The 57,671-nt window shown below is 69.4% G+C and carries 38 protein-coding genes, 1 pseudogene and 1 riboswitch (1 of these 40 running past the window's edge); of the genes and pseudogenes, 17 read left to right on the top strand and 22 right to left on the bottom strand.

The annotated features are described in order from the left end of the window. From kdpA to M4J07_RS11890, 4 genes are all read right to left on the bottom strand, one after another. Positions 1–175, bottom strand: partial view of a potassium-transporting ATPase subunit KdpA gene (gene kdpA / locus M4J07_RS11905; RefSeq protein ID WP_255970807.1) — the beginning only. 1,487 nt of this gene lie to the left of the window's left edge; the window shows 175 of its 1,662 coding nt (coding positions 1–175); it begins with the start codon at positions 173–175; the stop codon falls past the left edge of the window. A gap of 8 nt (positions 176–183) precedes the next feature. After that, positions 184–273, bottom strand: a complete 90-nt coding sequence (kdpF, locus tag M4J07_RS11900) for a K(+)-transporting ATPase subunit F (RefSeq protein WP_018533641.1) — start codon at positions 271–273, stop codon at positions 184–186. Continuing rightward, positions 270–521 (bottom strand): hypothetical protein, encoded by a 252-nt coding sequence (locus tag M4J07_RS11895; protein WP_255970800.1) that lies wholly within the window; start codon positions 519–521, stop codon positions 270–272. Before M4J07_RS11895 ends, kdpF begins: the two co-directional genes overlap by 4 nt. Positions 522–618: 97 nt before the next feature. Further along, positions 619–2,478: an APC family permease gene (locus tag M4J07_RS11890; protein WP_255970798.1), complete on the bottom strand. Its 1,860-nt coding sequence runs from the start codon at positions 2,476–2,478 to the stop codon at positions 619–621. A gap of 308 nt (positions 2,479–2,786) precedes the next feature. Between M4J07_RS11890 and M4J07_RS11885 the strand changes: the two genes are divergently transcribed. Both M4J07_RS11885 and M4J07_RS11880 read left to right on the top strand, forming a co-directional pair. After that, positions 2,787–3,296 carry a hypothetical protein gene (locus M4J07_RS11885; RefSeq protein WP_255970796.1) on the top strand — a complete coding sequence of 170 codons (510 nt, stop codon included), beginning with the start codon at positions 2,787–2,789 and terminating at the stop codon, positions 3,294–3,296. A gap of 110 nt (positions 3,297–3,406) precedes the next feature. Then, complete coding sequence (locus M4J07_RS11880; protein WP_255970794.1) at positions 3,407–4,687, top strand: MFS transporter; 1,281 nt, start codon at positions 3,407–3,409, stop codon at positions 4,685–4,687. Here M4J07_RS11880 and M4J07_RS11875 read toward each other — a convergent pair. The 4 genes from M4J07_RS11875 to M4J07_RS11860 form a co-directional block, all read right to left on the bottom strand. Beyond that, entirely contained in the window at positions 4,659–5,459 is an 801-nt protein-coding gene (locus tag M4J07_RS11875; RefSeq protein ID WP_255970792.1) for a thioesterase family protein, read from the bottom strand. The genes M4J07_RS11880 and M4J07_RS11875 overlap by 29 nt on opposite strands. 133 nt (positions 5,460–5,592) lie before the next feature. Beyond that, on the bottom strand, positions 5,593–7,041 hold the full coding sequence (locus tag M4J07_RS11870) for a flotillin family protein (protein ID WP_255970790.1): 1,449 nt from the start codon (positions 7,039–7,041) through the stop codon (positions 5,593–5,595). A 115-nt stretch (positions 7,042–7,156) separates the two neighbouring features. Then, entirely contained in the window at positions 7,157–7,672 is a 516-nt protein-coding gene (locus tag M4J07_RS11865) for a hypothetical protein (protein WP_255970788.1), read from the bottom strand. 102 nt (positions 7,673–7,774) lie between these two features. Next, positions 7,775–9,694, bottom strand: a complete 1,920-nt coding sequence (locus tag M4J07_RS11860) for a potassium channel family protein (RefSeq protein WP_255970815.1) — start codon at positions 9,692–9,694, stop codon at positions 7,775–7,777. A 173-nt stretch (positions 9,695–9,867) separates the two neighbouring features. Between M4J07_RS11860 and M4J07_RS11855 the strand changes: the two genes are divergently transcribed. Both M4J07_RS11855 and M4J07_RS11850 read left to right on the top strand, forming a co-directional pair. Further along, the gene (locus M4J07_RS11855) at positions 9,868–10,977 is read left to right on the top strand and encodes a PucR family transcriptional regulator (RefSeq protein ID WP_255970786.1); all 1,110 of its coding nucleotides are present in this window, start codon (positions 9,868–9,870) and stop codon (positions 10,975–10,977) included. After that, positions 10,974–11,564, top strand: a complete 591-nt coding sequence (locus M4J07_RS11850) for a histidine phosphatase family protein (protein ID WP_255970784.1) — start codon at positions 10,974–10,976, stop codon at positions 11,562–11,564. The genes M4J07_RS11855 and M4J07_RS11850 overlap by 4 nt, the downstream gene beginning before the upstream one ends. Here M4J07_RS11850 and M4J07_RS11845 read toward each other — a convergent pair whose 3' ends face one another. Then, on the bottom strand, positions 11,565–12,329 hold the full coding sequence (locus M4J07_RS11845; RefSeq protein ID WP_255970782.1) for a CbtA family protein: 765 nt from the start codon (positions 12,327–12,329) through the stop codon (positions 11,565–11,567). It lies immediately after the preceding gene. 22 nt (positions 12,330–12,351) lie between these two features. Then, entirely contained in the window at positions 12,352–12,573 is a 222-nt protein-coding gene (locus tag M4J07_RS11840; RefSeq protein ID WP_255970780.1) for a CbtB domain-containing protein, read from the bottom strand. Positions 12,574–12,608: 35 nt separating this feature from the next. Beyond that, positions 12,609–12,742: riboswitch (cobalamin riboswitch) on the bottom strand. A gap of 153 nt (positions 12,743–12,895) precedes the next feature. On the opposite strand from M4J07_RS11840, the gene M4J07_RS11835 reads away from it, so the two are divergent. From M4J07_RS11835 to meaB, 3 genes are read left to right on the top strand one after another with little or no spacing between them, the layout of a single operon-like run. Then, complete coding sequence (locus M4J07_RS11835; protein ID WP_255970779.1) at positions 12,896–14,740, top strand: methylmalonyl-CoA mutase family protein; 1,845 nt, start codon at positions 12,896–12,898, stop codon at positions 14,738–14,740. Next, positions 14,737–16,914 carry a methylmalonyl-CoA mutase gene (scpA, locus tag M4J07_RS11830; protein ID WP_255970777.1) on the top strand — a complete coding sequence of 726 codons (2,178 nt, stop codon included), beginning with the start codon at positions 14,737–14,739 and terminating at the stop codon, positions 16,912–16,914. Before M4J07_RS11835 ends, scpA begins: the two co-directional genes overlap by 4 nt. A 16-nt stretch (positions 16,915–16,930) precedes the next feature. Continuing rightward, a complete protein-coding gene (meaB, locus tag M4J07_RS11825; RefSeq protein WP_255970775.1) occupies positions 16,931–17,914 on the top strand; it encodes a methylmalonyl Co-A mutase-associated GTPase MeaB in 984 nt (327 codons plus the stop codon). Here meaB and M4J07_RS11820 read toward each other — a convergent pair. Further along, complete coding sequence (locus M4J07_RS11820; RefSeq protein WP_255970773.1) at positions 17,898–19,178, bottom strand: MFS transporter; 1,281 nt, start codon at positions 19,176–19,178, stop codon at positions 17,898–17,900. The two genes, meaB and M4J07_RS11820, sit on opposite strands and share 17 nt — an antisense overlap. Positions 19,179–19,658: 480 nt before the next feature. On the opposite strand from M4J07_RS11820, the gene M4J07_RS11815 reads away from it, so the two are divergent. Continuing rightward, on the top strand, positions 19,659–19,898 hold the full coding sequence (locus M4J07_RS11815; RefSeq protein ID WP_255970771.1) for a hypothetical protein: 240 nt from the start codon (positions 19,659–19,661) through the stop codon (positions 19,896–19,898). Between the two features lie 306 nt (positions 19,899–20,204). On the opposite strand, the gene M4J07_RS11810 is transcribed toward M4J07_RS11815, so the two are convergent. The 7 genes from M4J07_RS11810 to M4J07_RS11780 form a co-directional block, all read right to left on the bottom strand. Next, on the bottom strand, positions 20,205–22,385 hold the full coding sequence (locus M4J07_RS11810) for a hypothetical protein (protein WP_255970769.1): 2,181 nt from the start codon (positions 22,383–22,385) through the stop codon (positions 20,205–20,207). 2 nt (positions 22,386–22,387) lie between these two features. After that, on the bottom strand, positions 22,388–23,215 hold the full coding sequence (locus tag M4J07_RS11805) for a hypothetical protein (RefSeq protein WP_255970767.1): 828 nt from the start codon (positions 23,213–23,215) through the stop codon (positions 22,388–22,390). Between the two features lie 17 nt (positions 23,216–23,232). Next, complete coding sequence (locus M4J07_RS11800) at positions 23,233–24,069, bottom strand: vWA domain-containing protein (RefSeq protein ID WP_255970765.1); 837 nt, start codon at positions 24,067–24,069, stop codon at positions 23,233–23,235. A gap of 203 nt (positions 24,070–24,272) precedes the next feature. Continuing rightward, positions 24,273–27,968 (bottom strand): caspase, EACC1-associated type, encoded by a 3,696-nt coding sequence (locus M4J07_RS11795; protein WP_255970763.1) that lies wholly within the window; start codon positions 27,966–27,968, stop codon positions 24,273–24,275. Beyond that, complete coding sequence (locus M4J07_RS11790) at positions 27,965–28,372, bottom strand: effector-associated constant component EACC1 (RefSeq protein ID WP_255970761.1); 408 nt, start codon at positions 28,370–28,372, stop codon at positions 27,965–27,967. Before M4J07_RS11790 ends, M4J07_RS11795 begins: the two co-directional genes overlap by 4 nt. Positions 28,373–28,436: 64 nt before the next feature. Next, the gene (locus M4J07_RS11785; RefSeq protein WP_255970760.1) at positions 28,437–29,057 is read right to left on the bottom strand and encodes a restriction endonuclease; all 621 of its coding nucleotides are present in this window, start codon (positions 29,055–29,057) and stop codon (positions 28,437–28,439) included. Positions 29,058–29,122: 65 nt separating this feature from the next. Next, positions 29,123–29,344: a hypothetical protein gene (locus M4J07_RS11780; RefSeq protein WP_255970758.1), complete on the bottom strand. Its 222-nt coding sequence runs from the start codon at positions 29,342–29,344 to the stop codon at positions 29,123–29,125. Between the two features lie 293 nt (positions 29,345–29,637). Between M4J07_RS11780 and pglW the strand changes: the two genes are divergently transcribed. Together pglW and pglX are read left to right on the top strand one after the other, a co-directional pair. Then, positions 29,638–34,383: a BREX system serine/threonine kinase PglW gene (gene pglW / locus M4J07_RS11775; protein ID WP_255970756.1), complete on the top strand. Its 4,746-nt coding sequence runs from the start codon at positions 29,638–29,640 to the stop codon at positions 34,381–34,383. Continuing rightward, positions 34,380–37,997, top strand: a complete 3,618-nt coding sequence (gene pglX / locus M4J07_RS11770) for a BREX-2 system adenine-specific DNA-methyltransferase PglX (protein ID WP_255970754.1) — start codon at positions 34,380–34,382, stop codon at positions 37,995–37,997. The genes pglW and pglX overlap by 4 nt, the downstream gene beginning before the upstream one ends. Positions 37,998–38,060: 63 nt before the next feature. Here the strand turns inward: pglX and M4J07_RS11765 are convergent, their stop codons facing one another. Both M4J07_RS11765 and M4J07_RS11760 read right to left on the bottom strand, forming a co-directional pair. After that, entirely contained in the window at positions 38,061–38,270 is a 210-nt protein-coding gene (locus tag M4J07_RS11765; protein ID WP_255970752.1) for a DUF397 domain-containing protein, read from the bottom strand. Next, positions 38,252–39,097: pseudogene (locus tag M4J07_RS11760) on the bottom strand (helix-turn-helix domain-containing protein). Before M4J07_RS11760 ends, M4J07_RS11765 begins: the two are co-directional and overlap by 19 nt. A 196-nt stretch (positions 39,098–39,293) precedes the next feature. On the opposite strand from M4J07_RS11760, the gene M4J07_RS11755 reads away from it, so the two are divergent. From M4J07_RS11755 to M4J07_RS11720, 7 genes are all read left to right on the top strand, one after another. After that, positions 39,294–39,551: a hypothetical protein gene (locus M4J07_RS11755; RefSeq protein ID WP_255970750.1), complete on the top strand. Its 258-nt coding sequence runs from the start codon at positions 39,294–39,296 to the stop codon at positions 39,549–39,551. 415 nt (positions 39,552–39,966) lie between these two features. Next, a complete protein-coding gene (locus M4J07_RS11745; RefSeq protein WP_255970746.1) occupies positions 39,967–41,865 on the top strand; it encodes a DUF2075 domain-containing protein in 1,899 nt (632 codons plus the stop codon). 92 nt (positions 41,866–41,957) lie between these two features. Beyond that, positions 41,958–45,848 (top strand): BREX-2 system ATPase PglY, encoded by a 3,891-nt coding sequence (gene pglY, locus M4J07_RS11740; protein ID WP_255970744.1) that lies wholly within the window; start codon positions 41,958–41,960, stop codon positions 45,846–45,848. Continuing rightward, entirely contained in the window at positions 45,845–48,757 is a 2,913-nt protein-coding gene (gene pglZ, locus M4J07_RS11735) for a BREX-2 system phosphatase PglZ (RefSeq protein WP_255970742.1), read from the top strand. Before pglY ends, pglZ begins: the two co-directional genes overlap by 4 nt. A 42-nt stretch (positions 48,758–48,799) precedes the next feature. Continuing rightward, the gene (locus M4J07_RS11730) at positions 48,800–50,548 is read left to right on the top strand and encodes an AIPR family protein (protein WP_255970740.1); all 1,749 of its coding nucleotides are present in this window, start codon (positions 48,800–48,802) and stop codon (positions 50,546–50,548) included. Positions 50,549–50,594: 46 nt separating this feature from the next. Beyond that, entirely contained in the window at positions 50,595–51,920 is a 1,326-nt protein-coding gene (brxD, locus tag M4J07_RS11725; RefSeq protein ID WP_255970738.1) for a BREX system ATP-binding protein BrxD, read from the top strand. Then, positions 51,920–54,076 (top strand): DEAD/DEAH box helicase, encoded by a 2,157-nt coding sequence (locus tag M4J07_RS11720; RefSeq protein WP_255970736.1) that lies wholly within the window; start codon positions 51,920–51,922, stop codon positions 54,074–54,076. Before brxD ends, M4J07_RS11720 begins: the two co-directional genes overlap by 1 nt. Positions 54,077–54,181: 105 nt before the next feature. Here the strand turns inward: M4J07_RS11720 and M4J07_RS11715 are convergent, their stop codons facing one another. Beyond that, the gene (locus M4J07_RS11715) at positions 54,182–55,510 is read right to left on the bottom strand and encodes a class I SAM-dependent RNA methyltransferase (protein ID WP_255970734.1); all 1,329 of its coding nucleotides are present in this window, start codon (positions 55,508–55,510) and stop codon (positions 54,182–54,184) included. A gap of 131 nt (positions 55,511–55,641) precedes the next feature. Continuing rightward, positions 55,642–57,669: an APC family permease gene (locus M4J07_RS11710; protein WP_255970732.1), complete on the bottom strand. Its 2,028-nt coding sequence runs from the start codon at positions 57,667–57,669 to the stop codon at positions 55,642–55,644. Between the last annotated feature and the right edge of the window lie 2 nt (positions 57,670–57,671).

Raw genomic sequence — 57,671 nt, 5'->3', positions numbered from 1 at the left:
AGCGCATCTCCGCGTTGGGGTTCGCGCCGATGCCCTTGTAGATCCACTTCTCCACCCGGAGGTGCTTCTCGGAGGAGTAGACCCGGGCCATGTAGTCGCCGAGGGGACGGTAGGCCAGTGCCAGCGCCGCGATCAGCGCGAGCACCTGGAGCACTCCGGCAAGTACGGGGCTCATATCTGTGCTCAGAACCTCTCCGGGTAGATGAGGGCGAGGACGAGATAGCCCAGCAGGGCGACGGCCACGACGAGGCCGACGATGTTCTCGGCGGTCACAGCTTCGTCACCCCCTTGGCGACGAGTGCCACCAGCGCGAAGACCGCGATCGTGGTGACGACGAAGGCCAGGTCGGCCATCGTGAGCTCCCTGGATGAGGATTCGGATAGGAACTGCGGGTACTGCGGGTACTGCGGGTACTGCGGGTACTGCGGGTACTGCGGGTACTGCGGGTACTGCGGGTACTGCGGGTACTGCGGGTACTGCGGGTACTGCGGGTACTGACGAGTACTGACGGGGACTGACACCTTGAGGAAACCCCCGGCCATGGCCGGTTTCGATCCCCCTTGACGGCTCCCATACGGGGGCGTACGCGCCTTTGACGCGTCCCTTACGTCGGGTACGTCAGGTGAGCCGGAACCGCAGTCGGCAGATGACCGCGTCGGTGTCGCGGCGCACCGCGTGGGCGACGACGGCGCCGCGCTGGTTCTGCAGGATGCGCTGCCAGGCGCGGCCCGGCTCGGCCTCCGGGATGAGGACGGTGACCCGGGTGCCGGGCTCCATGGCCGCCACGTCGCGCACGTACGCGGCGACGGGCCTGCCGATCGTGCGCCGCTCGGACGGGATGTGGACGAGGTCGACGCCGGGGTTCCACAGCGCCCAGTCGCGGGTCAGGGCCTCCGTCTGCGCCCGGTCCTCCGGGTCGAAGTGGCAGACGGTGACGGCGCGCACCTCGTCGCCGAGGGAGATCGCTGCGGTCAGTGCCTCGCTGGTGAGCCGGGAGATGCCGGAGACGGGGACGACGACCAGGGACCTGGCGTGGGTCGGGCAGTCCGGGACGCGGCCGAGGCCGAGGCGTTCGCCGATCCGGGCGTACGCGCGGTGCACGGCCTGGAACGCGAGGACGAGCAGGGGCAGCGCGACCACGATCAGCCAGGCGCCGTCGTGGAACTTGGTGGCGGTGACGACGATCGCGGAGACACCGGTGAGCAGGGCGCCGAGCCCGTTCAGGAGCGTCTTGCCCAGTGATCCCGGCACTCCGCGCCAGTGGATCACCATGCCGACCTGGGCGATGGTGAAGCCGATGAAGACGCCGATGGCGAAGAGCGGTACGAGGGTGTTGGTGTCGCCGCCGGAGAACACGAGCAGGGCGGCGGAGATCCCGGCGAGGGTGAGGACACCGTACCGGTGGACCTGGCGGTCGGCCTTGAGGGCGAAGACGTGCGGCAGGTAGTTGTCCCGGGCGAGCAGCTTGAGCAGGACCGGGAGGCCGCCGAAGGACGTGTTCGCGGAGAGCGCCAGCAGGATCATCGTCGCGAACTGCACGACGTAGAAGGCCCAGTTGTGGCCGAGGGAGGCGTCGGCGAGCTGGGCGAGGACGGTGACGCCCTCGACCGGCTGGAGGTGGAACCGGGAGATCAGCACGCTCAGGCCGATCAGCATCACGCCGAGGACGGCGCCGAGGGCGACCTCGGCGCGCTGGGCGCGGCGGGCGCGCGGGGCGCGGAAGGACGGCACGGCGTTGGCGATGGCCTCGACGCCGGTGAGCGCGGAGCAGCCGGAGGCGAACGCCTTGAGCAGGAGCAGCGCGCCGACGGTGGTGGCGTCGTCCGCGAGGGCGGAGGCGTGGCCCGCGGCGGCGGCCGTGGAGACGGGCGCGTCGCGGAACAGGCCGACGGCGATGAGGATCAGGATCGAGGCGACGAAGACGGCCGTCGGCACGATGAAGGCGCGGGCCGAGTCGACGATGCCGCGCAGGTTCACGCCGGTGATGACGACGAGGACGGCGAGGCAGATCAGCAGCCGGTCGCCGTAAAGCCCCGGGAAGGCGGAGGTGAGGGCGGCGACGCCCGCGGTGACCGCGACGGCGACGTTCAGGACGTAGTCGAGGACGAGGGACGCCGCCGCCACGAGGCTGGTGCGGGGGCCCAGGTGTCTCTTCGCCACGGCGTAGGAGCCGCCGCCGTCCGGGAACGCGGCGATGACCTGCCGGTAGGAGGCGACGAGTACGGCCAGGAGTGCGGCGATGGCGAGGGTGACCGGGAGGGTGAAGCCCAGGCCGTGGCCGCCGGCGGCGGCCAGGACCAGCACGATGGCCTCCGGTCCGTAGGCCACCGACGCCATCGCGTCCAGGGAGAGCGCGGCGAGGCCCGTGAGGGTGGTGAGGCGGTGCTTCTCGGCCTGGGCGTCGCGGGGGTCGGGGGGTTCCTCGGTGGTGGGGCCGGAAGTGTGGCCGGGGCCTGGTCGCGTGGTCCGGGTGGTCATGTGGGTGGCCTTCTCGCCGTGGGTGGTGGCCGGTCGCCCGGGGGCGGGCGACGGTCCGTCGTGGCCGGTCGCACGGTCCCCGCCCCTTCGTGACGCAGGGGGCACGGGAACGAACCGGCCTGCTCAGGCTGGGGTCTGCGCCCGGCCGGGGCCGCCGCTCCTAGCGCGTTCTTCGCGGCGAAGCGGCCGACCCTGACGGGTTGTTGACGGCGGCCGGGAGCGCGGCCCGTCAAGAAGCCGTGCGGAGTTCCGTTCCGGCCGCGTCAAGAACACGGACGCGCGCCGGCGGCCTGCCTACCGTCGGCGCCATGCCAGACACCTTCTGCGCCCGGGACGAACGCTGGGCCGGCGAGGCGCGCAGTGCCGTGCTGTACGCGGCCGTGCTGTTCGCGCTGCTGCTCGGGATCGACGCGCTCACCGGTCAACTCGCGCCGTGGCGGGTCGTGTCGTGGGCGGGGCTCGGGGCCGCGCTCGGGCTCGTGCTGCTGCCCGCGCGGGTCGGCGCGACGGCGGACCGGCTCACCGCGCGGGGGCTGTGGCGGGAGCGCAGCGTGCGGACCGACCGGCTCGTGGCGGTGCGCTGCGTGGACGGGGTCGCCCACCGGCTGGTGCTCAGGGACGATCTGGGCGGCCGGGTCGAGATCGATCCGGCGGTCCTGGTGGCCAATCCCCCGTTGTGGCGGCTGCTGGACGAGGCGGCCCGGGTGTCCGTGGAGCGCGGGCTGCTGCTGTGCGGCGGGACAGCGCTGCGGCGGCTCGCGCGGCAGGTCGACGGGGAGCTGGCGCGGACCGTGTTCCAGGTGTCGGGGCTGCGCTGACGACGCGGGGGGTGCCGGACGAGATCGACGACCTTGCTGCGGGGGCCGCTCCGGCCGCCTAGGGTCTGGAACGTCCGTGCCCCATGCACCCGTTCGCGGAGGGACCGCCCATGAAGGAACGCCGGTACCGCCTCCTGGTGACCGGTTACGCGATCTCGTCCTACGGCACGTACCTGAACCTCGTCGCGCTGAACCTGTACGTGTACGCGGTCACGGACCGGGCCCTCGCGGTCGGCGTCTTCATGGCCGTGCGGCTCGCGGCCGGGTTCCTCGCGGGGCTCGGCGCCGCCGCACTGCTGTCCCGGTGGGCGGCGAAGCCCGTGATGCTGTGGGCCAACGTGGTGCAGGCCGGCGCGCTGCTGCTGCTCGTGTGCGCGCCCGACGGGCTCCGCACGGCGGCGCTGTTCCTCGTCTCCGCGGTGGCCGGCGCGTCCGGCACGTTCTTCCTGGTCGCGTTCCGCAGCTCGATCCCCGACATGGTGGACGAGGGGCGCCACACCTGGGCCAACTCCCTGATGGTGAGCGGCCGTTCGGCGGCGATGGTCGTCGGGTTCGCGTCGTCGGGCGTCGTCGTCTCGCTGCTCGGCTACACCGCGGCGTTCCTCGTCGACATGGCGACCTTCCTGGTGTGCGCGGCCGCGGTGGCGCTGCTGCCGCCGGCGATGCGCGGGGAGCGGGACGGCGGGGAGGACCCGGCGGGCGATTCCCGCGGGCGGCGCGCGCCGGGGGCCCTGGTCGCGCTCGGTGCCGCCCCGGTCGTCGCGCTCATGGTCGCCCTGCGCGGGGTCGACGCCCTCGGCTCGTCCTCGCACAACGCGGCGCTGCCGGTGTACTCGACGCAGCTGGACGCCGGCCGGCCCGCGGTGTTCGTCAGCGTCTTCTGGTGCACGTGGGCGCTGGGCAACGTGCTGGTGCAGCAGGTGCTCCAGCGGTACGTGAAGCGGTCGGGGCGGTCGGTGGGGGCGCTCGGGTTCGGTCTCGGCACCATCATGATGTCGGCGGCCTTCGTCCTGGCGTTCGCCGGTCTCCCGTGGCCGGTGACCGTGTCCGTGGCGCTGCTGGCGGGTGCGGCCGACGGCGTCACCGAGGTGTCGTACAGCTCGCACCTGCAGACGCTCCCGGCCGGTCTGCGCACCCACGCCTTCGGGCTCTCGGCGACCGTCGAGAACCTCGGCTTCGGCGTCGGCATGATCGTGGTCGCGGCCGCCCTCGACGCCTTCTCGCCGCTGTCGGTGGTCGGCGCGGCGCACGGTGCGGCGATCGCCGTCGCCGTGGTGTTCGTGGCGCGGGTGCTGCGGCAGCGGCGGGCGCGCCCGGCACGGAGCGCGGACGACCCGCCGCGGGGCACGCGGGAGACAGGCCCTAGTTCCCCGGCTGGGGCCGCACCGTGAGGATCTGCTGGGCGTGTCCGACGGCCCCGTCCGTGTCGTGCAGCACCGTGCTGGTGACCCCGTGCCCGGCGGGCCCGAACGTCACCGTGGTGTCGAGCCCCGTCCAGCTGCCGCGCGGCTGCCGGTGGAGGTGCACGGTGAGGTCGACGTTGGGGAACATCCACTCGGCCGGCGACTGGCGGACCGCGATGCCGTTGGCGGTGTCGACGAGTGCGACGAACGACGCGAGCGGACTGCTCGGCTCGCCGGCGACGAGGTCCAGCGGGGTGGAGATCCACGCGGTCGTGCGGCCCGGCGTCGGCGGGGCGACGGGGCGCACGTCGATCGAGGCGATGTATCCGCCGGGCCAGTGCTCGGCCATCGGCCACGGGTCGAGCCCGTCGGGCGCGGTGAGCGGTTCGGGGGCGCCACCGGCGACGTCGGTGGTGTCCCCGGAGGCGAGCAGCCAGGCGCGGGCCCGGACCACGGCCCTTCCGGCTATCCGGACGACGGCTTCGACGAGTTCGATGGTGCGGCCGGGCCGGAGGGTCTCCACCCGGATCTCGCACTCGTCGAGGGCGAGCCGCCCGAGGATGTCGAAACTGATCCGGGAGAGCGCGGCGGCCGGCCCGCCGGTCACCGGGCGCTCGGCGAGGTGCCGGTCGATCGCGTGCACGACGAGGCCGCCGAGCGGGCTGAAGTGGATCTCGTCGGTGGCCCAGGCGCCGCCCGCGTGCGCGGTGGGCTTGTAGCGGTGGGCGTCGATGCGCTCGAAGTAACTGCCGGTGGACAAGTGGTGCTTCCCCTTCGCTGGTGGGCCGACGACCAACGCTGCTGGTGGGCCGGTGACCAACGTATCCGAGGGCCGGACGGCGACGGCCCCGGCCAGGGGGCCGGGGCCGTGGGTGTGCCTGGGTGCGGTGCTGTCAGTCGCTGATCTCGATCCGCCCGTCGGCCGGGGCGGCACCGGCCGGAGTGGTGCCCGTCGGGGCGGGCACGAGGCCCTTGCCGCCCGCGGTGATGTTCTTCAGCAGGCCCGCGAGGTCGACGCCGGCCGTGGAGTTGAGGAGTTCCACGCCCTGGGCCACGTTGTCGGCGACCGTACGCGTCAGCCGGCTCGCGCCGTCCGTGGAGATCACCGTCATCTTGTCGACGGCGGCCAGCGGCTCGGACGCCTTGGCGACGACCTGCGGCAGCACCTCGACGAGCATCTGCAGCACAGCCGCGTCGCCGTACTGCGCGAACGCGTCGGCCTTCTTCTGCATGGCCTCGGCCTCCGCGGCGCCCTTCGCGCCGATCGCGGCGGCCTCCGCCTCGCCCTCCAGGCGTACGGCGTCGGCGAGCGCGGCGCGCTGCGCCTTCTCGCCCTCACCGGTGAGGCGGGCCCGCTCGGCGTCCGCCTCGGCCTGCTTGACCAGGCCGATCCGGCGGGCCTCCGCCTCCTGCTCGGCCTGGTAGCGGGCGGCGTCGGCGGGCTTGCGGACCTGGGTGTCCAGCTCCCGGTCGGTCAGGGCGGCTTGGCGCTCGGCGACCTTCTCCTGCTCGGACAGCACCTCCTGGCGGCGGGCGGCCTCGGCGAGCGGTCCCGCCGCGTTCGCCTGCGCGGCGGCCCGGTCGGTCTCGGCCTTGATCTCGGCCTGCTTCAGCGCGAAGGTGCGCTGCGCGATCGCGATCTCCTCCTCGGCCTTCAGGCGTGCCTGCTCGGAGGCGCGGCGCGCGACGGCCTCGGCGATGTCGGCCTCCTGCCGGGCGCGGGCCGCCTCGGGCCGCCCCAGGTCCTCCAGGTAGGAGCCCTCGGTGGTGATGTCCTGGATCTGGAAGGCGTCGAGGACGAGTCCCTGCCCGGACAGCGACGCCTCGGCCTCCTCGGCGACCTGTCCGGCGAACGCGGCCCGGTCACGGATGACGTCCTCCACGGACATCCGGCCCACGATCGAGCGGAGCGCGCCGGAGAGCACTTCCTGGGTGAAGCCGACGATGCCGTCCTGCTGCATCAGGAAGCGCTGCGCGGCGGCGCGGATCGAGTCCTCGGTGCCGCCGACCTTGACGATGGCGACGCCCTCCAGGTGCGCCTTCACCCCGCGCAGGGTGACGGCGCCGCGCACCGCGACCGGGATGTGCCGCGAGGAGAGGTCGAGGGTGAACTTCTGCTGGACGAACGGGACGACGAAGACGCCGCCGCCGACCACGACCTTCTGGCCGCTGTTGTCGGTGAAGACCCGGCCGGTCTCGGGGTCGGTGGACTTCTTGCCCCGGCGGCCGGTGACGATGAATGCCTCGCTGGGCCCGGCGACCTTGTACCGGGTGACGACGACGAGCGCCAGCAGGACCAGGAGTACGACAACTCCGGCGACGGCGATGGTGACAGGGCTCATGGTGGGTTCCCCCTCTGCCTCCCGGGAGACGGCAGTCGTTGGACGGAGCGGACGGCCGGGGCCGCCCGGATCATGGGCGATGGGCACACGGGTGGAGCGCGGGTGCGGTCAGCGGTCAGCGCTCGACGGGGCGGACCTCGACCGAGGTCGCCGAGAGCAGGCCGGTCACCCACACCTCGGTGCCGCGGGCGACGGCGACCTGACTCCTGGCCGCGAACTTCGCGGGCTGGCCCGCCAGTCGGAGCAGCACCTCGCCGTACCCGTCGGCCGGCACGGCCGTGACGACGGTGCCCGCGGTGCCGACGAGGTCGTCGCCGCGCGGGGTGCCGGCCGTGTCGTCCCGCATCAGGGCGCGGGTCGCCTTCCAGGTCAGCCAGCCGGTGGCGACGCCCGCCCCGGCCCCGACGAGGGTGGCGGGCGCGGCGCCGAGTCCGGTGGTGCCGAGGACGATCGCGCCGCCGAAGCCGAGCATCGACAGGAAGCCCGCGATCACCGGCAGCGAGAGCAGTCCGTCGAAGAGTCCGTCGAGGACGCCGGACCCGTCGAAGAGCCCTTCCAGGACCCCGTCGAGCACCAGTGACAGCACGAGCAGGACCACGCCGACGATGCCGAGACCGAGAAACCAGGTCATGTCGTCGACCCCCCTGCCAGCGCTTTGTCGTGTGCCTGCCGCGATGCTGTCACGATCGACGGGCCGGGCGAACTGCCGGTTTCCGGCAATCTTTACGCGTTCTTAATGCCTGGCCGCGTCCCGGGTCCCCGGCCGGTGTCCGAGCAGTTCGGCCAGGCCCTGCCGGGTGGCGGCGACGACGACCCGGTCGGTGGGGCGCAGCACGTAGCCGGGGTGCAGCCGCCAGACGAGACCGGTCGGCGCCGCCGTGGTGCGCTCCTCGTCGGGGGCGGCGGTGAGGTCGGGCCGCCGTTCGTGCGGCGCGGTGGAGTCGATGGCCAGCACCCGCCACGCCCCGGGCCGGAACGATTCGGCGACGGTGCGCCCCTCCAGCTGCGGCTGCCCGGCGACGTCGAAGGCCGCGAACAGCAGCACCCGGCGCTCGACGGGGACGGCGCCCAGCACCCGGCGGCCCATCATCGCCCCGGCGAAGGCGGGCGCGGCGAGCGAGGTGACGCTGCGGCTGCGGGTCAGGGCGCGGGGGTGGGCGGAGCGCAGCGTGCGGTAGACGGCGGTGGCGAACGCGTCGTCGTACAGCCGCAGCGAGACCCGCAGGTCGGCCTTGACGGAGCGGGCGTACAGGACGGCTTCGAGGTTGGTGGTGTCGTGGCTGGTGAGGGCGAGCAGGGCGTGCGCGCGGTGGACTTTCGTGGCCTCCAGGACGCCTTCGTCGCGTACGTCGCCGAGGACGGTCGGCACGCGCAGCCTGCGGGCGAGCGGGATGCCGCGGGCGTCGGGGTTCTCCTCCACGCACACCACGGGGATGCCCAGTTCGTGCAGGCGGGCCAGGACGCGGGTGCCCACCTTGCCGAGGCCGAGCAGCACCACGTGACCGGACAGGCCGCGCGGCGGGCGGCGCAGCGCGGACGCGGTGCGGAACGTGCCGAGCGCCTCCAGGACGGCGGCCAGCAGCACCGGCAGCAGCAGCAACCCGGCCAGGCCGGTGAGCAGTTGGAGGATCTGCCGGGCGGCCGGCTCGCCGATCGCGGGGTCGTCGATGGCGAACAGGTCGAGGAGGGTGAGATAGCCGGCGCGCAGCGGATGGTTCTCGGTGGTGGCCCAGGTGGCGAGGGCCAGGCCGAGGACGCAGATCACCAGACCGGCGAGCGACCAGCGCAGCCGCCGGGAGAAGAGCGAGCCGAACGGCAGCGCCCGCCCCGACAGCCGGCGCGGCGGCAGCACGGGACCCGCCGGGGTCACGGTGTCGAGGACGACGGTGCCGCGCCCGGTGGAGGCGGCGACGGTCCGGTCGTCGGGCAGCAGCAGCGGCCCGTCCCGCCCCGACGCGTCCGAACCCTCCGCCCCCGCCGGGTCGTTGGTGGTGGACGACAGCAGCGCGAGCGTGCAGATCCCGGGGTCGGCGACCTCGCCGTGGCCGGGCGGGTGGCGCTCCACGGCGCGCAGCAGCAGTCCGTCGGCCTGGACCACCTTGCTCGTCCCGGCCACGGCGGTCGCGGCGAGGGCGGGCGCGGCGGTGTCGGCGTCCGACAGGACGGTCGTGGAGGTGTCCAGGGCGTCCGGGTCGAGTCCGGGCTGCGCCAGCACCGCGGCCTGGTCGAGGAGTTGGGCGAGGTGCTGGCCGAGGCGGCGGTCGTAGAGCCGGATCACCAGGCGCAGCCGGGGGTTGAGGCGCCGGGCGGCCAGGGCGGCACGGATGTTCGTCTCGTCGTCGTCGTGCACGAGCGCCAGCGCGTCCGCGCGCAGCACACCCGCCTCCAGCAGCGCGTCCTCGTCGAGCACCGGCGCCTCCATGACGCGCGGCGCCTGGCCGGGCAGCGAGTCGTCGGCGGCGGGCACGGCCCGGTTCATCGCGGCCTGCACCCGGCCGAGCAGCGCCGCCGCGCGCAGCCGGCCGGTCACGGCGGGCTCGGGCTCGGCGGCGGTGCCCGCGGCCGGGACGACGATGGTGACCTGCGAGCGGTACAGGTCGCGCAGTTCGGCGGCCAGCCGCTCGGCGAGCGCGTCGTCGCCACAGACGATCATGTGGCCGGGCAGGGAGGGCCGCTGGGGCTGATGAGGTAACGACACAGGGATCATGGTGCCCCCCGCCGGTGGCCGCCCGTGGCGCATCGGCTAAGAAGACGTCAGGACGACGGCTGGACGACGGCTGGACGACGGCAGACGACGTCAGGACCAGGACGACGACAGGAGTGGAGATGGCGCCGCAGCAGGACGTCCCCGCGGAGTTCCTGGACGGGTACGCCCGGGTGGTGGCGGACGCCTCGGCCACCGGCCGGCGGCTGACCCGGGACGAGCTCGACGGGCGCCGCGCGCTGGGCGAGCGGGCCGCGGAGAAGGGGCTCGGCCTGCGCGATCTGGTGGCCGCGCACCTGGCGCAGCTGCGCACGGACACGGTCGGCGCCCGCGCCGGGCTCGACGGCGTCGTCACGGTCGGCGCCCAGGCGCTCGACGCGTTCGCCGAGGGCTACGAGCGGGCGCAGCGGCTCACCATGCGGCAGGAGGAGGCGGCCCGCCGCGACTTCATCGACGATCTGCTCTACGGCCGCAGCGACCTGGGCCAACTCGCCGAGCGCGCCGAGCGGTTCGGGCTGCGGCTGTCGTCCGGGCACGCCGTCGCGGTGGCCCGCGGCCCGGTCGCGTACGAGGAGGGCGGCGCGGTCCCCCGCGAGGTCGAGCGGGCGGTGATCACCCGCTTCGGCAACCGGCACATCCTGCTGACCGCCAAGGACGGCCGGCTGGTCTGCATCGCCCCCGGCGACCAGCAGGAGGTCCTCGCCTACTTCGCCGAGCAGGCGTGCGCGGCGGGCGAGGGCGGCCAGGTCGCCGTCGGCCGCCCGCAGTCGGGCCCCGGCGGCGTCGTCCAGTCGTACGAGGAGGCGCTCAACGCGCTGGACCTGGCCGCCCGCCTCGATCTGGACGCCCCGCTGCTGCGCGCCGCCGACCTGCTCGTCTACCCGGTGCTGACCCGCGACCGGCAGGCGATGGCCGACCTCGTCCAGCACACGCTCGGCCCGCTGCGCGGGGCGCGGGGCGGGGCGCAGCCACTGCTCGACACACTCACGGCCTACTTCGACTCCGGCTGCGTGTCCGCCGAGGCCGCCCGCCGGCTGGCCCTGAGCGTGCGCGCGTTCACCTACCGCCTGGCCCGCATCCACCAGCTCACCGGCGCCGACCCGGCCGACCCGGTGCACCGCTACGCGCTGCAGACCGCGGTGATCGGCGCCCGCCTCCTCGACTGGCCGGGCCCGGCACCCGTCCACCCGCCGGCCCCGTCCCCGTCCCCGTCCCCGAGGAGTCCTTCGTGACCCGACGCGTCCTGTTCGTCTCCCCCGCCATGAACGCCACGCTGCGCCAGGCGCGCTTCGACGACGGAGCCGCGCTCGACGCGTCGGGGCGGGCCGCCGCGCGGGCGGCGGCCGGAGCGCTGGTGACGGGCGTGGGCGCGCTGGCCGTCACGTCGGGCAGCAGGCGCTGCCGCGAGACCGCCGAGGCCCTCGGTCTCGACGCGTCGGCCGCGCCGGACGGGCTGGCCGCCCAGGACATGGGGCGCTGGCGGGGCAGGACGCTCGCGGAGGTGACCGGGGCCGAGCCGCTGGACGTCGCGCGGTGGCTCGACGATCCGGAGTTCGCGCCCGGTGGCGGGGAGTCGGTGGCCGGTGTGTGCGCCCGGGTGGCGTGGTGGCTCGACGCGCTGGCGGACGACGCGCAGGTGGTCGCCGTCGTGGAGCCCGAGGTGGTGCGCGCCGCCGTGGTGCACGCGCTGGGCGCGCCCGTGTCGGCGTTCTGGCGCTGCGACGTCGCACCGCTGACGGCCACCGGGCTGAGCGGCCGGGGCGCACGCTGGAACGTGCGCCTCGGAGGACCGCTCAGCCCCGCGGATCCGTCGGACTGATCACCGGCCGGCCGGTACCGCCGGTGCGGCCGGGACCGCGGCCGGCTTCGGCTGGAGCAGGCGCTGGGCCAACTCCCCGAAGATCAGGCCGAATCCGCTCCACAGGGTGACCTGGATGGCCAGCGCGGAGAGCCGGAAGCGCCACAGCAGGGTGGCGGGGAAGTGCTCGGGCACGTCGTTGACCACGGGCAGGACGGCGAAGGCGACGCCCATCACGACGACGAAGCCCAGCACGCCGGCCAGCGTGGCGTAGTACGTCCCGATCCGCGGGGCGAGCCGCTTGCCGAGGACGGTGGCGCCGGTCGCGAGGAGCACGCTGAGCACGATCATCAGGAAGTAGAGGGTGGTCCGCTTGCCGATGGTGTCGGGGTTGCCGACGGCGGGCGGAGTGGCCGGGTACTTCAGGTACGGCACGACGTACACGGCCAGCAGCGCGCAGCCGGACAGCAGCAGCGCGGTGGCTCGCGGGCCGAAACGGCCGACGCGGCCGAGGGCGAAGCAGTAGGCGAGGGCGGCGATGCCGCCGAAGGCGACGCCGTAGACGAGCATGCCGGTGGCGAGGCCGGCTGTGGACTGCAGGCTCCGGGAGACGAGTTCGGCCTCCTCGCCGCCGTGCGAGTGGGCCGCGTGGGCCTCCTCGAAGCCGATGGCGCCATCGACGCTCGGCTCGCCGAGCCAGTAGGCGATGACCAGGGCGAGCACGCCGGCCGCCAGGCCGGCGAGCATGCCCCGAACGAGCAGGTTGCGTACGGTGGTTGAGTTCATGAGCGCGCGACGTCCCTCTGGATCAGTGGCAGGGGAAGCCGAGCAGGTGGCGTGCGTCGTGCACCCATTCATGGACCCCCGCGCCACTGAACACGGAGGTGGCGCCCTGTTCGGCGCCGACGAAGTACAGCAGGACCAGCATCAGGATGCCGAAGAAGGCGGCCCAGGGGGCGATGACCTTCAGCGGGAGTTTGGCCGGCAGGACCGGCGTGGTGGCGGTCGGCTGGGCGACAGGCTGCGCCATGGCAGTGCCTCCTTGGGAGTTCGCGTCCCGTTTCGTTGGTGCACATGACGACCGTCACGGGTCTGACTCACGAGGAGCCCGGGGGCTCGTCGTTCACAGTGGCGCGACCGTGCCGGACTCTCACCGGCTTCCGTCGACCGTCGTCGATAACGACATGACGCTACCGTGTGACGCGTCCATGGCCAAGACCGTGCGGACGGCGGCCGGGGGCGCGCGGGGCCCGGGGACCGCTCATAGTCGCAACCGGCCGGGAAGCCAAGGCGAACAAGGTCACACGGGTCGGCTCTGCTGTCGCTGTAGTCATCTCCCCTAGCATCCGAGCATGACGGTCCTGCCAGACGACGGGCTTTCCTTGGCGGCCGAGTTCCCCGACGCGACGCACGAGCAGTGGCAGCACCTGGTCGCTGGTGTCCTGCGCAAGTCGGGCAAGGAACTCTCGGCGGCCGAGGCGGAAGACGCCTTGTCCACTCCGCTCGAGGACGGGCTGCGCGCCCGCCCGCTGTACACCTCCGGGGACGCGACCACGGTCGCCTCCGGCCTGCCCGGTTTCGCGCCGTTCGTGCGCGGCGGCCGGGCCGAGGGCAATGTCGTGGGCGGCTGGGACGTGCGCCAGCGGCACGCCGTCGCCGACGCCACGGCCGTCCTCGCGGACCTGGAGAACGGTGTCACGTCACTGTGGCTGACCGTGGGCGGCTCCGGCGGGATCCCCGTCGAGGCCCTGCCCACGGCGCTCGACGGCGTCCTGCTGGACCTCGCCCCGATCGTCCTGGACGCGGGCGCCGAGACCGCGGCCGCCGCCGACCGGCTGCTGCGTCTGTACGCGGACGCGGGCGTCGCCGACGACGCCGCGCGCGGCAACCTGGGCGCGGACCCGCTGGGCCACGAGGCGCGCACCGGGACCGGGTACGACGACGAGGCCGTCGTCGAGCTCGCCCGCCGGTGCATCGCACGCCATCCCGGCCTGCGGGCACTGACCGTGGACGCCCTGCCGTACCACGAGGCGGGCGGTTCGGCCGCGCAGGAGCTGGGTGCGTCGCTCGCGACCGGGGTCGCCTATCTGCGCCTGCTGACGGCGGCCGGGCTGACGGTCCGGCAGGCGCTGGCACAGCTGGAGTTCCGGTACGCGGCGACCGCCGACCAGTTCCTGACCATCGCCAAGTTCCGGGCGGCGCGCCGGCTGTGGGCGCGCGTCGCCGAGGCCTGCGGGGCGGCCGACGCGGGTGCGCAGCGCCAGCACGCGGTGACCTCGTCGGTGATGACGACGCGCCGCGACCCGTGGGTGAACATGCTGCGGACCACCATCGCCACGCTGGCGGCGGGCGTCGGCGGCGCCGACTCCGTGACGGTGCTGCCCTTCGACGACGCGCTGGGCCTGCCGGACGCGTTCGCGCGGCGGATCGCCCGCAACACCTCGACGATCCTCATCGAGGAGTCGCACCTGGCGCGGGTCATCGACCCGGCCGGCGGCTCCGGGTACGTGGAGCGGCTCACCGACGAACTCGCCCACGCGGGCTGGGAGTTCTTCCAGCTGATCGAGCGGGCCGGCGGGCAGGCGGCCGCCCTGCGCTCCGGCCTGGTCCGCGACCGGCTCGCCGAGACCTGGGCGGCGCGCAGCGCCCGCCTCGCCCAGCGGCGTGAACCGATCACCGGTGTCAGCGAGTTCCCGCACCTCGACGAGAAGCCGGTGCGGCGCGCCCCGGCGCCCGAGCCCCCGTCCGGCGGTCTGCCGCGGGTCCGCCGCGACGAGGCCTTCGAGGTGCTGCGGGCCCGCTCCGACGCCCATCTCGAAGCCACCGGAGCCCGCCCCCGGGTGTTCCTCGCCGCGCTCGGCCCGGCCGGCGCCCACACCGCCCGGCTCGCCTTCGCCGCCAATCTGTTCCAGGCGGGCGGCATCGAGCCCGTCAGCGACGGCACCTTCGAGGAGAGCGGGGCGCGCGAGGTGTGCCTGTGCTCCAGCGACGAGGTGTACGCGGAGCAGGCCGACGCCACCGTCCGGCAGTTGCGGGCGGCCGGCGCCGAGCACGTCCTCCTCGCCGGCCGGCCGGCCCGGTCCGACCAGTCGGCCCAGACCGACCAGTCCGGGGGCATCGACACCTACGTCTACGCCGGCTGCGACGCCGTGGCCGTGCTCTCCGCCTCGCTCGACCGCATGGGAGTGTCCCGATGACCGTCCCCGACTTCTCGGCGATCGATCTCGGCGCCCCGGCGGGCGCCCCCGGCACCGACGAGTGGCGCGCCGCGCTGAAGCGGGCCACGGACGGCAACGACCTCCGGTGGGAGACCCCCGAGGGAATCGCCGTCGAGCCGCTGTACACCGGCCGTGACCTGGAGGGCCTCGACTTCCTGGACACGTATCCGGGCGTCGCGCCGTACCTGCGCGGCCCCTATCCGACGATGTACGTGAACCAGCCCTGGACGATCCGGCAGTACGCGGGCTTCTCCACGGCCGAGGAGTCGAACGCCTTCTACCGGCGCAATCTGGCGGCCGGTCAGAAGGGCCTGTCGGTCGCCTTCGACCTGCCGACCCACCGCGGCTACGACAGCGACCACCCGCGCGTCACCGGTGACGTCGGCATGGCGGGCGTGGCCATCGACTCGATCTACGACATGCGCCAGCTCTTCGACGGCATCCCGCTGGACAAGATGACGGTGTCGATGACGATGAACGGCGCGGTGCTGCCGATCCTCGCGCTCTACATCGTGGCGGCCGAGGAACAGGGCGTACCGCCCGAGAAGCTCGCGGGGACCATCCAGAACGACATCCTCAAGGAGTTCATGGTCCGCAACACCTACATCTATCCGCCCAAGCCCTCGATGCGGATCATCTCCGACATCTTCGCGTACACCTCGCAGCGGATGCCGCGCTACAACTCGATCTCCATCTCCGGCTACCACATCCAGGAGGCGGGCGCGACGGCCGACCTGGAGCTGGCGTACACCCTCGCGGACGGCGTGGAGTACATCAGGGCGGGCCGCGAGGCGGGCCTGGACGTGGACGCGTTCGCGCCGCGCCTCAGCTTCTTCTGGGCGATCGGCATGAACTTCTTCATGGAGGTCGCCAAGCTCCGCGCGGCGCGCCTGCTGTGGGCGAAGCTGGTGAAGCAGTTCGACCCGAAGAACGCCAAGTCCCTGTCGCTGCGCACCCATTCGCAGACGTCGGGCTGGTCGCTGACGGCGCAGGACGTGTTCAACAACGTGACGCGCACGTGCGTGGAGGCGATGGCGGCGACGCAGGGCCACACCCAGTCGCTGCACACGAACGCGCTCGACGAGGCGCTCGCACTGCCCACCGACTTCTCCGCCCGCATCGCCCGCAACACCCAGCTGCTGCTCCAGCAGGAGTCCGGTACGACCCGGGTCATCGACCCGTGGGGCGGCAGCGCCTACGTCGAGAAGCTGACCCACGACCTCGCCCGGCGCGCCTGGCAGCACATCCAGGAGGTCGAGCAGGCGGGCGGCATGGCGCAGGCCATCGACGCGGGCATCCCCAAGCTGCGCGTGGAGGAGGCCGCGGCCCGCACCCAGGCCCGCATCGACTCCGGCCGGCAGCCGGTGATCGGGGTGAACAAGTACCGGGTCGACAGCGACGAGCAGATCGAGGTCCTCAAGGTCGACAACTCCTCGGTGCGCGCCCAGCAGATCGCCAAGCTGCGGCGGCTGCGCGAGGAGCGCGACGAACGGGTCTGCCAGGACGCGCTCGACGCGCTCACCCGGGCCGCGGGCGGCGACGGCAACCTGCTGGAGCTCGCCGTGCACGCGGCGCGCGCGAAGGCGACCGTCGGCGAGATCTCCGACGCCCTGGAGAAGGTGTACGGGCGGCATGCCGGGCAGATCCGTACGATCGCCGGCGTGTACCGCAACGAAGCAGGCCAGTCGCCGTCGGTGGACCGCACCCGGGCCCAGGTGGACGCGTTCGCCGAGGCCGAGGGCCGCCGGCCGCGCATCCTCGTCGCCAAGATGGGCCAGGACGGTCACGACCGCGGCCAGAAGGTGATCGCGACCGCCTTCGCCGACCTCGGCTTCGACGTCGACGTCGGCCCGCTGTTCCAGACCCCGGGCGAGGTGGCGCGCCAGGCCGTCGAGGCGGACGTGCACATCGTGGGGGTGTCGTCGCTCGCGGCCGGACACCTCACCCTCGTGCCGGCGCTGCGCGAGGCCCTGGCCGAGGAGGGGCGCGACGACATCATGGTCGTGGTCGGCGGAGTGATCCCGCCGGCCGACGTGCCGACGCTCCTGGAGATGGGCGCAGCCGCCGTCTTCCCGCCCGGCACGGTGATCCCGGACGCGGCCCACGACCTGGTGGCGCGGCTGGCCGCCGACCTCGGGCACGACGACCTGTGAGCCGGTGACCGCGACCATGGCCATCGATCTCGACACGTACGTCAAGGGCGTCCTCGACGGGAAGCGGGCGATCGTCGCCCGGGCGATCACCCTCGTCGAGTCCACGCGCCCGCAACACCGCGCGCTGGCCCAGGAGTTGCTCACCCGGCTGCTGCCGTACAGCGGCCGGGCGCGGCGCATCGGCATCAGCGGGGTGCCGGGGGTGGGCAAGTCGACGTTCATCGACGCCTTCGGCACGATGCTGACCGGTCTCGGGCACCGGGTCGCCGTCCTCGCGGTCGATCCGTCGTCCACCCGGACCGGCGGGTCGATCCTGGGCGACAAGACCCGGATGGAGCGGCTCGCGGTCGATCCCGCGGCGTTCGTCCGGCCCTCCCCCACGGCGGGCACGCTCGGCGGGGTCGCGAAGGCGACCCGTGAGTCGATCGTGGTCATGGAGGCGGCCGGCTACGACGTGGTGCTGGTCGAGACGGTCGGCGTGGGCCAGTCGGAGACGGCGGTCGCCGACATGGTCGACTCCTTCCTGCTGCTGACGCTGGCCAGGACCGGCGACCAGTTGCAGGGCATCAAGAAGGGCGTCCTGGAGCTGGCCGACGTGATCGCCGTGAACAAGGCCGACGGCCCGCACGAGCGGGACGCGCAGGCGGCCGCACGGGAACTGGCGGGAGCGCTCCGGCTCATGCACGGCAAGGACGCCTTCTGGGCGCCGCCCGTGCTCAGTTGCAGCGCCCGCGAGTCGACCGGGCTCGACGTGGTCTGGCAGCGGCTGGAGCAGCACCGCGCCCTCCTCGACTCCTCGGGCCGGCTCGACGCGCGGCGCCGCGATCAGCAGGTCGACTGGACCTGGACGATGGTCCGCGACGAACTGCTGGGCCGGCTGCGGGCCGACCCCGAGGTCCGCTCCCTCGCCCCCGGTCTCGAACAGCGGGTGAGGCAGGGCGAGTTGACGGCGACGCTGGCCGCGGAACGCATCCTGGAGGCTTTCAGAGCCGGTCGTTGACCGAAGCCCGTGCGTCGCGCCCCGCCGCCCCGGTCGAGGGTGCGGCGGACACGGGTTGTGACGGCCGACGGCCTGCCGCCACGACCACGCCCGCGACAACGGCCATGGCCACGGACAACGCGACGAATCCGGTGGAGAAGGTCGCGGCCCGGGCGGCGAGGCCGAGCAGCAGGGAGCCGAGTCCGGTACCGGAGTCGTAGCCGATGTTCCAGGCGACGGAGGTGGTGTGCCGGTTTCCGGCTCCGGCCTGGCTGAAGGCCTGTACGAAGGTGATGCTCTGCAGCCCGCCGTACGCGGTCCCGAGCAGCAGGAGACCGGCCGCCAGCACGGCGATCGAGGGCTGCCCGGAGCGGACGGCGACGGCGACGAGGGCGAGCCCGGCGCAGCCGGTGACCAGAAGGGCGCAGGTCAGCGGGCGGGGCGCGAAGCGGTCCACGAGGACCCCGCAGCCCCACCGGCTGCCCGCGGCGGTGGCGGTGAAGAGGAGCAGCGCCGCCGCGGCCACGGCGGGCCGGCCGGCGAACTGGGGCGTGAAGGTCAGCACGGCCCCGCCGGCCGCGGTCACCAGCAACAGGGTGACCAGCGGCAGCCGGATGCGACGGAGCACAGTGGCCGTGGGCGAGGCGTCCGCACCGGCCTGCTCCGCCCCGGACTCCCGGGTACGCGCGTCGACGGCCCGCCCAAGCCCGCGGGCGAACGGCAGGGCGAGAACGGGCAGGACACCGCAAGCGATGATCACCGGAAGGCCGAGGGCCGCTGCGAGGGCCGGGGCGGCCGGGGTCAGCACCATCTGGGGCACGGCGAGCGCAAGCCCGTACAGCCCGATGGCCGCGCCCTGGCGCCCGGCAGGTGCGAGGGTCGCGGCGGCGGTGGACCCGCACACGGTGACGATGCCGAAGCCGAGCCCGCGCAGCCCGGTGCTGAGCAGGATCACCCACAAGCTGTCGCTGACCGCCTGCACCGGCGCGGGCAGCCCGAGCAGCAGGGCCCCCAGGGCGAGCGTCCGCGGCCAACCCGCCCTGCGCAGAACGGCCCTGACGAACAGTTGGGCCAGCACGGTGGTGGCCATGAGCGTGGCGGTGACGAGCCCGGCCCCGAACTCGTCGGCGCCACCATGCACGGCCCACTCGGGCGAGACGGGCAACAGCAGCGCGAACCCGGCGAGACAGAAGCCCGCGAGGAGGATCAGGTGGGGCATCCCGGGAGCGGCTATGACGGACGACTTCGCCTCCGAGGCCGCCTTCACCTTCGACTTCGACGTCACCTTCGACGTCGCCTTCGACTTCGACCTCGCGCGAATGTCGCCCCGCCCCCCTTCTCACCCCGGCAGCACGACGGACCCTACCCGCCTGCGGTCAGCGCCCCTTCTCGGCCTTCTCGCCCTTGTCGGCCGGCTCCAGGATCGCCACGCACTCCACGTGATGCGTCATCGGGAAGACGTCCTATCAGAGGACACCTTGAGAAACTGCAGCTCAGGCAACATTTACACCATCCCCCGACACGCCTCGAAGGGGTGCGAGCGTCAAACGAGCGTCGCGGGTCCAGGCTCCGTCCGTCTCAACCCTGCGCCGGCCCCAGTCCTGCACCGCCCTATCGGGGTCCCATGAACACGCACGGTCCAGGACCACTCCATGCGGGAGAGCGGAGCGGACTCCGACAGGCCGAGTCCGACGTCGCGGCGGGGCCCCGACCCAATCAGCTGCCGGCCGCCCTGTCCGAACTGACCGAACCCACCAGCGGCACCGTGAGCCTCGCCCTGCCCCTCGCCTGTTCCGGCCTGCATACGTTCGCCCTCCCGGACGAGAATCTGCGGCTCGACATGTACCGCATCGCCCTGTACGAAGACTACGTCCGTTACCTCGACAGCGACCGGCTTGCCCGCTCCTGGCCCCGGCCACAGAAGATGGTCGGCCGCGGCATCCGTACCACATGGGAGGAAACCGTTCCCGGCCTGTACACCAACTTCACCGAGGCCGCTGCGTAACTCTGCAGAGCCTGCCCGATCTGCCCGATCATCACAGGCGGCTCTTCGGCGACACCCTCGACCTGGGACTCCCCTGCGGGTTGGCCCTCAAGGGGAGCTACGCGGTCCGGGCCCACGGCATCGTCCACCGCCCGAGCCAGGAGCTCGACTTCGCCACCACCCACCCTGCCGATCTAGCGGACATCACTGTGCGCTCCTCCACGGTCGGAGATACGGCGATCCTGCGTCCGGAGCGATGGGCGCCTTCGACCGTATGAAGCACGAGGTCGGCCGTGGATGCGACATCACTCATTCCAGGGGCGCGGTTCAGCGACCGGTGTAGAGGAATCGCAGGTATCGCAGGAGGGACAGCCTGCGCCGATGTGCCTCAGCAGTCTCGGCAGCAGAACTCAGCGCCGCATGGCGGGCACTGTTCTGCTGGAGCGTAACCGCGCGCCGACTGAACTCCTGTCGCTGTTGCCGGGCCCGCTCGCCGGCCAGGGTGTTCTCCCGAGTGAGCCGCGCCTGGCCATCCTCCAACTCCTTCTGTGCCTTCGTCCGTGAGGCTTCAGCTGCCGCGTCCACGGAGAGGAGCTCAGCGGTGAGGCGGGTGCGCCGAACCTCGATGCCCTGGTCGATCGACTGTCGTTCCTGTGCCGTGAGCGCGGTGGGCTGACGAGCTTCGGCAGCGGCGACCAGTTGTCTGCGCCAGGCATCGAGCGCGATGGCCTTGGTCTCACCGATGCCCTGGACGTCTATACGGCGGCCGTTGCTGAGCACCAGTTGGGCACCGACACTGTTGTAGTGCGCATTGTGCACGGTTCGGTATCCGGTGAAGTCGGCTGCGGTACGGACTCCTGCTGCCGCAAGTCGCGCGGCCAGCTTCGGTCCGATGCCGTATGGCGGATTCTGGGCGATCAGCTGTCGTCCGAGACGGTCCCTCACGTAGGCGGACTGCCGGGTGGTAAGCGCCGTTCGTAATGCTTTCCCTCGCTCCGCCGAAAGCCCGGCGATCTTCTTGTCCAGCTCCTGCCGCTTACGGATCCTGCGCTTCTCGATCTGCTGGAGCTCGCCGTGGTAGCTCGCGGTGAGCTTGCTCTGTTCTCGTGGGTGGTCCGCGGTGCGCTTCGTCTCTGCGGCGTCGAACTTCGCCCGGTCCTTGCGTAGCTTCCGCTCGGCCTTGACCGGGTCGTCGAGCTGGTCCAGTTCTGCTGTGAGCCCGGAGAGAACGGCCCGTGTCTGAGCCCGCTCCGTGCGGCGGGCCCGCCCGAACACCGAGAACGCGGCGGCGGCGAGCATCGGGACTGCCGGACCGAACAGCGCTGTCGAGAGGCCCATGGCAAGGGCCAGCACGGTCACTGCCAGCATCACGGGCCAGACGACGGCTACGGCGGCATCCAGTGGCGTCCTGAACTGGAATCTGTCCGGTGAGGCGACCGAGGGCGCGGGCTGCGTCTGCGACGCCGCAGAGGCGACGTGTCCGGTCATCCAGCTGGGCAGACCACCCGTACCCGGGGCGGCGGCCGCGCTGTGAGCAGTGGTGTCCGTGATCACCGTTGCGGTTGCGCGCTGCCTGGGCACCGCCAGGGTGAGCGGCGGCAGCATGTCCAGGGGCTGGCAGGCCAGGGTCCGCACCTGGTCGGCGAGTCCGCTCACCATGCGGTCGGGGTGGGTGAGCAGTGTCTGCAGTCGTGCGGACCCGGCCGGGCTCGTGAAATCGTCCTCGGTGAGCAGGAGGAATTCGCCGCTGGGTTCGTGCAATCGGGACCACAGGGCCGGTTCCGAGGCGATCGCCTTCAACGAGAGGAAGATGACCCAGGTGGAGAACCGGTCAAGATCCACTCCGAAGTCGTCGTTCCCCCGCAGGGGCGACTGATAGTTCCGGTGCCCTCGCTCGGTCCCTCCCAGGCCGGCCAGTGCCGGGACGTACATGCCGTCGTAGTCGACCAGCCGCAAGGTGTCGTCGCTCGCAACGAGCAGGTTGCCGTGCTGCAGATCGCCATGGGCGATCTGGTGGTCCGCCAGGTCCCGGGTCAGTTCCTCGAACCGATCGGCCAGGCGATCGACGGCGATCCGGTCCGCATGGTTGTCGTCGAGCCATGAGGACAGGGTGACGGCCTCGGCCCACTCCATCTTGAGGACCGGGTAGCGTTCCCGCCCGACGCTGATGGCGTCGGGAAGGTACTCGAAGCCGAGGTTCCACGGCTGGGAGAGCTCCGCCGGATCGAGCAGGGCGAGTCGGGAGCTGATGGCCTCGTACCGACGCTCCTGGTCCGGGACGTGGCGGGTGAAGCATTTGACTGCGTACCGGCGGCCCGATGAAGGCGAGGTCAGGGAAAAGACACTGGCGAAGGCACCGGAGATGGGGCGCGGCAGGCCGAGTCCGGTCAGCTCGGGCCGGGCGCCTCTGAGTTCTGGATGATGGAAGCACAACTGGGTGTGCTGCAGGGCTTCCGCATACTCGGCGCCGCTGGGGAACCGGCGCTGCGAACCGGTGGCCGGGCCCATGTTCACCGTCCCTCGAAATCGATCCGTACGAATGCCACGTCGTCATTGCGCAACTGCCGGCTGTCCCGTAGCCCGTTCAGCCAGTTGTTGAAATCGTCCAGGTCGTCGGGCCCGGCGTACTCGAGGAGCTGGCCGACAGCGTCGGCCTGGTCCGGGGCCGACATGAGCCAAGCGGCCAGGGCGTCCGTCATCAGGAGCAGGCGGTCTCCCGGCCGACAGTTCCCTCTGGTGAATCTCGTGCGGTCGGCAAGGAGCGCGGCATCACGGTTGCGGCTGCCGAAGAGATCGGGCGTGGTGCCGAATTCCTCGACGGCCGACACCGGGAACGTCTGTATCAACTGGTTGTCGCGCAGGTGGAACAGGCAGCTGTCCCCCAACGCAGCGGCACGCCACCGCCAGGACGGTGCCGCTTCGCCGTCGTGGGCACCGCTCTCCGGGTCGACGCGCACCGTGAGCAGCGTCGCGTAGGCACCCTCCGCGAGCTTGGTGTGCTCGTACCACTTCAGCGGACGCCCTTCTGCCTGGCGAGTCAGTGTGTAGTCGGCCAGCCAGGGATCCCACTGGGCCACCACGGATGCTGCGAACTGCTCGAAGGCGGTTCCGCCCACAAGCGCGTCCGGCAGCGCCATGGCGTGTTCGGCCGCGGCGCGGGACAGCAGCATGGCCCAGTCCTTGGCCAGTGCGCTTTCCGTGGCTCCGTCGCAGACGCCTGCCGCGAATGGCTCCCGCAGCATGTGATCGTGCGGATGCCCGGGAAGCACGGCGACGGCGTCTTCGCATTCCGCTGCCGTGCTTCCTTTCTTGGGGGCCACCAGGTGCGTGACGTACACGCAGGAAGTGGAGGTCATCACCGCAGTTCGGTGGCCCGGGTACCGATGTCGAGGAACTGGACGACCGTGGTGATGTCAGCGTTGTAGACGAAACCACGAGTGGTCTCGCTGACCCGCTGCCCCTGCGAGGCCGCGTACGAGCGCATGTGGCTCGGCAGCGGGCTGGACATGCCGAACAGGGTCCGGGCGTAGCTGTCCGGAAGGGTGTCCGCAGAGTCGGGGAACGCGGTCGGTGTGCCGCCTGCCGCGGACACATGCAGGTTGAACAGCAGTGCCGCTCCGTCCGCTGTGGCGTGGGAGGTGACGGCGTCGGCGGCCGCGGTGGGGTCGCCGTCGGTCGACTCGCCGTCCGTCAGGTTGATGACGATGGGCGGGAATCCAGCCGGATACCGCTCGGTCCAGCCTGCGACGAGTCCCTCCGCGTACTGCAACGCACGGTTCATCGGGGTCCCGCCATGGGCGACCGGATCCATCCACAGAGGGAAGTTGACGGCGGTCTCCACCAGTCCCCCGGCACCGTCGGAAACCTTCTTACTCCGCTCGTCGATGCGGGCCGGATTGTCTGCCACCTCGCTCAGGGGAACGAGGTCCCGTCCTTCGAGCGGCCCCGCGAGCGCCGAGCCCACGGTGGCTCCGTAGCCGATGACCGCGACGTGGAAGTAGTCGCGTACGCCCTCTTCCTTCGCGCACTTGACGGAGAGTTCGGTGAGCAGGCGATTAATCGCGTCGGCGACGACATCGGCCTTCTGCTGCGGTACTTCACCACCGATGGGATCGCTCATGGAGGTCGACTGGTCGACGAGGAAGATGATGCTCGTCGGGTTGGAGCGGCTGATCTCTGCCGTGTACGGCACGGTGAACTCCTGGCGGAATAAGAAGAAACCGGTCGTCGGAGAAGCTCGTACGGCATGCCGACGCAGCGGTCTCCGGCGTGCGGGCCGGGACACCGAGATCCCCCGGTCCAATGATAGGGACAGGCTTTGTCCGTCGCAGTCGTATCGCGCTTCGCGCTCATCCCGGTGCGTTCTGCAGCGCTGCCCGCCCCTCCCTGCGCATTTCAATTGTCGAGTCGTCCCACCACCCGTTCCGTCCGCCCGTCCCACACTTGCCAGGCAGGGATCCGAACGCCGTTGGGCAGCAGTGCCGTTCGGCCGAGTGCGAGTCTCAGGTGACGTGCGGCCTCTGCCCCGGTGGACGCACCATGGTCGAGTCGGATCCGAACGCTCTTTGAGCTGCGGCGGACGTCGAAGTCGTAGGGATAGCCGTCCACTGTGGTATTCCGGTCAATCAGGACTCCCGGAATTGCGTCCGTCAGCAGGTACTGCAGCCGGTCTCCGACGTCTTCGTCGGAATGTTCCGGGTGAATGCCGAGCGAAGGGAGGCCGTCCTTGGCCTCGGCCGCGTCGAGGAGTGCGTGCGGCATGCCGGGCCGGACCGACCAGAAGTCTCGGTCGCCGAACACGATGAGATGCGAACGGGCCCGTGTGATGGCCACGTTCCAGAGGTTGACCTCGCGGGAAAGCCAGTTGACCGCGCTCGGACGCATCCGGTCGGACGCGACGAGGGACAGCAGGATCACATCCTGCTGTCCTCCTTGGAAGGTGTGCACCGTCCCGACCCTGACCCGTGGTTCGTGCTGCCAGCGGCCGGCGATCAGGTCCTTCTGCGCCCGGAATGGAGTGACGACGCCTACGGTCGAACCGTGCGGAAGCCGCTTGAGCAGGCGTTCCACCGAGAGATGAACGCGGTCGGCCTCGTCCTGGTTCAGCCACGACCCGTTACGGCCCCTACGCGCCGTCCCCTTCACGTCGAGCCACTGCACGGCGTCGACTCCATCGATGCGCCGCAGCGATCGGGGGTCGGTGAGGACGGTCAGCCGGCCGCCGTAGCAGTGCCGGTTCGCGATGCCGACGATGTCCGGGTGGCAGCGGAAGTGTTCGTCGAGCAGCAACGTCTCACCTGCCGCGTGGGCTGCCGCATGGAAGGAGGAGTAGCGGCGGTGCTCGAGCCGGTGCTCGTCGAGCCAGCTCGCCCGCAGTCCTGCTCCCCGGTGCGCCTCCGCCTCCTGGCGTGGCTGCAGTGTGGTGATGTGCTGTAGCTGCATGGGGTCGCCGATCACCAGGGCACGCCGGGCGCGGAAGAGCAGCGGCAGCACATCCGGCGCGGAGCACTGACTGGCTTCGTCCACGATCACCAGGTCGAAGAGGGCGGCCCGGTCCCGGAACCGCCGTGCAGACCGCGCGGTGACTGCCCAGCCCGAGACCTGCGGCAGGATGCGGTCCAGGGTCGACCACTGCCTCGATGATCGTGCCCGCACGGCCTCGATGCGCTCATGGATGGCAGCGCGGGCGGTCATCGCCTGCTCCGCCACCGACGACTGCAGCAATGCTGTCGCGGCCTCACGGACTCGCCGGTCGGCATCCTGGCGCGTGGCGTGGAGCTGGGCGTCGTCGGGCGCCGCTTCGGCTGCGGTGCGCATCCGACGCCAGTCGGCTTCCGCTTCGGCGAACATCAGCAGTTCGGCGAAGTTCTGACGGCCCGCGACCTGGACCGGCACAGGGCCGAGCCTGCGCACGCACCGGCCGCGCAGCCATCCTCCGAAGATTCCGAGGCGGGCGGCCGTACGGGCCCGGCGCAGCCACCGGCCGAGGGAGACATCGTCGCCGAGAGCCGCAGCGAGTGTCTCGGGGTCGCCATGGTGTTGTTCGGCGTAGGAGAAGCGGAGTCGTCCGAGGTCGGCAAGCTCCCGCTCCAGGCCGGCGACCTCCGTGAATTTGCGGCGCAGCGCCCTCTGCTCGCGAAGATGGTTCCTCAGTTCACCGCGGTGTATCTGGGATGACTGGTGAGGCCGAGCGACACGAGTCAGCTTCTCCAGCGTCCGCAGCTCTTCTTCGACGGCTGTCTGGTTGCCCGTACGTACGAGAAGGCCCGGAGCCAGGGATTCGCAGCGCTCCCAGACCTCGTCCACCGCCTTGTTGTTGGTCGAGGCGACGAGCACGGTCTGGCCGGCCGCTCTGGCCGTGGCAACCGCGTTGACGATGAGCTGGCTTTTCCCGGTGCCGGGCGGGCCGGTCGCGACGGTGAGCGGGCGGACCATGGCGGCCCGGATGACCGCCTCCTGCCCCTCGTTCAGTTCCAGCGGTGCGACGACCTGCACCTCCTGCTCGGCGCTCTCGTCCACCGCATGGTCCGCTCTCGCGGTGAGCGCCCCGAGCGCGGTGTCCGGGAACTGCCCGACGCTCTTCTGCAGCGTCTTGTAGTCCTTCATCAGCTGTGCGGTGGCCGCCGAGTCCGACCGTGCGGCGAAAACGATCGCCACATTGCGGGCGCCCTCATGCGCGGCGTAGAGCGAGCTGCCGTCGCCGAGCGATCCGGGATCCAGGTGCTCGGTGTCGGGCAGCCCCAGTTCCTGCAGCAGACTGCGCAGGTCACGGACCATGTCTTCCCGGAAGCCCGGACGCCAGTTGGGCTGGTAGGCGGCGAGCAGCTCCTTGCCTTCATCCTTGCCCAGCCGGTCGAGAACGAGTTGGGGATGCAGGACGATCGGCCCTGTGGGCGTCACCACGCTGCGTCCCTGAGGATCGCGTTCGACCTCGATCTGACGCATCGCGAGCGGCGCGCACATCTGCCGTTTGCCGTCGTAGAGGACAGCGGCGGGGTATCCGTACCAAAGGTCTGCGCCGTCCTTCTGCGCACGCTCGGCGAGGTCCACGACGCGTTGCGGCGCTTGTACCGTGGTTTCCGTACCGGAGAGCAGAACTTCCTCCCCGGCGGGCCAGACCGCGCGTGGAGGGTCGCTGCCCACCAGCGGCAGCAGTTCGTCGGTGGAGTTCTCCGCCTCCAGGCAGTGCTGGTAGTAGGCCAGCAGCCGACTCCAGTCGGCGTCGGTGAAGGCGGAGTCGTCGTGCGCTGCCTCGGCAGCCTTGACCGGTGCCGGTGTCACGCCTCTCGATCCGTCGGGAACCGCGGTGAGGCCGGCAGGCAATGGTTTGAGGGCAGGGATCTGACGGCCGGTGGCGGCGGTGGCGAGATAGATGTCGCCGGTCACCTGAAGACTGGACTGTGTCGGTGTCTGCCGGCGTCTGTCAGGTGTTTTCCGCAGGTCACGGCTGATGTACCGGAACAGGTCGTTCGCCGAGACCTTCCCGTCACCGTCCAGGTCCGCTTGTCCCGAGTGCAGGCCTTCGATCATCGCTTTGGTGAATTGTGAGGGCTTGTCCGCATCGGTGGTGAAGGCCTGCTCCCAGTGTTGCGACGCGGTGATGACGTACACACCGCTGGCCTCGACCACCGGTGCGGTGGACGAGTGAGTGGCCCCCTTGCTGCGAAATCCCTGCACCGCGCTGCCGCTGAAACAGCAGTCGAGCAACAGGACCTTGCGCCGCGCAGCGCATTTCTCCAACTGGTCTGTCACGTACGAAGCTTCGAGTGCAGTCTGCTGGAGCCGGTCAGCCTCGGTGTCCGTGGTGACGTAGTAGAGCTGACCGTCCTCACGGTCGTACGCCCCGTGGCCGCTCAGATAGAGCACGACCAGTTCGTCCGGCTCCCGGTCCCTGAGAAATGCCTCGACGGCCTGCTTGATCGCCGCCTTCGACGAGTCTTCGACCCGTATGCACTTCTCGTACCTGCCGACCGAAGGCATCTCCAGGATCTGGCTCAAGTAGTGAACATCCGCACGTACGGAGGGCAAGGCGGAAAATTTCACGTCCTCATAGACAGCGGTGCCGACGAGCAAGGCGTGCTGACGGCTCATCGCTCGCCTCCCGGACCGCTGCCGCCCGGCCCGTCACTCTGTCCGCCCTGGCCGTCCCGCAGCGCCCTCACCTCACGCCCGGACACTCCGCCCTGCAGCTCCGTGACCGTGCCGTCGGAGTGCACGACACGCACCCTGCGGCTCTTACGGACGTCGACCCACGCCTTGATGGCAGTTCGCGCCAGCGCGAAGGTGCCCGTGGTGAGGATGAGTACGACCTCCGGGGTCAGCAGTTCCGTCCCCTTCGCACCCGCCGCGTTTCGCTGCTCTTCAGAAGAGGCGAAGCGCACCTGGGCGCCGTCCAGTTGGCGCAGAGCATCGCGGAGCTCTCGTGCTTCGAGCTCCGCATGCCGCGGGTCGGCACCAAAGACCTGGATCTGCGCGGACTCGATCTCGTCGGACATGTTCTCCCTCGTACCGCCAACTCGCCTACTCGCGAACGGAATTACCCGCGCTACTGATGATCCGTCAGCCTATTGATCTTTCCCGTCGCCATGTGCCGGTCACCCAGCGCCTGCGCCGTGCGTCCACGTCCGCAATCCGCAGGATTCTGTACAGCGGCTCGCCCATGTCCGCCCACCTCTCCAGCGCATCCCGGTCCACCAGGTGGATCCCATAGCGTGGACCGCTGGCCCTCGCGGCCGCCGTAAATCCTCCGGTGGTGACGATCACCGCGAAGTGAGCACCGTGGTCGTGGCGATACGTGCCGTTGACTCGCTGTACGTCCTGGTCCCCGACCCTGCGGTCCGGCCGCAGCCGCTTGCACTGCACGACGACCCGTCGTCGCGAACGGTCGACGACTAGTACGTCGGCGCCCTTGTCCCCGGCTCTGCCCACATGCTCCGCAGTCAGGCCGTCCCGGCGCAGCAAGGAACAGACCGCCAGCTCGAACCCCCGGGGATCCAGGGCATCAAGATGCAGCAGCGAATATCGCACGGGTCCAGCAGGATGCGCCGAGCGTGCACTCCATCTCCGCAGGGCCAGCCGTCCCGGCTTCAGGCCCAGTCCCAATACTGCGGCGGCCAGCACGATGCCCGTCCGCACCGGCCACTGCTCGGCGGCCTGCCACAGACCGGCGATTCCGGCCAAGGCCCCTGTCCCCCACGCCCACCAGGGAATTGCCGCCCACCCTCCTTGGCTCCGCCTGCGCCGCATCACACGGCCGGGCCGAAGAGTGCAAGCATGCCACCGGCCAGCCCGAACAGCGCGAGGCCTGCCAGATCGGTGATCGTGACCAACGTGAAGGTGCGGTCGCGGCAGCGTGCAAACAGCCCCCTGCGCCTTCGGCGACACGGCCGGTGGAAGGCTGTCGGACCGCCGCAACGCGACACCGGCGCGGTGCCACCGATCACCAGTGATGCCATGGCGAGCAGCATCAGATCCCCCGTCCCCCGCCTATGCCTCACGAGTATTCGGGAAGCCGTGCATCCCGACCAGTACTTCTTCGGCCGAGCTGGCCGAATTGGGGGCGCACGGGAGCGTCGACGCCAACTTTCCGTGCGTTTCCTTTGCACGCGCCCCCAAGATCGACGGATGCGGTCGAACGCACGACTTACCCACCTTCGTCAGCCACGGCTAGGATTCACCGGGCCCGTGACGTGGCGGAAACAGCATGTAAAGACACCGACGGGCAGTGGCTGGCGGCAGATTCAAGGGGCGGGTACAGCGTATGCGGCAAGGCCGGTGGACCACGGTCACCGAGTCCGAGTTCGACCATGAACACCGTGGTCTGGAAGCCATCCGGGAGAGGCTGGCCGACGCCGATCCCTGGCGCGCATGGTCGAACTTCACCTTCACCGCCCACACCGGGCACGTCCGCGAGGTCGACCTCCTCGTCGTCGCGCCCAGCGGCGTCTACATGATCGAACTCAAGAACTGGCACGGTTCCGTGACCAGCGAGAACGGCACCTGGGTGCAGACCACCCCCGGTGGCCACCGTCGCCCGCACGGCAACCCGCTCCACCTCGTCAACAAGAAGGCGAAGGAACTGGCCACGCTGCTGAGCCAGAACGGCCGGCGAGTCTGGGTCGGCGAGGCCGTCTGCTTCACCGACAGCGGCTTACGTGTCCGCCTGCCCGCGCACGATCAGAACGGCGTCCACACGGTCGACGAGCTGGTCACCATGCTGAAGCAGCCGCCGCGCGACGAGCGGCGCCGCATCAACGCCGTCGAATCCCGTGAGATCAAGGCCAAGCTCGAACGGATCGGCATCCGGCGCAGTGACGCCGAGTACAACGTCGGCCCGTATCAGCTGGACCGCAAGTCCTTGGATTCCGGACCGACTTGGTCCGATTACGAAGCAAGGCACAGCGAGCTGCCCGAGGTGGCCCGGGTCCGCGTCTACCTCAGCGAACGCGGATCGGACACGTCGATCCGGCGGTCGGTGGAGAACGCAGCCCGCCGTGAAGCGGCCGTACTGCAGCGCTTTAGGCACCCAGGCGTGGTCCAGCTCAAGCAGTACTACCCGTCCGGGCACTCCGCGGGCCCTTCCCTGATCTTCGACTGGGACCCGCGCACGCTGCGCCTGGACGAGTATCTGCTCCAGCACGGCAAGGGCCTCGACATCCTCGGCCGCATGGCTCTGGTCCGCCAGCTCGCCGAGACGATGCGTTCCGCGCACTCCGCCCGCATCCACCACCGGGCGCTGGCTGCCCGCGCCGTTCATGTGATCCCCCGAGACCGGGGCCGCCGCGGTCGCGCCGTCGGGGAGGACGCTGCCTGGCTCACCCCCCGCCTGGAGATATCGGACTGGCAGATCGCCACCCAGCGTGCCTCCGGCACGGACGGCGACAACGGGCAGGGCATGACCCGCTTCGCGCCGACCGCGCTCTCAGCCATGCACCTGGCGGAGGGCTCCGACCCTTATTTCGCCCCGGAGTTGACCGCTCTCAAGGCCGACCCGGTCTACCTGGACGTGTACGGCCTCGGCGTCCTCACGTACCTCCTCGTTACGGGCAGGGCCCCGGCTGCGAGCCAGGCCGAACTCCTTGCACGGCTCGAGGCGGGCGAGGGCCTGCGCCCCAGTTCGTTGGTCGACGACCTCTCCGAGGACATCGACTTCCTGGTGCAGGCGGCGACCGCCTACCGGCCCGGTCAACGCCTGTCCTCGGTGGACGAGTTCCTGGAGATGCTGGAGATCGTCGAGGACGGTCTGACCGCCCCGACCTCACTGCCCGATCCCGAACCGGCCGAGGGCCCCGAGAAGGACCCCCTCGATGCGGTGGCCGGCGATGTGCTCGGCGGGCGCTGGGAGGTCCGGCGCCGCCTCGGGACCGGCTCCACCAGCCGGGCCTTTCTCGTACGCGACCTGGAGGCCGAGGCACGCAAGACCCGGCCCCTTGCCGTCCTGAAGGTGGCCCTCTCGGACAGCAGGGGCCAAGTCCTGGTCCACGAAGCCGAGGTGATGAACCGGCTGCGTCCCGACTCCCGCGTGATCCGGCTCGTCGAACCGCAACCCCTGCACATCGGCTCGCGCACCGTCCTCGCCCTGGAGTACGTCGGCGACGAGCGCGAGGCCACCGAGCCGGACGCCGAGACCTCCGAATCCAGCACCGGCACAAGCACCAACACGCGCACCCGCCGCCGCGAGGAGACGGTCGCGCGCCAGTTGCGCGAGCACGGCCGCTTGAAGATGGACCAGTTGGAGGCGTACGGCGACTATCTCTTTGGAGCCGTGGACTTCCTGGAGGGCGAGAGCGTCTGGCACCGCGACATCAAGCCGGACAACATCGCCATACGCATCCGCCCCAACCGCACCCGCGAACTGGTCCTCATAGACTTCTCCCTCGCGGGCTACCCGGCGAAGGACTACGAGGCGGGCACCGACGGATACCTCGACCCGTTCATCGGCAGCCTGACCCGCACCGCGTACGACTCGCACGCCGAGCGGTACGCGATAGCCGTCACCCTCCACCAGATGGCCTCGGGCGAATTACCCAAGTGGGGCGACGGCTCGCTCCCGCCGAGGATGATGGACGCGAAGGACTTCCCGTACCCGACCGTCCAGGCCGACGCCTTCGAACCCGCAGTCCGGGACAGCCTGGTCGCCTTCTTCCGCAAGGCGCTCCACCGGGACGCGGCGAAGCGGTTCGCCGAGCTGAAGCCGATGCGGGACGCCTGGCGGAAGATCTTCCTCGACGCCACGCAGACCGTCCCGTCCAGTCACCGTTCCCGCCCCCCCGAGCCCGCACCGCAGGAGACCGCGGCGGGCGAGCACGCGGCGGCGATCGCGGACGCGGAGCCGCTCACCGCGGACGAGCAGCGCGAGCGACTAGCGGCGGCGGTCACCCGCGACACCCACCTGTCCGCCGCCGGTCTCACTCCGGCCGCGGAGTCCTTCCTCTATGGCCTCGACATCACGACCGTCGGGGGCCTCCTCGACTACAGCCGCAGCAAGCTCCTCAACGCGCCGGGCCTCGGCACCAAGACCCGTACCGAGGTACAGCGCCGCCAGCGCCAGTGGGGGAAGCTGCTGCGCGAGGCATCGCTCTCGCCGCTCACCCCGAAAGGGCGTGCGGAGGCGAAGGAGGAGCTCGCTCAGCTCAAGGCCAGCGGGTCGGCGGCGGCCGGAGCGCTGGCCACGGACGAAGGCTCGGCTCGCCTGACGGAGACTGTCCTGCGCTCGGTGAGCCTGGACACTCTCGCCACCCTCTTCGTGCCCGAGCTGAACAACAACCGCTCCAACAGCAACAAGGTCGAGATGGTAAGGCTGTTGCTGCGCCTTCCCGACGAGCGCGGAAACCTGCCCGGCATCGGTGTCTGGCCCAAGCAGAAGGACATCGCCGAAGCGCTCGGCCTTTCCGCCGGGCGCATTCCGCAGATGCTGAAGGAGGAGCGCAAGCGCTGGAAGAAGCTCCCTGCAGTCCAGGCACTGCGGGACGAGATCGTCGGCCTGCTGGCGGGCCTCGGCCGGGTCGCCCCCGCCGTGGAGATCGCCGACGCCCTCGCTGTCCGACGCGGAACGCAGTTGCCGGGGCGCGAGCAGCGTCGAGCGCTGGCTCTGGCCGCGGTGCGGGCTGTCGTAGAGGTGGAGCAACTCCAACCGGAGGAAGCGGAGTTCCAGCACCAACCGAACCGAAGGGCGACGGAGGACGTGCTGGCGGCGGGTCTGCTCGCGCTGGACGTGCGTGAGGTCGACGCTCCGGACACCCCGACCGCTCCGGGTCTCCTCGACTACGCGACCCGACTGGGCAAGACAGCCGACCGCCTGACCCGGCTGGACACCTTACCGACGGCCACGACCGTCCTGAGCGAGCTGGGTGCGCTGACCCCGCCGCCCGGTGTCGTGGACTGGGACGAACGGCGACTGGTCGTACTGGCCGCCGCCGCCTCCGTGAACGCGGCGGCCACGCCTCGCTTGGAGATCTATGCGCGCGACCTGCCCCTGGTTCGGGCCCTGCGCCTCACCCAGGCCGGTCTGGTACGGCTGATCCCAGGCGTACCGGAAGCCCGGCAGCCCGGTCTGACGGGCGAGGACGTCAATGATCGGGTGCGCGCGCGCTTCCCCGAGCTGGTCATCAAGGACGGCCGCGGCGCGAGCACGCACGAACTGCCGACCGGCGGGCCGCTGACTAAGGCGCTGCGCGACGCCGGTTTCGACCTCACCCTGTCGACACGCGAGGACACGAAGACTCTCCGCTATCTACCGACGCGGATGGACAGCGCGTCCACCTATCTGACGGTCGCGGAGTGGCGTCAGTCGACGGAGGCCGGCGCGGTGACGCGCTACTCCGACGACCCGCTGGTCGCCGGTGGTGTCCGCGCGGACGAGCGGCTCCTCGCCTCGGCCCGGCGGGACGGCTATCGGGTCCTGACCGTGCACCACGCCCGTACGGTCGAGGCCGTACGGAGGCTGGCGGGGCAGCGCATCGGGGCACGGGCGGTGTCCGTGACCGAGCTGTTCCTGTCGTCGATGCACGCGCTCGTCCCTCCGGGGACAAAGCCGACGTGGGAGACGCTACTGAAGGCGGACGTGGCGGAGCCGGGCTCGCGGGGTGCGCTGAAGTTCAGCGAGTACGCGCGGACCGCGTGGGGCTCGTTGGAGCCGCAGGTGCGGGAGTTGTTGGCGCCGGGGGCCGGTTCCGGGCCGGTTCTACTGACCGAGGCAGGTGTGTTCTCCCGATACGACGGCATGGGCGTCCTCGATCGGCTGGCAGAGGCGGCTCGGCAGGGCGGGCGGGGGTTGTGGTTGCTGGTGCCGCAGGCGGACCCGGCGCGTGAGCCGAAGTTGGGGCATACGGCGGTGGCGTATCAGGCGGGTCTGGGCGAGTGGATCGACCTGCCTGACTCGTGGGTGAAGAAGGACTATCTCTCGGGTGTGACGGATGCCCGTGCCGCAGGTGCTGCGGGTGCTACCGGTGCTGCGGGCTCAAACGTGAACGTGATCGTGAACAGTGACGAGGGAGAAGACAAGTGATCGACCGCAAAGCCCTGTTAGATGATTTGAAGCAGCAGGTCAAGGCGGTCGAGGTCGACCTCGGCAAGCAGGTCAAGGTGGTGCCGGAAGGCGAGAAGTTACGCGCTGAGTACGAGCGGGCGCGCAAGCTGGGTCGTACGGCGGCTACGTGGAATTCGTGGCTGGACGACCGGGTCACGCAGGTCGCTGTGGCGTGGGTGTTGGGCACCGTCTTCGTGCGGTTCTGCGAGGACAACGGGCTGATACCGGAGCCGTATCTGACGGCTCCGGAGGCCGATCGGCGGGATCTGGCGCTGGCTCGGTTCGAGGAGTACGTCGCGGGGTCCGAGGACCCGACGTACCGGGGCTGGCTTGAGCAGGCGTTCGCGGAGCTGGGGGCGGGGCAGGCGGGGCGGTTGTTGTTTGACCGGCGGCACAATCCGTTGTTCCACATTCCGTTGTCGCATGACGGGGCGCGGGATTTGGTGGACTTCTGGCGGGGGCGGGATGAGGGCGGTTTCCTCGTCCACGACTTCACGGATCCGCTGGAGGAAGACGGGGACGGTACGCAGGGGTGGGATACGCGGTTCCTGGGTGACCTGTATCAGGACCTGAGCGAGGCTGCTCGGAAGGCGTACGCGCTGCTGCAGACGCCGGAGTTTGTGGAGGAGTTCATCCTCGACCGGGCTATGGATCCGGCGGTACGAGAGTTTGGGTACGAGGGCCTCAAGATGATCGACCCCACGTGTGGGTCGGGGCACTTTGTGTTGGGGGCATTTCGTCGGCTGGTGCGGTTGTGGGGAGACGGGCGGCCGGGAAAGGACTTGCACGAGCGAGTCAAAGAGGCCCTGGACTCTGTGCATGGGGTGGACCTGAATGCGTTCGCAGTTGCTATAGCTCGTTTCCGATTGCTGGTGGCAGCTATGGCGGCAAGCGAGGTCCGGACGCTGGCAAAGGCGGCCAAGTACGACTGGCCAATCCATCTTGCAGTGGGAGACTCGCTCATCAGAAACCGACACAAGCAGGGAAACCTGTTTGACGGATTACAGGAAGAGGGGGCCGATGAGCTGGCCGACTTCAAGTACGAGACTGAAGATTTAGACGAGCACCCTGACATTCTGCTGCCGGGACGATACCACGTGGTAGCAGGGAATCCGCCGTACATTACAGTGAAGGACACGAAACTCAACGATTTATACAAGGGGCTGTACGACGCTTGTGCACTCCAGTACGCATTATCGGTTCCTTTTGCTCAGCGCTTCTTCGAGTTGGCAAAAATTGGAGACACAGAGAGCGGTTTCGGGTATGGGCTAGTCGGCCAGATCACGGCGAACTCTTTCATGAAGCGCGAGTTTGGCACACGACTAATTGGCGCATACTTCGGCCACGAGGTAGAGTTGACGGAAGTCATCGATACATCTGGTGCATATATTCCTGGGCACGGCACACCGACGGTCATTCTGGTAGGACAACGGCGGGGCGGACGTGCGCGATCGACGACGATTCGCACGGTGCGGAGCGTTCAGGGTGAACCTGCTGCGCCCGAGAAGGCTGAAGAAGGTTTTGTCTGGAAGGCAATCGTCGACCAAATCGATCAGCCAGGGTCTGTAAGCCAGTGGGTATCTGTCGACGACCTCGATCGGTACCGGTATTTCGGCAAGCAGCCATGGATTCTGACCGACGGCGGCCTAGAGTTGAATGAGCAGATCCAGGCGTCGAAGGTTCAAGTACTGGCTGAAGTCAGAAGAGCCATCGGCCGCTATGCACACACCGGTAGCGACGAAGCCTACTTCGCACCGAGCAGAACCTTGCAGCGTTACGGTGTGACCACTTCCCACACAGTGCCGCTAGTTGGCGGCGATGCCGTTCGCGATTGGAACATCACCTCCGATACAGAATCGATCTTCCCGTACGGATCCGAACTACGCCCCGAACTGACTCACGACCTAGCTCCCCTACTCTGGCGCTATCGTCCCATATTGCGCAAACGGCGAGAGCCTGGCGGCACCCACGAGGAGATTGGTCTCACTTGGTACGAGTGGAGCCGATGGCACCCGGAGCGCTTTTCAATACCGCTCGGCATTTCCTTTCCGTTTGTCGCTACGCACAATCATTTCGCACTGACCCGGGGCGGGAAAGTATTTAAACAGACGGCCCCAGTGATCAAGCTGCGGACCGGAGCCAGCGAGGAGGAATACCTACAGCTGCTTGGGCTCCTCAACAGCTCCACCGCCGCTTTCTGGCTCAAGATGGTAAGCCACAGCAAAGGGACCGAAGGGCACCAGTCGGGCATTAAGACCGAAGCGTGGGAGCAATTTTACGAGTTCACAGGCACCAAGTTGCTCGATTTCCCTCTTCCAGCAAAGCGCCCCACCGCCCTAGCCAGCGCTCTTGATGCCGTCGCCCACCAGACAACCGCTGCCAGTCCCAATACTCTCACCCAGAAGGCCTTCCCTTCCGCTCTTGCCCTCCGTGAAGAGCGGGCAAAATGGCACTCCACCCGTGCGCGATTGGTAACCCTCCAGGAAGAGCTGGACTGGCAGGTCTACTCGCTCTACAATCTGCACCCCGAAGATCTACGTGCATCAGAGGATCCAGACTCCGCCGATATCCCGGAGATTTCCCCCGGTGAGCGCGCGTTCGAAATTGTCTTCGCGCGTCGGGTTGCCGCAGGTGAGGTCAGCGATGAGTGGTTCAAGCGTCATGGAGCCACGCCAATCACCGAGATACCCGCTCACTGGCCTGCCGCTTACCGCGACGTTGTCCAGAAGCGGATCGATGCCATCGAGTCGTCCCGCGCCATCGGCATGGTCGAGCGGCCCGAGTACAAGCGACGCTGGGCCACCGAAGGGTGGGACTCCCTCCAAGAGAAGGCCCTGCGGAGTTGGTTGCTTAACCGGATCGAGGGCCGTGCACACTGGTTCGACGAGAACGGGATGCCTGCCCTCGTCACGCTCTCTCGCCTCACCGATAACCTTTCCCGTGACGAGGACTTCGTCTCCGTCGCCAAAGTCTATTCGCCCTACAAAGAACTGCCCGCCGTCGTAGCTGAGTTACTGACCAACGAGCACGTGCCCTTCCTCTCCGCACTACGCTACAGGCCTGCTGCTCTCAAGAAACGCGCAGATTGGGAGCGAGTCTGGGATCTCCAACGCCAGGAGGACGCCGCTCCGGACGAGTTGGCCAAGCGAAAAATCCGGGACTCCATACCCGTACCGCCTAAGTACACGTCGGCCGACTTCCTGCGCCCTTCTTACTGGCGGGCACGCGGCAAGCTGGACGTGCCGAAGGAGCGGTTCATCTCGTACGCGCGGGCCAATGTGGCTACCCCCGACCTGTACGGCTGGGCAGGCTGGGACCACCGCGAGCAGGCGATCGCCCTCGACACGTACATCGCCACCCACGAGGGTCTGACAACCGAAGAGGTCACCCCGCTGCTCGCTGGGCTACTCGAACTCCAGCCGTGGCTGACCCAGTGGCACAACGAACCCGACCCACTCTTCTCCCCGACGCCCGCCAAGTTCTTCGAGGGTGACCGGCAGATGGAGCAGGGCAAGCACGGCCTCACCGACGACGACCTGCGCGCCTGGCGCCCGGCCGCCGCGACCAGAGGACGCCGCGCCACCACGAAGTAGCCCGTCAGAGAACGTCAACGGCCCCGCGATCCCAACAGATCGCGGGGCCGTTGTCTTGCAGGTTCAGCTACTCAACTGCCCGCCGCTGATTGCCGAAACAAAGGAGACCCAGCCCGGAGCCTGGAACACAAGAGCTGGGCCGTGCGGAACCTTGCTGTCCCGTACCGGGACGACACCAGCGAAGTCGTCGGACACCTCGACGCACTCGCCACCATCCGAGTTGCTGTATGAACTCTTGCGCCAACTAGCGGCACTCAGGTCGATGCCTCGCACGGTACTTCCTCCAAAAAGGGCCAGGACAGACTTCAGCGACTCGGCCGAGGGCAGCGCCATGTCGCGCATCGCATCGTACGCACGCTGAAGTCGCTCAACTGGCCCGTCTGCCTCAATGAGTTCGCCACGGTGTGCGTTCTCCGTATACGCAACGGTAAGGCCGCCCGGAAGCCGAAGGAACATCAGTGCGGTGCTATCCAGGCCATGCATGCCCGCGCTCAGCGGAAGCACCTGCATCTTCAGGTTCGAACGCTCCGCAACCTCCACCAGATACTGCAACTGCCCCCGCCACTCCCCCACATCCCGCAACGGCGTCCGCAGCACCGCCTCCGACAAGATGGTCCGGAACGGCGGCGCATCCTCCCCCGTCAACAACTCCCGCCGCCCCATCCGAGCCTCCACCTGCTGCTCAAGTTCCTTCCCCTTGAGCCCGCCCGCCGCGAGCACCTCACGCGCATAGCCCGGCGTCTGCAATAGCCCCGGCAGCACGCTCACCGCGAAGTGCCACAAGCTCCCCGCCTCCGCCTCCAGCGCCATGTACCGCCGGTACCGCTCCCGGAACTGCGTATGGTCCCCGGCTGCCAACTCCCACAGCGCCAGCAGCAGTCCCGGCGTCCCGTAGTACGTATCCAGCGCATGGATACGTACTACGGGCTGCCGATCGTCTCGCCCTTCTCCATCTTGCCGAACAACGAGTAGTCCCAGCCGAGCCGTTCACCGAGCGCCCGCAGGCTCATTCCGCTAGCGGCCCGCAACCTCCGCAACTCCTCCGCGAACCGCTGACGGGGTTCCTGACTGCGACCGGTGAGGACGCTCCGTTGCGACATACCGCTCCCTCCGGGGCGCTCGCGAGACCGACGTGGAACCTGTGGAACCACCTCCGCGCGACGGGGAACCACCACCCCGGCCACAACCCGGTCGCCCACAGCCCGGCGCATCCTCGTAGCGATTGGACTACTCAGCGTCATGGAATCAGCGGAACCGCACCCCCACTCACCGCTAGCCGCACCCACGAGGACCCACATGAACCCCGCCTCCCACTCTCCCCACCTCCTCCACGCTCCCCACACTCCGAAGATCGAGGAAGCCGTCCAAGCCCGCGACGCCCTCGCCACCGCCCTCTCCCAGGCCGGCATCCAGCTCCCCGCGATGGACATCCGTACCCCCTGGGCGGACGACCGCAAGGCGGAAGCCCAGTACGCCCTCGTCCACTTGGGCGTGTGCTCAGCCCCCATCGCCCTGCTGCTCGCGGACGTGATCACGAAGGGTCTCTCCGGGTGACGGAGAGCGCCGACAGCAGCCCCGCCGTCGGCGATGCCGTCCACGACAGCGCACGCGACCGCGTCGGACGCGTCATGGGCCACGAGGGGCCGTACATCCAACTCCGCCCACTCACCGGTGGCCGCGAATGGGACGCAGACCCCGGCCACATTCGTCCCCTCACCCCCACTGAGCTACTGAGCGCCCTCGTTTCCGAGGCGAACGCCCGCAGCAGGCAACCCAGATGACACCAACGGCACGGCCCGTCATAGCCGACTCCCACCGATCCCTCCCCGTGATCAACCCCCTCACCTAGGATGGCGAGAACCAATCTCAGCGGCCCGACGGGCTTCCTGATCCGCCTCGCGAGGGCGCACGGCGGACCACGAAGGACATGCCCCCACCCGCACGAGTCTTCTTCGTGCTGCCTGGGGGCATGTCCTTGCTGTTCCGTGAGTCCGCGGCGTCCGTGGCCGCTCGCATCCACGAAGGGTCGCTGGCGCTGCATCTGACCGAGAACTTCCGCCATCTGCACGGCCGCAACGCCGGGCAGTCGGAAGTCAGGTCCTGGGAACGCAGCCTGCCGGCTCTCGTCAATGCCCTCATCGAAGCCGGGCTCGACGACGTCGAAGTCCTCATCGAGTACAGCCTGCCGCTCACCAGCAAGCGCGCGGACGCCGTACTCGCGGGCGTACACCCCACCACAGGTGAACCGTCATACGTCATCGTCGAACTGAAGCAGTGGAGTGCGGCCTACCCGGAGGAGGACGAGCCGCTGCTGTGCCGGATCGACGCGTACCCGGAGGCTGTTCTCAATCCGATCGAACAGGTCCGGGGCTACTGCGAGTACCTGCTGTCGTTCAACGGCGCGCTTGAGCGGATGCCGAAGGCCCTGGCCGGGGTCGCGTTCCTGCACAACGCCGCTGAAACCCGTATCGCGGGCCTGCGGGGCGTCGAGGAGAACCAGCATGGCCGCCTGTACACCGGCGAACAGCGCGGCGCCTTTTTGGACTTCCTGCGCTCGCGGCTCGCCGCGAAGCCCGGCGCGGAGGCGGCGGACCTGCTGCTCGACGGCAAGATCCGGCCCTCGAAGCAGCTGATGGCCCTCGCGGCGGCGGAGATCCGCGACCGCGAGCAGTTCATTCTCATCGCCGAGCAGCGGGTCGCCTACGAGAAGGTGATGTCCGCCGTCCGCAAGGCCAAGCGGTCCAACCACAAGCAGGTCGTCGTGGTGACCGGCGGTCCGGGTTCCGGCAAGAGCGTCGTCGCCCTGTCGATCCTCGGAGAGCTGTACCGGCGCGGGGTGACCGCCCTGCACGCCACCGGTTCCGCGTCGTTCACCAAGACCATGCGCAAGGTCGCCGGGGCGCGGAAGCCCGCCGTGCAGAAGCTGTTCATGTACTTCAACAGCTTCATGGACGCCGAGCCGAACGACCTCGACGTTTTGATCTGCGACGAGGCCCACCGGCTGCGCAAGACCTCCGCCAATCGCTATACCAAGGCGGAACTGCGTACCGGCCGCCCGCAGGTTGCGGAGCTGATCGACGCGGCCCGGGTGCCGGTGTTCCTGCTCGACCAGCACCAGGTGGTGCGTCCCGGCGAGATGGGCACCAAAGCGGAGATCCAGCGGGCCGCCGCCGCGCAGGACCTGGAGTGCACGATCGTGGAGCTGGATGGACAGTTCCGGTGCGGCGGCAGTGACGCGTACGAGAAGTGGGTCGTCAACCTGCTCGGGCTTGAGGGCGGCTCACCCGACTCGTGGGAGCCGGACGGCAAGCTGGAGTTGCGGACTGCCGAAAGCCCTCAGGAGCTGGAGGACTTCCTCATCGCCCGCCGGGCGGACGGCTATGGCGCGCGGATGTCGGCCGGCTACTGCTGGAAATGGACCACCAAGGTCACCCCAGGCATGACCGAGCTGCCCACCGATGTCGTCATCGGGCAGTGGGCGCGGCCCTGGAACGTGTACGGCGAACGGTCCGTCCTCGGTGCGCCGCCCGCGCCCTTGTGGGCCAACGACCCGGACGGTTTTGGACAGGTCGGCTGCGTCTACACCGCGCAGGGCTTCGAGTACGACTGGTCGGGCGTGATCATCGGCCCCGATCTGGTGTGGCGTACGGACCGTTGGGTCGTGGACCGGTCAGCGTCGAAGGACCCGATCTTCACGAAGGCGACGCCTGACAGCGAGATCGACCGGTTGATCCGCAACACCTACAAGGTGCTGCTGACTCGGGGCATGGTCGGCACGATTCTCTACTCGACGGACCCGGAGACGCGCGACAAGCTGCGCTCGCTCGTGAGCCCGGCGTCCGGGGCGGAGGCGAACGTCCTCGTGTAGTCGGGCATATGCGAGAAGAGTTCATCCGGTGACAGCAGAAAGTCATACGATCGGATGAACCTGCGCAGCCGCCCGTCGGGGAGTGATCGTTCATGGCCCAACAGCCGCTCCTACTCCGGGATGTCATCGACATCAAGGAGTCCATATCCACGTCCGACTTCGTCCTCCAGCTCTCGGAGGCGACGGCCCCGGAGGGCGCCGAACGCGCTCTCCGAGATTACGTGGTCACGGAGCGACTGCTGGAGAACTTTGACGAGGCGCTCGGTCTTATCCGGGCCGCTCTCGACGGACACACGTCGAAGGCCGCCTACCTCCATGGGTCGTTCGGTTCCGGTAAGTCGCACTTCATGGCGGTGCTCCACGCACTGCTCAGCGGGGCCCCGGCGGCCCGTGCACGGACGGACTTAGATCCCGTACTGACCAAGCACGAGTGGCTCGGCACGGAGCGGAAGCGATTCCTGCTCGTGCCGTACCACATGCTCGGAGCGAAGGCCCTGGAGCAGCGGATCCTCGGCGGGTACGTAAGCCACGTCAAGAAGCTGCACCCCGAGGCTCCGACGCCGCAGGTGTACCGGACGGACGCCTTGTTCGAGGACATCCGCGCGATGCGGTCCCGCATGGGCGACCAGGCGGTGATCGGCGGCCTCACCTCGGCGGACGGCGGCGACGGCACCGCGGACGAGGAGGACGAGTGGGGCGAAGCGTTCGGCTGGACGCCCCAGCTCCTCGACACCGCCCTCGCCGCCGAGGAGATCCACGAGGGCGGCCAGGCTCTCAACCTGGTCAGCCCGTCGACACCCGCCGAGCTGCGAGCGCGCCTTGTCCAGGACGCGAGCACGCACCTGCTGCCCGGCTTCGCGAAGAACGCCACCGAGGACGAGCACGGATTCGTCTCGCTCGACGCCGGTCTGTCCGTGATCGCCGAGCACGCCAAGGCGCTCGGTTACGACGGACTGATCCTCTTCATGGACGAGCTGATCCTGTGGCTCGCGACCCTCATCCACGACCAGAAGTTCGTGGCCCGGGAAGCCGGAAAGATCACCAACTTCGTAGAGGGCGGCGATGCCCGCCGTGCCGTACCGGTGATCTCATTCATCGCGCGTCAGCGTGACCTGCGCGAGCTGGTCGGCGAGGAGGTATCGGGGGCGGCCGAGGCTTCCATTCAGGACACGCTCAACCTGGCCTCAGGGCGATTCGACAAGATCACGCTCGAGGACCGCAACCTTCCGCAGGTCGCGCACGCCCGGCTGCTCAAACCCAAGGACAACGAAGCCGCTGCCCTCGTGGATGCGGAGTTCGAGAAGACCCGCAGGATCCGCCAGGAGGTGTGGGACACGCTTCTGGGCTCCGACCGCGGTGCCGACGGCATCGGCGCGGACGAGGAGAGCTTCCGGCTGACGTACCCCTTCTCGCCTGCCTTCATGGACACCCTCGTACATGTGTCGTCCGCGCTCCAGCGCAACCGGACCGGCATGAAGCTCATGGGGCAGCTGCTCGCCGAGCACCGGGCCGAGTTACGCCTTGGCGACCTGATACCGGTCGGCGATCTGTATCCGCTGATCACGGCGGGCGGCGACAAGCCGTTCACCGACAGCTTGAAAGTGGTATTCGAGGCAGCCGACAAGCTGTACCGGACGAAGCTGCGGCCCTACCTCCTCCTGACGCACAACGTGTCGGAGGAGGTCATCGAGCAGTACGCCAACCGGCCCGACAGCATCACCGACCCGGACCTGCTCACACGTATCAATCAGTTCATCGGTGACAACCGCATCGTCGGCACACTGCTGCTCTCGGCGCTCGCGCCGAGCGTCCCGGCCCTTTCCGATCTGACCATCCGCCGTCTGTCCGCGCTCAACTACGGCTCGGTGACAGCTCCGATCCCGGGCCGCGAATACGGCATCCTGAAGAACAAGGTGGCCGAGTGGGCGGGCCGCTTCCCGGAGATCAAGGAGACCGGCACCGAGGCCAACCCGGGCGTCCGGCTCGAACTGTCCGGCGTCGACGTCGACTCAGTGATCGCCAACGCCAACGTCAACGACAACCCCGGTAACCGCGAGGCCCTCGCGAAGCGGCTTCTCGTCGAGGAACTGAGCGTCGATCAGGACCAGTTGATCAACCAGCTGCACTTCGCGTGGCGAGGCACGGAGCGCAGTGTCGAGGTGGTGTTCGGCAACGTCGCCGACGTGGACGAGCTGCCGGACCACGACCTCATGCCTCAGCAGGACGGGCACTGGCGGCTCGTGATCGACCTCCCCTTCGACGAGAGCGAATGGGGCCCGCGCGAGGACGCCATCCGGATGCAGCGGCTGCGCGAGCGGCAGGGCGAGCCGTCCCGCAGCGTCGCCTGGCTGCCCACCCACCTCTCCAGCCAGCGGTACGCCGACTTCCGTCGCCTCGTCGTCATCGACAAGGCCCTGTCCGACAGCCAGCGGTTCGATGGCCAGTACGCGAGCCACCTGAGCCCCGACAACCGCGCCCGTGCGAAGGGGCTCCTGGAGACGCAGCGGGAGTCGCTGCTCAAGAACGTGAAGGCGGCCTTCAAGCAGGCGTACGGCCTCGCCGACAAGAAAGCCACCGATGTGGAACTCGGCTTCGGCGACCATCTGCAGTCGCTGCGCGAGGTCGATGGGCTGACGCTGTCCTTCGGCCAGTCGCTGCGGGAAGGCATCCGGCACATCGCCGGCAAGCTGCTCGCGAGCCAGTACCCGGACCACCCGAACCTCGATCCCGAAGGCACCGGCACCGTCGTCAAGGCTGCCGACGCCAAGAAGGTCTTCACGCACGTACAAGCCGCCGCCGAGGCCCGTGACGGACGCGTCGAAGTCACCGCCCCCGACCGGAACCTGATGCGCCGCGTAGCTGCTCCGCTGCGCCTTGGGCAGCAGAAGGAGGCGTACTTCGAGGTGTCGGAGTACTGGGCCGATCACTTCCGGCAGCTCGCCAGGGGGCAGGGCGTGACCGGAGACCTCAGCCTGATCACCCTCACCGACTGGACGGACCGGCCGACACCGCGCGGCCTGCCGGTCTTCCTCGCCCGCCTCGTCGTGGCCTCGTTCGCGGAGATGGACGACCGGGTGTGGGTACGCGCGGGCACGCCACTCGACCCAGCGCCTCAACTGAACGAGATCAAGGACCATGACGCGCTGCGCAGCCAGCCGCTGCCGTCCGAGGAGGACTGGGCGGCCGCTCGCGAGCGTTTCTCCACGGTCTTCGGCGATCCTGCCCCCACCCTGCGACGCGGTCGCATGGTCAACCAGATCGCCCGGCAGATCGCCCAGCAGGCGGGCGCCCACCTCGAGGCGGCCCGCGAGCTGGTGACCCAGCTGGAGCGGCACTCCAGCTTCCTCCAGCTCGACGAAACCGCCGAGGGCGGGCGCCTCGCCCTCGCGCGGCGGGCGGTCGAACTGCTCCAGGAGCTGACGCGCTCGGCCGGTCAGGGCGCTGCCGGGGCCCGGAAGACCGTCGAGACCCTGGCTGCCTTCGACTTCGGCCAGGTCGGCGCCGATCGGTTCGGAACCTCCATCACGCAGGCCCGTGTGGTGGCGCAGGCGCTGGATTCGGCGTCCTGGACCACCCTCGACCTGGCCACCTCTGAGGGGCCGGAGGGAGAGGCCCTCCTTGAGTCCCTGCGCAACGCCGCGCAGAGCGACCAGCGGACCAACAATCTCAAGGAGGCCCTGGTCGGAACACAGCGCGAGGTGCTTGCGCTGGTCAAGCGCAACCGCGCGACGCTGAACCCGTCGCCCTCTCCCCTGCCCCCACGGCCCGATGACGTGCCCCTCGACACCCGGACGAGTCATCCGACCATCCCCGCACAGGCGTCGGGCGCGGGCGCGTCGGCAAGGGGACGAGTGAAGCGCTCCGGCGGCGGACGGACGACCGCTTCCAGAGCAGTGGCCGAACTCCAGTCGCAGATTGCCGAGTTGGCGGCACACGAACCCGGCATCGAGATCGAGATCACTTGGAAGGCCGTCGAAGGATGAGCACGGCCGCGCCCAGCAGGGTGGCCGTGCGGCTGAACCTCGCGACGATCGCCCAGTACCTGACGACCCAGAGCTCTCTCGCCGACACTCTGGCGGGCCTGGACCAGCGAAGGGCGGTGCTGCTGCGCTCCGCACCGCAGTGGGAGGGGCCCGCCGAACACGTCTGGGGTGACGGCCTCTCGACGCGGATCGTGGCGGCACCCTCCCCACTCGCCGTGCACGAACTACTGCTCGGCCACCTGTCGGACACGGCGACCGGCCCCGCCCTGCTCGTCGTCCTGACGGATCGCGAACAGAACGAGCTCGACCCCGCCATCCTGGCCCGTGCCCACAAGAAGCGCATCGACACGGTGGACAGCTGGGACGTGGTGCGGGACGCGTTCGGAGCACATCAGGTCGACCAGCGGCTCAGGGACGACAAGTGGGCTGCGGAGGCCCTACTTGACGCGGCGCCGCCGAGAGGTGGCTGGCCCCGGCTGGGAGGCGGCATCCTGTCGCGCGGCACAGCCTTGTCCGCGCTGGCGTTGCGCCGCCTGAGGCTGGGCGGTTACGAGGACGAGGCGGCACGTCAGGACCACACCAACTCCGCCGATCGCCTCGACACCCACGCGCTGTTGGGCTGGTCCCTGCTCCCAGGACGTCCCGAGCACTTCCTAGCGCTCCGCGGCCCCGAACGCGGCGGTCTGGCGCAGTTCCTCGGCGAGGACGACCGCGCCGGACTCGCGGGGCGAGCGCTTCTGGACCTCGTCGAGGCCGAGCACGGGCCGGACGCAGTGGCCTTCGGACTCGTCTGCGCCGTGCTCTGGTGCCATGGCGAACCGGACGCCGCCGTTTACACGGCACGCGGTCGCGCGGAGCGCTGGTTCGGAGAGCGCCCTTCAGCCCAGGGGGAGCAGCTCGACGCCATGGTGACCGCCTTCGGCCGGGCTTCGGAAGACTATGTAGGCACACTGCTGGCCGCAGCCGCCAGGGAACGTGCGACAGGCTCAGAGACGGCCCGCGAGGCCCGCCGGACCAGCGACACAGTGCTGGAGCGTGCCTCGCTGTTGGTCCGCCAGTTCGGCGCGGAAGCCGCCGCAAGGACCAGTCCGCTTCTGTCAGCGGGTCTGGACGCCAGGTTCACGGCTGTCGGGGAGGCTCTGACAGCCGGTGAGCCGGGAGCGCTCGACGCCGCCGTGCGTTCCTTGAGCGGGCACCGGCGTGCACAAGAGCCGGAGGTTGAGTCGCGGATCGAGCGGACCCGCATGGCCCAGCGGCTCGTCCGGTGGCTGGCCACCGAGCCGCAGACCGAGACGTCCCACGTGGGCGGAGCCATAGAGCGCCACCTCAAAGAGACCGCTTGGGTGGATCGCGCCCTGGAACACATCGAGGCGGGCGGGGATTCCGACGACCGGCTGAGGACTGCGTACGACGCACTGGCCGTGCGCGTACGTGAGCGACGCCACGAGATCGACCGTGAATTCGTGCGCGTCCTGGCGATCTGGACCGCGGCCGGCACCGATCCCGGTGGAATGCTGACGGTGGAGACGTTCCTGGACCGGGTGGTGAAGCCTGTGGTCCACAGCTCCCCCAACCGACGCGTTCTGCTGATCGTCCTCGATGGGATGAGTGCGGCCATCGCCACCGAGCTGGGCGATGAACTGCGCTCCACCTGGGCCGAGTTCGATCCGTTGGCCGCCCAGAGCGCTCCGCTCCGCCGCGCCATGGCGGCGGCTCTTCCCACGCTCACGTCCGTTTCCCGTACTTCGCTGTTCGCAGGCAAGCTGACGCAGGGATCGCAAAAGGACGAGGCACAGTCGTTCCCCGCTCTGCCGCTCTGGGGCGGGGCGTCGGCGGCCGTTTTCCACAAGGACGACCTGCGAGCCGACAGCGCGGGAGACACGTTCGGCCCCTCGCTCACCGAAGCGCTCATGGATGGCCGCACACATGTGGCTGTGGTTCTCAACGCGATCGACGACCGACTCGCCAAGGAGCAGAAGCTGGGCGACGGAACCTGGCAGGCCGGGTACATCCCGGGCCTTCAGGATCTGCTGCGCATCGCCGCCTCGCAGGGGATGGCGGTGATCGTCACCAGCGACCACGGGCATGTCGTGGACCGGCGCGGGGCGAAGGTGGACACCGGCTCACCGCAGTCCGCCCGTCACCGGGCACCAGGCGGCGAGGTGGGCACGACGGAGGTCGCACTGCACGGCCATAGGGTCATCGCGCCGGAGCCCGGTGGATCGATCGTCGCACTGTGGGACGCCGACTCGCGGTACACGGCCCGCAAGGCTGGATACCACGGTGGTGCGTCCCTCGCCGAGTTCACGATTCCGGTGCTGGCCTTCCTGCCGTTCGGAGCAACCCCTCCTCCGGCCTGGCGGGAGCTTGCGGATCAGCGGCCGGCCTGGTGGCTGCTGGAGGATTCCACGCCTCCCCCTGTCAATGTGCCGCCCGCCCCGAAAGCCACGGCAGCTCCAGCAAAGCGGCAGAAGCCGACAAAGGCCCGGATCCACGCTCAGGCCCAAGTGGCCCGTACACACGACTCGTTGTTCGAGGTCACAGTGGTCCCGTCGCCCGATGCTGAGGGGACACTGGTGACCACCACCCTCGTCGGTCACGACGACACCCTCATCTCGGCTCTCTTCGCTTCAGAGGCCTTCCAAGGGCAGACCGGCTTGCTCGCCCGAAAGCCGCCCATGGACAAGGTCAAAGGGGCAATTCGGGCCCTGCTCGACGCCGGGGGCACGCTGCCGGTGTCCGCGCTGGCGCAGCGCGTGTCCTACCCGGTGACGCGTGCGGATGGCTTCGCCGCGATCCTGCGCCAACTCCTCAATTACGACGGAGTGCAAGTCCTGGAAACACTGCCGGACGGGCGGACCGTTCGCCTCGATCTTTCCTTGCTCCGCATGCAGTTCGACCTGGGCTGACTCTCCCCGTGCCGCCACACCACCACCGATGAGCCAGGAGCCATGAGCGCCAACGACCGTGTGTTAATCAACCAGATGATCGAGGAGCGCCGCACCACTCGATCCGTCCCTCTGTCGTTCGACGCGGCCTTCGAGAGGTTCGCGAGCGAACACGCGCTGCACGGCTTCGGCCTCTCGGAGGAGGAGATCGAGGCCGGCGTGATCGGAGGCGCCAACGACGGCGGCATCGACGGGGCCTATGTCTTCCTCGGTGGTCGGCTCCTGCACGAGGACAGCGAGATCTTCCAGCCGCACTCCTCTGTCTCCAACGTGGAGCAGGGCAGCCAGCTGACGCTCTGGCTGATCCAGGCCAAGACCAGCGCCGGTTTCTCCGAAACGGCTCTGGACAAGGCGGCGTCCACCTGCGCGAACCTGCTGAACATGGAGGTCGACGAGGACACCGTCGGGGTGCTGTACACCGCCGATCTCCTCGCCCGCTTCAGACTTTTCAGAACGGCGTTGACACGGCTCCTCACCCGGCACCCGACCGTACTCATCAAGTTCTCGTACGTGACGCGCGGCGAGGCGAGTGAGGTGCACCCCAAAGTTCAGGCGAAAGCCAAGATCCTGGAGACACAGTTCACCAAAGCCTTCGCGATCTCTACGGGCGAGGTCGAGTTCCTCGGCCCCTCGGAACTCTGGCAGCGTGCCAGCACTCTCCCCTCGTACACGCTGGAACTGCCCTACAGGGAGAGCATCACCCACGGCACGAGCCACATCGCGCTCGTCGGGCTGGGCGAGTACCTCGACTTCCTCAGCCACGAGAGCGGGGCGATCAAATCTCACATCTTCGACTGGAACGTCCGTGACTATCAGGGCAACGTCGAGGTGAACCGGGAGATCACGGCATCTCTCCAGAACCCCGAGGCACCGGAGTTCTGGTGGCTCAACAACGGCATCACCATCGTGTGCTCGCAGGCGACCTCCGTCGGAAAGCGGCTCAGCCTCTCCGACGTGCAGATAGTCAACGGTCTCCAGACGTCGTACACCCTCCACGAGACGCTGTACGACCTCTATTTGGCCGATCCGGCCGATCCCGTCTTCGACAGGCTCGTGCAGGTGCGCATTCTCGTCACCGTGGACCAGGCCGCCAGGGACTCCGTCATCCGCGCCACCAACCGGCAGACGAGCGTGCCGGTCGCCTCTCTCCGGGCCACAGACGACATTCAACGCCAGATCGAGTCGTACTTCCTGGAACACGACTGGTTCTACGACCGGCGCAAGAACTTCTATCGGAACCAGGGCAAGCCGGCCGACCGTATCGTCAGCATTCCCCTGCTGGCGCAGTCCGTGATGGCCATGGCGCTTGGCCAGCCCGACTATGCCCGCGCCCGCCCCTCGAGCCTGCTGAAGTCCGACGGCGACTACCGGCGCGTCTTCTCGGCGAAGACGGAACTCCCCGTCTACCTGTGGCTGGCCAAGGCGCAACGCCAGGTGGACGAGTTCCTGCAGTCCACATCGGATCCCATCTCACGCTCACTGCACACGAACCTCCACTTCCACCTCGCCATGCTCGGTGCCGTCGACCTCGTGGGCCGCGTGTTCAGCAAGCCGGAGGCCCTGGACAACGCCGCTCGGGAAGACGTCTTTCCGAGCGGCACCCGCCTCGAGTCCTTGTGGTCGTCTCTTCAGGAGCAGTTCGAGAAGTTCCAGCGGGAGAACCGGTCGGGGGCCGACAAGACCGCGAAGAGCAGCGAATTCGTCTCCTACCTCACGACCAACCTCGGATACGGCAGCCACCGCCGCAGGTGACCCCAGAGGACCGGTCTCCGCCCGGCGCAGATGGGACAATGAACGAGTGATCGACCCTCGCCCTTCTCCCGTCTCCGCCGCCCGGCGGCGCACCGCCCTCGACGCCCTCCGGCGCGGTGCAGTGCCCGAGAGCGGCCTGGACCTTCTTGCCACCGGCCTCGACCGTTTCGAGTCCGCGCTCGACGCGGAACTCGACGCGGTCGCCTCGGGTGCCTCGGTCTTCAAAGCGGTGCGAGGTGAGTACGGATCCGGCAAGACGTTCTTCACCCGCTGGCTCGGAGAGCGTGCCAAGCAGCGCAACTTCGCCGTCTCCGAGATCCAGATCTCGGAGACAGAAACCCCGCTGCACAAGCTGGAGACCGTCTACCGGCGCCTCACCGAGCAGCTGTCCACCTCAAGCTTTCCACCTAGTGCCTTGCGGCCCGTGGTGGACGCATGGTTCTACGCCCTGGAGGAGGACGCTCTCGCGGCCGGTGCCGACGAGGACGACCTCAGCGGCGCGGTGGAGGAACTGCTGACCGCCCGTCTTACCGAAGTTTCCCGGCACGCACCATCCTTCGCGACAGCACTGCGCGGCTACCGGGCCGGACTCGCCGACGGCGACGAGACAACGGCAGCGGCCATCCTCGCCTGGCTCGGCGGCCAGCCCCATGTGGCGGCTACGGCGCGCCGTTCCGCGGGGGTACGCGGCAACCTGGACCACTTCGGGGCTCTCGGCTTCTTGCAGGGGTTGCTCACCGTCCTGCGGGACTCCGGCCACCGAGGGCTGTTCGTCGTACTGGACGAGGTCGAAACCCTCCAACGAGTGCGGTCTGATGCCCGAGACAAGGCACTCAACGCGCTGCGCCAGCTGATCGACGAAGTCCACTCGGGACGGTTCCCCGGCCTCTATCTGGTCATCACCGGCACACCCGCCTTCTACGACGGCCAGCAGGGCGTGCAGCGACTCCCGCCGCTCGCCCAACGACTCGCCACCGACTTCACGACCGATCTCCGCTTCGACAATCCGCGGGCGATCCAGCTGCGCCTGCCCGGATTCACCCTGGAGTCGCTGACAGACCTCGGAATAACCATCCGGGATCTCTACGCGTCCGGAGCAGACTCCCCCGACCGGATCAAAGTTCTGGCGGACGACGCTTATGTCGCCGATCTCGCCCGCGCGGTGGGCGGAGCCCTCGGCGGCAAGGTAGGGGTCGCGCCCCGGCTCTTTCTCAAGAAACTGGTCGGCGATGTCCTAGACCGCATCGACCAGTTCCCGGATTTCGACCCACGGCAACACTACCGACTCACGGTTGGTGGAAGTGAACTCACCGATGTAGAGCGGAACCTGGCGGGATCGCCGTCGGCCGACGACATCGACTTGGAGCTGTGATGGAGCCGACCGCCGATCCCGTCGACCGGCTGGATCCCGTTATCTTGCACCACGTCGTCAACACGCTCGGCTGGCCAGATCTGCGGCCCCTGCAACGGGCTGCGATCGACCCAGTGATGGACGGTGAGGACGTCGTGCTGCTCGCGCCCACCGCCGGCGGCAAGACCGAGGCAGCCTGTTTTCCGGTCCTCTCTGCCATGTCCGCCCAGGGATGGACCGGCACATCGATTCTCTACCTCTGTCCGCTCAAAGCGCTTCTCAACAATCTGGTAACCCGCATCGACGGATACGCGCAGTGGCTCGGACGCAGCGCGGCACTATGGCATGGAGACACGAAGGAGTTACAGCGCCAGAGGATCCGTACCAACAGGCCTGACATCCTTCTGACGACGCCTGAGTCTCTGGAAGCCATGCTGATCGGTGTAAAGACCGACCACGCGCACCTGTTGGGCGGAATCCGTGCCGTCGTCGTCGACGAGGTGCACGCATTCGCCAGCGACGACCGAGGCTGGCATCTCCTGGCAGTGCTCGAGCGTCTGCAGCGGGTAACGGAGCGGCCGATTCAGCGGATCGGCTTGTCAGCGACCATCGGGAATCCGCACGAACTGCTCACCTGGCTACAAGGGTCGGGCTCCGGCCGACGCCTGGGCCGAGTCGTCGCCCCAGGGCTTACAAATCCTTCCGGACACGTGCCGACGGCCGGTGTCGCCGGGCCCCCACCCGGAGACATCGAACTCGACTACGTGGGCTCCCTTTCCAACGCGGCGAAGATTCTTTCAGCCCTGCACAAGGGCGAGAAACGACTGGTGTTCTGTGACTCGCGACGGCAGGTCGAGGAACTCGGGGCCGCACTCCGGGCGCGCGACGTCACGGTGTTCTTGTCACATGCTTCGCTCTCTGCCGACGAACGGGCCCGGTCCGAGCAGGCTTTCGCCGAGGCGCGCGACTGCGTCATCGTCGCCACCTCCACCCTGGAACTGGGCATCGACGTCGGCGACCTGGATCGCGTCGTCCAAATCGATTCGCCTGGGACCGTCGCCTCGTTCCTCCAGCGCGTCGGCCGCACCGGGCGCCGTGCAGGAAGTGCCCGCAACTGCCTGTTCCTGGCAACGGAGAAAGACACCCTGCTGCAAGCTGCCGGGCTCCTGCTCCTCTGGGGCCGGGGCTGGGTCGAACCGGTTGTCCCACCGCCCGAGCCACGTCACCTCGTCGCCCAGCAACTGCTCGCCACCACACTGCAGGAACACAAGCTGGGCGACCAACTCTGGCCGGAACAGTGGAACGGTCTCGCGCCCTTCGACCGTTCGGCCGCTCCCATCCTGCGTCATCTGCGGGCACAGGGCTTTCTGGACACCGACGGCGGCATGCTGTTCATCGGCCCGGAGGCCGAGCACCGCTTCGGGCGGAGGCACTTCATCGAGCTGACCGCCTCCTTCACCGCGCCCCCGCAGTTCACCGTACTGTCCGGACGCACCGAGATCGGCCGCATGGATCCGTCCGTGCTGACCGAGGAGCGTCCAGGCCCACGACGCCTCCTGTTGGCTGGCCGCAGTTGGCAGGTGACGTTCATCGACTGGGGACGGAAACGGGTCTTCGTGGAGTCGGTTGAGAGCGGCGGGGTCGCCAAGTGGTCGGGAGGCGCCCTCGTCGGACTTTCGTACGCGCTGGCACGCGCGATGCGGGATGTCCTCCTCGGCGCCGACCCGCAAGCCTCCCTGACCCGACGCGCCAAGGTCTGCCTCCAAGAATGGCGTGACGAGGAAGCTCCCCATCTGGTTCATCCTGGTGGGACGTTGGTGGCTCGGCGCGGAAACGATGTCCGCTGGTGGACATGGGCGGGTTACCGTGCCAACGCCACGTTGGGCGCAACACTGTCGTCGATCGCCGATCCGGTTCAGCGTCCCACGGACTGCTATCTGCGACTGCGAGAGGACCTCGACCCGAGGATGTGGCGCACCGCGCTCGAAGCTGCGCAGGACGGACCGGCACTCGTACTCCCTGACGTCGACCAGCGTGCCGTGCGCGGGCTCAAGTTCTCGGCCGCCCTCCCCCATCGACTGGCCATTACCACGCTCGCAGCGAGACTCGCCGATTTCGACGGCGCCCGCGCTGTCTTGTCGGAACCAAAACACTTCTCCGCCAGGCCGAACCCCTGAAGGACGTTCGATCTGCGCCTGCCGCACAGAGAAATCAGAGATCTGGACCGCTGCGGTGTATTTCACCGCTGGTTGCGCTATTGCGGCTAGACATGAAGCAGTAGGTCAGGCACCCTTCGCGACCGGCTCAAGCACCGCCACACACTCCACGTGATGCGTCATCGGAAACAGATCGAACGCCCGAAGCGTCCGCACCCGGTACCCGCCCTCCCGGAAGTACCCCAGGTCCCGCGCCAGCGCGGCGGGGTCGCAGGCCACGTAGGCGATGCGGCGGGCGCCCAGCGTGGTGAGGTGGGCGACCGTCTTCTTGCCGGCGCCCGCGCGCGGCGGGTCCAGGACGATCAGGTCGGCCTCGGTGATGCCGGTGCGCGGCAGCACCGCCTCGACCTTGCCCTGCTCGATCCGGACGCGGTCGAAAGAGGCCAGGTTGTGCCGGGCGTCCTCCACCGCGCGCTTGCCGGACTCGATGCCGAGGACCGCGCCCTTCTCGCCGATGCGGTCCGCGAGCGCGCCCGCGAAGAGGCCGACGCCGCAGTACAGGTCGAGGGCCGTGTCGCCCTTGCGGGGCAGCAGGCCCTGCATGACGGCGCGCATGAGCGTGTCCGCCGCCTTCGGGTGGACCTGCCAGAAACCGCCGCTGCCGACGCGGTACGTGCGGTCGTCGGCGCGCTCGCGCACGAACGGCCGGCCGTGCACGCGGTGCACGCCGCCGTCCTTCTCGCCCACCCGCATCACGGACACCGGCTTGTCGAGCTCCACGATGGGCAGCCGCGCGCCCGGCTTCGGGGTCAGGATCACCTGACGGTCCTGGGAGCCGCTCGCCGCGATTGCCTCGACCGACTCCATGCCGGACCAGTCGCGCTTCTCGATGCCCAGCTCGGACACGCCCTCGGCCGCGATCATGCAGTGCTCGACGGGCTCGACCTCGTGGGAGCGGTGGCGGCGCAGGCCCGCGTTGCCGTCGGCGTCGACCGCGTACTGGACGCGGGTGCGCCACTGCGGCACCTCGCCCGCCGGGAGCTTGTCGCCGTCGGCCGGCATGACCGTGCCGTCCCAGCCGGCCTCCTCGGGCGTGAGGCCGGCGAGGCGCTGCAGCTGCTCGGCGATGACCTCGCCCTTGAGACGGCGCTGGGCACCGGGCTTGGCGTGCTGCCAGTCGCAGCCGCCACAGCGGCCGGGACCGGCGTACGGGCACGGGGCCTCGACGCGGTCCTTGGCGGCGTCGAGGATCTGCACGGCGTCGGCCCGCAGGAAGCGCGCGCCCTCCTCGCCCTCGGTCACCCGGGCCACGACCCGCTCGCCGGGCAGCGTGTGCCGGACGAACAGGACCTGGCCCTCCGACGTCCGCGCGATGCAGTGGCCGCCGTGCGCGACGGGGCCGACCTCGACCTCGTACTCCTGCCCCACCAGTGACGTCTTCGGTTCTGCCTGCATGGCGGGGGCTCCACTACCTCAAGGGGAAAACGGCCGGAAAGCTGAGAGCGGCCGGACAACAGCCCACCAGTCTACGTGGCTGTCGCCCGGCCGCTCACCAGGACCGTGTCGCTCATCAAGCTGCGTCGCGGCTACTTGTTGCTGGGCTCCTTGGAGCGCTTCTCCACCGGACCCCGGCGCACGGCACCCGGCGCGCTCCACTCGGAGCGCCTGCGGGCCCGCTTCTTGGCGGCCTCGGAGGACTCCAGCTGGTAGGGCACGGAGGTGACCATGATCCCGGGCGTGAAGAGCAGGCGGCCCTTGAGGCGCAGCGCGCTCTGGTTGTGCAGCAGGTGCTCGTACCAGTGGCCGACCACGTACTCGGGGATGATCACGCTGACCGCGTCGCGCGGGGACTCGCGGCGCAGGCCCTTCACGTACTCGATGATCGGCCGGGTGATCTCGCGGTAGGGCGAGTCGAGGACCTTGAGCGGCACGTCGACGCCGCGGCGCTCCCACTCCTCCCGCAGGGCCTTCGTCTCGACCGGGTCGACGTTGACGCTGAGTGCCTCGAGCGTGTCCGTGCGCATGAGCTTCGCGTAGGCGAGGGCGCGCAGCGTCGGCCGGTGGATCTTCGAGACGAGGACGATCGAGTGGACGCGGGACGGGCGGACGCTGTCGTCGGACGGCGTCTCCGGCGCGGCGATCTCCTCGGCGACCCGGTCGTAGTGCTTACGGATCGCGGTCATCGTCGCGTAGAAGATGCACATGCCGAGCAGCGCGACCCAGGCACCGTGCGTGAACTTGGTGACGAGGACGACCACGAGGACCAGGCCGGTCAGGAAGCCGCCGAAGGCGTTGATCGCGCGGGAGCGGATCATGTGGCGGCGCTTGTCGGCGTTCTTCTCGGTGCGCAGGTGGCGGTTCCAGTGGCGGACCATGCCGGTCTGGCTGAGCGTGAAGGACACGAACACGCCGACGATGTAGAGCTGGATCAGCCGGGTCGAGTCGGCGCCGTAGATGACGACGAGCATCGCGGCGGCGCCGGCGAGCAGGACGATGCCGTTGGAGAAGGCGAGGCGGTCGCCGCGGGTGTGCAGCTGGCGCGGCAGGTAGCGGTCCTGGGCGAGGATCGAGCCGAGCACCGGGAAGCCGTTGTACGCCGTGTTCGCCGCGAGGAACAGCACCAGGGCGGTGGCCGCGGCGAGCACGATGAACAGGAAGCTGCCGTTGCCGAAGACGGCCTCGGCGACCTGTGTGATGACCGGGTCCTGCACGTAGCCGGAGCCGACCGGCACGCCGCCCTTCAGCAGGTCGTGCCCCGGGTTCTCGGCCATCCGGACCTTGGTGACCAGGGCGAGGGCGATGATGCCGACGAGCATGGTGATGGCGAGCACGCCCATCATCGCCAGCGTGGTCGCCGCGTTCTTGGACTTGGGCTTGCGGAAGGCCGGGACGCCGTTGGAGACGGCCTCGACGCCGGTGAGCGCGGCACAGCCGGAGGAGAAGGCGCGCAGCAGCAGGAAGACGAGGGCGAAGCCCGCGAGACCCTGGTGCTCTGCCTCGATGTGGAAGTCCGCGGTGGGCGCGCGCATGGTGTCGCCGAGCACGAGGGCACGGAAGGCGCCCCACGCGATCATGATGAAGACGCCCACGACGAACACGTACGTCGGGATCGCGAAGAGCGATCCGGACTCCTTGACGCCGCGCAGGTTCATCAGCGTCAGCAGCAGGATCACCGCGACGGCGCACAGCACCTTGTGCTCGACCACGAACGGGATCGCCGAGCCCAGGTTCTCGATGCCGGAGGTGATGGAGACGGCGACGGTGAGGACGTAGTCCACGAGCAGCGCGCTGGCGACCGTCAGGCCCGCCTTGGGGCCGAGGTTGGTGTTGGCGACCTCGTAGTCGCCGCCGCCGCTGGGGTAGGCGTGCACGTTCTGCCGGTACGACGCCACCACGGTGAACATGACCACCACGACGGCCAGGGCGATCCACGGGCTGAAGTGGTAGGCCGACACACCCGCGACGGACAGGACGAGCAGGACCTCACCGGGCGCGTAGGCGACGGAGGACAGGGCGTCGGAGGCGAAAACGGGGAGTGCGATGCGCTTCGGCAGGAGCGTTTCTCCGAGCCGATCACTGCGCAGAGCGCGCCCGATCAAGATCCGTTTGGGCACGT

It is taken from the genome of Streptomyces longispororuber (assembly GCF_024448165.1).
Taxonomy (GTDB): Bacteria; Actinomycetota; Actinomycetes; order Streptomycetales; family Streptomycetaceae; genus Streptomyces; species Streptomyces longispororuber_A.
The sequence above is the reverse complement of the archived record's forward strand: the minus strand, read 5'-3'. Positions and strand labels throughout refer to the sequence as shown.

Coding starts and splice junctions, on each gene's coding strand:
- M4J07_RS11890 (WP_255970798.1), bottom strand. CDS start 2,478: ATGACCACCCGGACCACGCGACCAGGCCCCGGCCACACTTCCGGCCCC.
- M4J07_RS11885 (WP_255970796.1), top strand. CDS start 2,787: ATGCCAGACACCTTCTGCGCCCGGGACGAACGCTGGGCCGGCGAGGCG.
- M4J07_RS11880 (WP_255970794.1), top strand. CDS start 3,407: ATGAAGGAACGCCGGTACCGCCTCCTGGTGACCGGTTACGCGATCTCG.
- M4J07_RS11870 (WP_255970790.1), bottom strand. CDS start 7,041: ATGAGCCCTGTCACCATCGCCGTCGCCGGAGTTGTCGTACTCCTGGTC.
- M4J07_RS11865 (WP_255970788.1), bottom strand. CDS start 7,672: ATGACCTGGTTTCTCGGTCTCGGCATCGTCGGCGTGGTCCTGCTCGTG.
- M4J07_RS11860 (WP_255970815.1), bottom strand. CDS start 9,694: ATGATCGTCTGTGGCGACGACGCGCTCGCCGAGCGGCTGGCCGCCGAA.
- M4J07_RS11855 (WP_255970786.1), top strand. CDS start 9,868: ATGGCGCCGCAGCAGGACGTCCCCGCGGAGTTCCTGGACGGGTACGCC.
- M4J07_RS11845 (WP_255970782.1), bottom strand. CDS start 12,329: ATGAACTCAACCACCGTACGCAACCTGCTCGTTCGGGGCATGCTCGCC.
- M4J07_RS11840 (WP_255970780.1), bottom strand. CDS start 12,573: ATGGCGCAGCCTGTCGCCCAGCCGACCGCCACCACGCCGGTCCTGCCG.
- M4J07_RS11835 (WP_255970779.1), top strand. CDS start 12,896: ATGACGGTCCTGCCAGACGACGGGCTTTCCTTGGCGGCCGAGTTCCCC.
- scpA (WP_255970777.1), top strand. CDS start 14,737: ATGACCGTCCCCGACTTCTCGGCGATCGATCTCGGCGCCCCGGCGGGC.
- meaB (WP_255970775.1), top strand. CDS start 16,931: ATGGCCATCGATCTCGACACGTACGTCAAGGGCGTCCTCGACGGGAAG.
- M4J07_RS11810 (WP_255970769.1), bottom strand. CDS start 22,385: ATGGGCCCGGCCACCGGTTCGCAGCGCCGGTTCCCCAGCGGCGCCGAG.
- M4J07_RS11795 (WP_255970763.1), bottom strand. CDS start 27,968: ATGAGCCGTCAGCACGCCTTGCTCGTCGGCACCGCTGTCTATGAGGAC.
- M4J07_RS11790 (WP_255970761.1), bottom strand. CDS start 28,372: ATGTCCGACGAGATCGAGTCCGCGCAGATCCAGGTCTTTGGTGCCGAC.
- M4J07_RS11780 (WP_255970758.1), bottom strand. CDS start 29,344: ATGCTGCTCGCCATGGCATCACTGGTGATCGGTGGCACCGCGCCGGTG.
- pglW (WP_255970756.1), top strand. CDS start 29,638: ATGCGGCAAGGCCGGTGGACCACGGTCACCGAGTCCGAGTTCGACCAT.
- M4J07_RS11755 (WP_255970750.1), top strand. CDS start 39,294: ATGAACCCCGCCTCCCACTCTCCCCACCTCCTCCACGCTCCCCACACT.
- M4J07_RS11745 (WP_255970746.1), top strand. CDS start 39,967: ATGTCCTTGCTGTTCCGTGAGTCCGCGGCGTCCGTGGCCGCTCGCATC.
- pglY (WP_255970744.1), top strand. CDS start 41,958: ATGGCCCAACAGCCGCTCCTACTCCGGGATGTCATCGACATCAAGGAG.
- pglZ (WP_255970742.1), top strand. CDS start 45,845: ATGAGCACGGCCGCGCCCAGCAGGGTGGCCGTGCGGCTGAACCTCGCG.
- M4J07_RS11730 (WP_255970740.1), top strand. CDS start 48,800: ATGAGCGCCAACGACCGTGTGTTAATCAACCAGATGATCGAGGAGCGC.
- M4J07_RS11720 (WP_255970736.1), top strand. CDS start 51,920: ATGGAGCCGACCGCCGATCCCGTCGACCGGCTGGATCCCGTTATCTTG.
- M4J07_RS11715 (WP_255970734.1), bottom strand. CDS start 55,510: ATGCAGGCAGAACCGAAGACGTCACTGGTGGGGCAGGAGTACGAGGTC.